The organism is Streptomyces sp. NPDC052496 (genome assembly GCF_040679095.1).
Taxonomy (GTDB): Bacteria; Actinomycetota; Actinomycetes; order Streptomycetales; family Streptomycetaceae; genus Streptomyces.
In genome coordinates, this window is sequence record NZ_JBFAUH010000009.1 from 115,344 (window position 1) to 173,014 (window position 57,671).

General features: G+C 72.5%; 44 protein-coding genes and 1 pseudogene (1 of these 45 only partly in view). 29 read left to right on the plus strand and 16 right to left on the minus strand.

Translation table 11 applies throughout. From position 1 onward, the window contains the following. The first annotated feature begins 140 nt into the window (after positions 1-140). Positions 141-488: a hypothetical protein gene (locus AB0L45_RS14810; protein WP_365839695.1), complete on the plus strand. Its 348-nt coding sequence runs from the start codon at positions 141-143 to the stop codon at positions 486-488. Positions 489-580: 92 nt separating this feature from the next. Here AB0L45_RS14810 and AB0L45_RS14815 read toward each other — a convergent pair whose 3' ends face one another. The 7 genes from AB0L45_RS14815 to AB0L45_RS14845 all read right to left on the minus strand — a co-directional run bounded on the left by AB0L45_RS14815 (position 581) and on the right by AB0L45_RS14845 (position 7,465). Then, entirely contained in the window at positions 581-1,408 is an 828-nt protein-coding gene (locus tag AB0L45_RS14815) for a cytochrome c biogenesis CcdA family protein (RefSeq protein ID WP_365839697.1), read from the minus strand. After that, the gene (locus tag AB0L45_RS14820; protein ID WP_365839699.1) at positions 1,408-2,256 is read right to left on the minus strand and encodes a DsbA family protein; all 849 of its coding nucleotides are present in this window, start codon (positions 2,254-2,256) and stop codon (positions 1,408-1,410) included. The genes AB0L45_RS14815 and AB0L45_RS14820 overlap by 1 nt, the downstream gene beginning before the upstream one ends. A 61-nt stretch (positions 2,257-2,317) precedes the next feature. Next, a complete protein-coding gene (locus AB0L45_RS14825; RefSeq protein WP_365839701.1) occupies positions 2,318-2,734 on the minus strand; it encodes a hypothetical protein in 417 nt (138 codons plus the stop codon). A 433-nt stretch (positions 2,735-3,167) separates the two neighbouring features. Further along, the gene (locus AB0L45_RS14830) at positions 3,168-3,719 is read right to left on the minus strand and encodes an ATP-binding protein (RefSeq protein ID WP_365839703.1); all 552 of its coding nucleotides are present in this window, start codon (positions 3,717-3,719) and stop codon (positions 3,168-3,170) included. A 264-nt stretch (positions 3,720-3,983) separates the two neighbouring features. After that, positions 3,984-4,751 (minus strand): enoyl-CoA hydratase-related protein, encoded by a 768-nt coding sequence (locus AB0L45_RS14835; protein ID WP_365839705.1) that lies wholly within the window; start codon positions 4,749-4,751, stop codon positions 3,984-3,986. Between the two features lie 81 nt (positions 4,752-4,832). Beyond that, a complete protein-coding gene (locus tag AB0L45_RS14840) occupies positions 4,833-6,059 on the minus strand; it encodes an Ig-like domain-containing protein (RefSeq protein WP_365839932.1) in 1,227 nt (408 codons plus the stop codon). A gap of 224 nt (positions 6,060-6,283) precedes the next feature. Then, positions 6,284-7,465, minus strand: a complete 1,182-nt coding sequence (locus AB0L45_RS14845) for an Ig-like domain-containing protein (RefSeq protein WP_365839707.1) — start codon at positions 7,463-7,465, stop codon at positions 6,284-6,286. A gap of 535 nt (positions 7,466-8,000) precedes the next feature. Between AB0L45_RS14845 and glgX the strand changes: the two genes are divergently transcribed. The 4 genes from glgX to AB0L45_RS14865 all read left to right on the plus strand — a co-directional run bounded on the left by glgX (position 8,001) and on the right by AB0L45_RS14865 (position 14,870). Then, positions 8,001-10,160, plus strand: a complete 2,160-nt coding sequence (gene glgX, locus AB0L45_RS14850; RefSeq protein ID WP_365839934.1) for a glycogen debranching protein GlgX — start codon at positions 8,001-8,003, stop codon at positions 10,158-10,160. Between the two features lie 83 nt (positions 10,161-10,243). After that, complete coding sequence (locus AB0L45_RS14855; protein WP_365839709.1) at positions 10,244-12,214, plus strand: ABC transporter ATP-binding protein; 1,971 nt, start codon at positions 10,244-10,246, stop codon at positions 12,212-12,214. After that, positions 12,211-14,112 carry an ABC transporter ATP-binding protein gene (locus AB0L45_RS14860; RefSeq protein ID WP_365839711.1) on the plus strand — a complete coding sequence of 634 codons (1,902 nt, stop codon included), beginning with the start codon at positions 12,211-12,213 and terminating at the stop codon, positions 14,110-14,112. Before AB0L45_RS14855 ends, AB0L45_RS14860 begins: the two co-directional genes overlap by 4 nt. Before the next feature lie 170 nt (positions 14,113-14,282). Further along, on the plus strand, positions 14,283-14,870 hold the full coding sequence (locus AB0L45_RS14865) for a DUF4328 domain-containing protein (RefSeq protein WP_365839713.1): 588 nt from the start codon (positions 14,283-14,285) through the stop codon (positions 14,868-14,870). A 72-nt stretch (positions 14,871-14,942) separates the two neighbouring features. On the opposite strand, the gene AB0L45_RS14870 is transcribed toward AB0L45_RS14865, so the two are convergent. From AB0L45_RS14870 to AB0L45_RS14885, 4 genes are all read right to left on the minus strand, one after another. Further along, positions 14,943-15,953: an AsnC family transcriptional regulator gene (locus AB0L45_RS14870; RefSeq protein ID WP_365839715.1), complete on the minus strand. Its 1,011-nt coding sequence runs from the start codon at positions 15,951-15,953 to the stop codon at positions 14,943-14,945. Between the two features lie 178 nt (positions 15,954-16,131). Beyond that, positions 16,132-17,517 (minus strand): aldehyde dehydrogenase family protein, encoded by a 1,386-nt coding sequence (locus AB0L45_RS14875; RefSeq protein ID WP_365839717.1) that lies wholly within the window; start codon positions 17,515-17,517, stop codon positions 16,132-16,134. Continuing rightward, positions 17,517-18,617 (minus strand): phenazine antibiotic biosynthesis protein, encoded by a 1,101-nt coding sequence (locus AB0L45_RS14880; protein WP_365839719.1) that lies wholly within the window; start codon positions 18,615-18,617, stop codon positions 17,517-17,519. The genes AB0L45_RS14875 and AB0L45_RS14880 overlap by 1 nt, the downstream gene beginning before the upstream one ends. A gap of 135 nt (positions 18,618-18,752) precedes the next feature. After that, the gene (locus AB0L45_RS14885) at positions 18,753-19,775 is read right to left on the minus strand and encodes an NADP-dependent oxidoreductase (RefSeq protein ID WP_365839721.1); all 1,023 of its coding nucleotides are present in this window, start codon (positions 19,773-19,775) and stop codon (positions 18,753-18,755) included. Positions 19,776-20,165: 390 nt separating this feature from the next. Here AB0L45_RS14885 and AB0L45_RS14890 point away from each other — a divergent pair, with 390 nt between their 5' ends. After that, complete coding sequence (locus AB0L45_RS14890; protein WP_365839723.1) at positions 20,166-21,614, plus strand: MFS transporter; 1,449 nt, start codon at positions 20,166-20,168, stop codon at positions 21,612-21,614. 74 nt (positions 21,615-21,688) lie between these two features. Here AB0L45_RS14890 and AB0L45_RS14895 read toward each other — a convergent pair whose 3' ends face one another. Next, complete coding sequence (locus AB0L45_RS14895) at positions 21,689-22,708, minus strand: Lrp/AsnC family transcriptional regulator (protein WP_365839725.1); 1,020 nt, start codon at positions 22,706-22,708, stop codon at positions 21,689-21,691. Positions 22,709-23,000: 292 nt separating this feature from the next. Here AB0L45_RS14895 and AB0L45_RS14900 point away from each other — a divergent pair, with 292 nt between their 5' ends. The 14 genes and pseudogenes from AB0L45_RS14900 (at position 23,001) to mgtE (ending at position 37,409) form a co-directional block, all read left to right on the plus strand. Further along, complete coding sequence (locus AB0L45_RS14900) at positions 23,001-23,867, plus strand: SAM-dependent methyltransferase (protein WP_365839727.1); 867 nt, start codon at positions 23,001-23,003, stop codon at positions 23,865-23,867. A 580-nt stretch (positions 23,868-24,447) separates the two neighbouring features. Beyond that, positions 24,448-25,890 carry an FAD-binding monooxygenase gene (locus AB0L45_RS14905; protein WP_365839729.1) on the plus strand — a complete coding sequence of 481 codons (1,443 nt, stop codon included), beginning with the start codon at positions 24,448-24,450 and terminating at the stop codon, positions 25,888-25,890. A 194-nt stretch (positions 25,891-26,084) separates the two neighbouring features. Beyond that, positions 26,085-27,293 carry an acyl-CoA dehydrogenase family protein gene (locus AB0L45_RS14910; RefSeq protein WP_365839731.1) on the plus strand — a complete coding sequence of 403 codons (1,209 nt, stop codon included), beginning with the start codon at positions 26,085-26,087 and terminating at the stop codon, positions 27,291-27,293. A 49-nt stretch (positions 27,294-27,342) separates the two neighbouring features. Continuing rightward, the gene (locus tag AB0L45_RS14915; protein ID WP_365839733.1) at positions 27,343-27,822 is read left to right on the plus strand and encodes a PhzA/PhzB family protein; all 480 of its coding nucleotides are present in this window, start codon (positions 27,343-27,345) and stop codon (positions 27,820-27,822) included. 72 nt (positions 27,823-27,894) lie between these two features. Beyond that, positions 27,895-29,079, plus strand: a complete 1,185-nt coding sequence (locus AB0L45_RS14920; protein WP_365839735.1) for a 3-deoxy-7-phosphoheptulonate synthase — start codon at positions 27,895-27,897, stop codon at positions 29,077-29,079. Positions 29,080-29,123: 44 nt separating this feature from the next. After that, positions 29,124-29,747, plus strand: a complete 624-nt coding sequence (locus tag AB0L45_RS14925; RefSeq protein ID WP_365839737.1) for an isochorismatase family protein — start codon at positions 29,124-29,126, stop codon at positions 29,745-29,747. Then, on the plus strand, positions 29,744-31,636 hold the full coding sequence (locus AB0L45_RS14930; protein WP_365839739.1) for an anthranilate synthase family protein: 1,893 nt from the start codon (positions 29,744-29,746) through the stop codon (positions 31,634-31,636). Before AB0L45_RS14925 ends, AB0L45_RS14930 begins: the two co-directional genes overlap by 4 nt. Next, entirely contained in the window at positions 31,626-32,009 is a 384-nt protein-coding gene (locus AB0L45_RS14935; protein WP_365839741.1) for a hypothetical protein, read from the plus strand. Before AB0L45_RS14930 ends, AB0L45_RS14935 begins: the two co-directional genes overlap by 11 nt. Beyond that, on the plus strand, positions 31,994-32,827 hold the full coding sequence (locus tag AB0L45_RS14940; protein WP_365839743.1) for a PhzF family phenazine biosynthesis protein: 834 nt from the start codon (positions 31,994-31,996) through the stop codon (positions 32,825-32,827). The genes AB0L45_RS14935 and AB0L45_RS14940 overlap by 16 nt, the downstream gene beginning before the upstream one ends. 9 nt (positions 32,828-32,836) lie before the next feature. Beyond that, positions 32,837-33,484, plus strand: coding sequence for a phenazine biosynthesis FMN-dependent oxidase PhzG (gene phzG, locus AB0L45_RS14945; protein ID WP_365839745.1), 648 nt, complete (start codon positions 32,837-32,839; stop codon positions 33,482-33,484). 26 nt (positions 33,485-33,510) lie between these two features. Then, positions 33,511-34,038 carry a flavin reductase family protein gene (locus tag AB0L45_RS14950; protein WP_365839747.1) on the plus strand — a complete coding sequence of 176 codons (528 nt, stop codon included), beginning with the start codon at positions 33,511-33,513 and terminating at the stop codon, positions 34,036-34,038. Positions 34,039-34,046: 8 nt separating this feature from the next. Beyond that, positions 34,047-34,668, plus strand: a pseudogene (locus tag AB0L45_RS14955) (NAD(P)H-dependent oxidoreductase). A gap of 350 nt (positions 34,669-35,018) precedes the next feature. Further along, positions 35,019-35,762, plus strand: coding sequence for a VOC family protein (locus tag AB0L45_RS14960; protein ID WP_365839749.1), 744 nt, complete (start codon positions 35,019-35,021; stop codon positions 35,760-35,762). A 288-nt stretch (positions 35,763-36,050) separates the two neighbouring features. Next, positions 36,051-37,409: a magnesium transporter gene (gene mgtE / locus AB0L45_RS14965; RefSeq protein ID WP_365839751.1), complete on the plus strand. Its 1,359-nt coding sequence runs from the start codon at positions 36,051-36,053 to the stop codon at positions 37,407-37,409. Between the two features lie 140 nt (positions 37,410-37,549). Here mgtE and AB0L45_RS14970 read toward each other — a convergent pair whose 3' ends face one another. Then, positions 37,550-38,533 (minus strand): methyltransferase, encoded by a 984-nt coding sequence (locus tag AB0L45_RS14970; protein ID WP_365839753.1) that lies wholly within the window; start codon positions 38,531-38,533, stop codon positions 37,550-37,552. 367 nt (positions 38,534-38,900) lie between these two features. Continuing rightward, entirely contained in the window at positions 38,901-39,407 is a 507-nt protein-coding gene (locus tag AB0L45_RS14975) for a DinB family protein (protein ID WP_365839755.1), read from the minus strand. Positions 39,408-39,994: 587 nt separating this feature from the next. On the opposite strand from AB0L45_RS14975, the gene AB0L45_RS14980 reads away from it, so the two are divergent. The 4 genes from AB0L45_RS14980 (at position 39,995) to AB0L45_RS14995 (ending at position 46,697) form a co-directional block, all read left to right on the plus strand. Then, entirely contained in the window at positions 39,995-42,262 is a 2,268-nt protein-coding gene (locus AB0L45_RS14980; RefSeq protein ID WP_365839757.1) for a M4 family metallopeptidase, read from the plus strand. Between the two features lie 269 nt (positions 42,263-42,531). Continuing rightward, entirely contained in the window at positions 42,532-44,175 is a 1,644-nt protein-coding gene (locus AB0L45_RS14985; RefSeq protein ID WP_365839759.1) for a M4 family metallopeptidase, read from the plus strand. A gap of 159 nt (positions 44,176-44,334) precedes the next feature. Then, complete coding sequence (locus AB0L45_RS14990) at positions 44,335-45,009, plus strand: response regulator transcription factor (RefSeq protein WP_365839761.1); 675 nt, start codon at positions 44,335-44,337, stop codon at positions 45,007-45,009. Between the two features lie 71 nt (positions 45,010-45,080). Beyond that, the gene (locus AB0L45_RS14995) at positions 45,081-46,697 is read left to right on the plus strand and encodes a histidine kinase (protein ID WP_365839763.1); all 1,617 of its coding nucleotides are present in this window, start codon (positions 45,081-45,083) and stop codon (positions 46,695-46,697) included. Positions 46,698-46,721: 24 nt separating this feature from the next. On the opposite strand, the gene AB0L45_RS15000 is transcribed toward AB0L45_RS14995, so the two are convergent. After that, a complete protein-coding gene (locus tag AB0L45_RS15000; RefSeq protein WP_365839936.1) occupies positions 46,722-47,654 on the minus strand; it encodes an NADP-dependent oxidoreductase in 933 nt (310 codons plus the stop codon). Between the two features lie 85 nt (positions 47,655-47,739). Here AB0L45_RS15000 and AB0L45_RS15005 point away from each other — a divergent pair, with 85 nt between their 5' ends. Together AB0L45_RS15005 and AB0L45_RS15010 are read left to right on the plus strand one after the other, a co-directional pair. Further along, the gene (locus AB0L45_RS15005) at positions 47,740-48,720 is read left to right on the plus strand and encodes a helix-turn-helix domain-containing protein (RefSeq protein WP_365839765.1); all 981 of its coding nucleotides are present in this window, start codon (positions 47,740-47,742) and stop codon (positions 48,718-48,720) included. 96 nt (positions 48,721-48,816) lie between these two features. Continuing rightward, positions 48,817-49,104: an antibiotic biosynthesis monooxygenase gene (locus AB0L45_RS15010; RefSeq protein WP_365839767.1), complete on the plus strand. Its 288-nt coding sequence runs from the start codon at positions 48,817-48,819 to the stop codon at positions 49,102-49,104. A gap of 68 nt (positions 49,105-49,172) precedes the next feature. Here AB0L45_RS15010 and glgP read toward each other — a convergent pair whose 3' ends face one another. Beyond that, positions 49,173-51,890 (minus strand): alpha-glucan family phosphorylase, encoded by a 2,718-nt coding sequence (glgP, locus tag AB0L45_RS15015; RefSeq protein ID WP_365839769.1) that lies wholly within the window; start codon positions 51,888-51,890, stop codon positions 49,173-49,175. A 919-nt stretch (positions 51,891-52,809) separates the two neighbouring features. Between glgP and AB0L45_RS15020 the strand changes: the two genes are divergently transcribed. The 3 genes from AB0L45_RS15020 to AB0L45_RS15030 all read left to right on the plus strand — a co-directional run. Next, on the plus strand, positions 52,810-54,813 hold the full coding sequence (locus AB0L45_RS15020) for an alpha-1,4-glucan--maltose-1-phosphate maltosyltransferase (RefSeq protein ID WP_365839771.1): 2,004 nt from the start codon (positions 52,810-52,812) through the stop codon (positions 54,811-54,813). Then, complete coding sequence (treS, locus tag AB0L45_RS15025) at positions 54,810-56,510, plus strand: maltose alpha-D-glucosyltransferase (RefSeq protein ID WP_365839773.1); 1,701 nt, start codon at positions 54,810-54,812, stop codon at positions 56,508-56,510. Before AB0L45_RS15020 ends, treS begins: the two co-directional genes overlap by 4 nt. A 282-nt stretch (positions 56,511-56,792) precedes the next feature. Next, a protein-coding gene (locus tag AB0L45_RS15030; RefSeq protein WP_365839775.1) for a maltokinase crosses the window boundary here: on the plus strand, positions 56,793-57,671 show its 5' portion. The gene runs 693 nt beyond the window's last position; the window shows 879 of its 1,572 coding nt (coding positions 1-879); it begins with the start codon at positions 56,793-56,795; its stop codon lies off the right edge, out of view.

The window sequence follows — 57,671 nt, forward strand, 5'->3', positions numbered from 1 at the left end:
CCGGCTGTCATGCTCCGGCTAGGGGATGGTCATCCGTGGTGTGCACACATGTGGTCCGCGGCGGGCATGGATGGGTCATGCGAAGCCGTGAAATGCGATCGGAAGATCAACTGTCAGTGGGGCCCTCTACGCTCCGGAGCATGGGTTACGCAGACCTGCGCGAACTCCAGACCGCGCTGACGACCGCATCCGACATCGCCTCCTCCCTCCAGGCGGCGCCCACCCGGCGGGACGCCGACCAGCTCGTCGACGTCCTGCGGCAGGCGCTGACCGCTGCCAGCTCGCTCTCCACGCTGACCGGCCCGACCGGCTGCGCCATACATCCGCACGGCGCGGTCGATCCGCTGTACGGCGACCCCGAGGACCCGCTGCCTCCGGGGTACGGCAAGTGCCTGCTGTGCAACGACCGCCGCCGCCGTGCGGACGCCGGCCCCCACCAGCCGTACCACTGGGACCGGCAGGACCACGCCCTGCGCCGCAGCGCTTAGGAGCCCCGCGCGCCTGCCGGACACGGGGTCCGGCAGGCGCGCGGAGTCCGGTGGGCGCGCGGGGCCCGGCCGGCGTGCGGGTCCGGGGCTGCTCAGTCCTGCCGCTTCTTCTCCGGGCGCAGGGCGATACGGCCCAGCACACCCGCGACGACGAGGGCGACCAGGGCGACGAGGACGAAGTCCGGTACGGCGTTCCCGACCCGGGTGGCCCACGCCTCGACGCGGACCTCGGCGTCCGCGTCCAGGATGCCGGGCAGTGCGCTGGTGCCGTTGAAGGCGAGGAACAGGACGCCGATGCCGATGAAGAACAGGCCGGACACCAGAGAGGTGGTGTGCAGGCGCAGCTTCCCGACGGGGAACTCCCGGCCGCGCAGCCAGCCCCGGCTGCCCAGCGAGAAGCGGTCCCACAGCAGTGCGAGCACGAACAGCGGCAGGGCCATGCCGAGCGCGTAGACGGCCAGCATGGAGGCGCCGTATACCGGCGACCCGCTGACCGCCGTGACCGTCAGCACCGCGCCCAGGATCGGCCCGGCGCAGAACCCGGCCAGGCCGTACACACAGCCCAGCAGGAACGTGGACACGGCCGATCGCGGAGTGATGCGGGCCGCTGCCTGCTGGGCGCGGCTGAAGGCGAAGCCGAGGCCGAGGATCTGGGCGACGCCCATCGCGATCACCACCCAGCCGCCGATGGCGACGAGCAGGTCCCGGTGGCCGTTGAAGAGCCGGCTGGCGGCCGTGCTGGCCGCGCCCAGCGGGACCAGCGTGGTGGCCAGCCCCAGGTAGAACACGCCGGTACGGGCCAGCAGCCGGCCCGGACTGGACAGGGAGTACGCGAAGAAGGCGGGCAGCAGCAGGGCGCTGCACGGGCTGAGCAGGGCGAGGGCGCCGCCCAGGAAGGCGGCGAGGTAGCCGATGTCCATCACTTCGCGGATTCCTCCGCCTTGCCGGAGCCCTGGCCCTGCGTCGTGCCGGAGCCCTGCCCCTGCGCCGCGCCCCCGGCCTTGCCGGCCTTCTTCGCCTGCTCGGCGGCCTGGCTGATCGTCTGCTCGAAGACGGCGGTGGGCTGGGCGCCCGCGATGGGCCGGCCGTTGACCAGGAAGGACGGCGTGGACTGCACGCCGATCCCGTAGCCCTCGTTCTGGTCCTTCTTCAGCGCGGCCGCGGCGGCGGGGCTGTTCAGGTCGCTGCGGAACGTGTCGAGGTCTTCGACACCGGCCTTGCGGGCCATCTCCACGAGCTTGTCCTCGGCCAGCGCGCTGCCCTTGTTGGTCTTGGCGTACAGCTCGTCGTGCAGCTGCCAGAACTTGCCCTGCTGCCCGGCGGCCCACGAGGCGCGGGCGGCCCGCTCGGAGTCGGCGCCGTAGATGGTGAAGTTGCGGAACTCGATGCGCAGGGTGCCGTCGTCCACGAACTTCTTGATCAGCTCGGGCTGGGTCTCCCGGGTGAAGCGCCCGCAGAACGAGCACTGGTAGTCCGCGTACTCGACGAGGACGACCGGGGCGTCCTTCTTGCCGACGGCGAGCGGGTCGCCGTCCGTACGCCGGCTGGTCTGCTGCGCGAGCTGGTCGTACAGCTGCTGCTGGCCGTCGTCCTGCTGCGGAGAGACGGAGGCGGCGGCGCCGGGGGTCTTCGAGGCGCTGTCCGAGCCGCCTTCGACGGCCTTGCCGACGGCGATACCGATGGCGACGAGCGCCACCACCAGGGCGACGACGGCGCCGATGGCGGCGATCTTGCGGGTGGGTGAGGCGGATGACGAGGAAGTGGGCATGGGGATGCTCCAGACGTACCGGGGTGGGAGGAAGGACGAGCCGTGCGTACGGGCCGGCGGCCTAAATCCGCAGTACAGGGAGGAGCGCGGTGTGATCGGTGGCGGGCGCCGTGCCGGTGGGCGGGCGGGCGAGTGCGCAGCAGGCGGGTGCGGCGGCGGTGACCGGGGCGGGCGCGGTGGCGGCGGGGGCCAGTGGCTCGCCGCGGTTCGGGGTGGGGACCGGGACCGACTCGTTCTGGCTGGGAGCGTGCTGCCCGGAGCACTTCTTCGGCGCCTGGGCGACGGCGTGGTGCGTGACCGGGCCGGCAGTGGCGCCGTCGGCCGCCTGTACGGCGGTCTGCGCGGCGGCGGTCTGCGCCGCGGCGGCCGGGAGCGCCGGCGCCGGCGGAACGCCGCCCACCCGGCACAGCAGGGGCCCGAAGGTGACGGCGAGCAGGAGCAGCAGGGTCGCGGCGGCCGAGCGGCGTACGCGTGCCATGCCCCGGTCCTCCTTCCGTCTCCCTCTGCCGGGCCCGCCGGGTGCGGGCCGTCCGGAGTCGCCCATCCTACGGACCGCGGGCCCGGTGTCCCGCTGCCGACCGGCACTCCCCGCCACCCGGTTACCTGCATAGTCCACGTTCTTGATCGCATAACCATGGAGGGAATCGATTACCTAACCACTAAATGCAAGGCTGGTGTCGTAGCTCACCTTGGATCGCGTGACGTTTGGTCAACGTTCGACGTCTTCTGTCCGCAAATGCCGCTTTGGCAAGGTCGCGACCGGCCTGCCATAGTCGGTTCCAGCGACCCCCCATTGACCCGGGCCAAGGTCGTCCAGACCCCGCGGGTACACCCCTTTCGCCCGCAGGCGGTCGACACTGGGGCCTCACCCGCGTACGGCGCGGGCAGGCCCCAGTCGCGTTTCCGGCCGCTCAGCGGTCGATGACCCGCATCTCGAACCAGGTCGTCTTGCCGCGCGGCAGCAGGTCCACGCCCCAGCGGTCGGAGAGCTTGTCGACGAGGAAGAGGCCGCGGCCGCTGACGTCCAGCTCATGGACCGGCATCAGGCAGGGCAGACCGCGGGACGGGTCGCGGACCTCCATACGGATCCAGCCACGGCGCCGCAGCATCCGCAGCCCGAAGGTGCGCGCGCCGGTGTGCCGGACCGCGTTGCCGACCAGTTCGGACACCAACAGGACGGCGTGCTCGGTCAGTTGCGGGGTGACGTGCCACCGTTTGAGGAGCACGGACTGGGTCAGCCGACGGGCGGTGAAGGCGGATTCGGGGCGGGAGGGCAGCCGGATCTCGTCCAGTGTGGGGTCGCCCACCAGCCCCAGCACCCTGGCGGCGGGCTCACCCTCGCACGGGCCACGCTCCGCGCCCGCACCGGGGAGACCTCCGGAAAGTCCCCAGCGTGCGGCGGCCGTGCCGCTCCGCGGCCGCGGCTGCTCCGTTCCTTCGAGGCCCGCCATGCCCCCCATCATGGCTGTTACCGCGGGGTCACGGGGGCGGAACGGAGGGAATGCCCTGCCCGGAACGCCCGGTTCCGGCACCCTGCCGCGGCATATGCCTACGGCAGGGTATACCCGGCTGAATCCATGCTGACCTGCGGTGATCTCATGCGCCTACCCGATGAACGGGCGCTGCGGAGGGGTTCACTCCGGGGTGTACCGCCGATGTACGCGATTCCCCCGCACGAGGCACCGGACGTCAGCCGTACCTCAGGGATCCCGCCAACCACTCCCGCCTCAGCGGAACGTGGCCTTACCCGGCCCTTCCTCCACAAAGCTCCGCATGCCGGTCTCCCGGTCCTCGGTGGCGAAGAGGCCCGCGAACCAGGTGCGTTCGATCGTCAGCCCGGTGTCGATGTCGGTCTCCAGGCCCGCGTCGACCGCTTCCTTGGCGGCCCGCAGCGCGATGGCGGGGCCGGCCGCGAGCCGGGCCGCCCAGGCGTGCGCCTGCTCGTAGACCTCGGCGGCGGGCACCACCCGGTCCACCAACCCGATCGTCAGCGCCTCGTCGGCGCGGACCTGGCGGCCCGTGAAGATCAGGTCCTTGGCCTTGGACGGGCCGACGAGCCGGGCCAGCCGCTGGGTGCCGCCGGCGCCCGGGATCAGGCCGAGCAGGATCTCCGGCTGGCCCAGCTTGGCGTTGTCGGCGGCGATCCGGAAGTCGGCGCACAGCGCCAGCTCGCAGCCGCCGCCGAGCGCGTACCCGGTGACGGCGGCGACCACGGGCTTGGGGATCCGCGCCACGGCGGTGAAGGAGTCCTGCAGGGCCTTGGAGCGCGCGACCATGGCCGCGTGGTCCATGTTCTGCATCTCCTTGATGTCCGCGCCGGCCGCGAACACCTTCTCGCCGCCCCAGATGACGACGGCGCGCACGTCGTCGCGGCGGGTGGCCTCCTCGGCCAGCTCGCGCAGCCGGTCCTGGGTGGCGACGTCCAGTGCGTTCATCGGCGGGCGGTCCAGGCGGATGGTGCCGACGCCCTCGGCGACCTCGAAGTTCACAGTCATGAGGGCAGGTTAGTCCGCGTTAACGCGGCAGGGACCGGCGCCCTTCGGTCAACGGACCCGGGCGTCGGCGGCGGACCGCGCCTACCGGCCGGACCGCCACTTCTCCCAGGACATGTTCCACACGTTCAGACCGTTCTCGGGCGCGATCGTCCTGTCGTGGGAGTTCTTGACCGTGACCACGTCGCCGATCAGCGAGTTGGCGTAGAACCAGGCGGCCGGGGTGGAGCTGTCGCCGCCGCCGCGCTGGTCGAAGAGGCCTATGCAGCCGTGGCTGGCGTTGCGGGAGCCGAACGTCGACCGGCCGGACCAGTAGTTGCCGTGGATGAACGTGCCGGAGGTGGACAGCCGCATGGCATGCGGCACGTCGGCGATGTCGTACTCGCCGCCGAAGCCGACGGTCTCCCCGTTCATCCTGGTGACCTCGTGCTTCTCGCTGATTACCATCTGGCCGTTGTACGTCTCGGTGCCCGGGCCGCCCGCGGTGACCGGGATCGTCTTGATCTTCTTGCCGTCGCGGACGACGGACATCTCCTTCGTCTTCACGTCGACCGTGCTGACCTGGCTGCGGCCGATCGTGAAGGATATGTGCTTGGTCTGCGTGCCGTAGACGCCCGGCCGTCCCTCGACGCCCTTGAGGTCGATGTCGAGCGTGACCTTCGTGCCGGGCTTCCAGTACGTCTCGGGGCGGAAGTCCAGGCGGTCGTTGCCGAACCAGTGGCCCGCGATCGGCACCGAGGGCTCGGCCGTGACCTTGATGCCCTTCTGGACGCTCTCCGGGTCGGTTATCCCCCGGGTGAAGTTGATGGAGACCGGCATCCCGACGCCGACGGTCTGGCCGTCCTCCGGGGTGTAGCGGCCGACGAAGGTGTTCTTCGGGACCAGGGTGGTGAACGTGGCGTGCCGGGCGGACTCGCGCAGCTGGTCGTCGACCGCGACGGCGTCGACCTTGTACGTCGTGGCGGCGCGGAGCTTGCCGGTGGGCTGCCAGACCGTACCGCCGGTCAGCTTGCCCGGGACCTGGTTGCCCTTGTCGTCCTGGACCTTGACCGACGTCAGCCGGCCCCGCGAGGAGCTGACCTTCAGCGCGCCGTCGGTGGCCACGTCCTTGGCGCCGTCCTCGGGCGTGATCGTCACGCCGGCCTGCGACGGCTGCTTGTCCGGGTCGGTCCCGCCGCCCTTCTTGTCGTCGCCCCCGCCTCCGCAGGCGGTGACCAGTATCAGCAGTGCCGACAGCAGCAGCGCGAGCACCCCGCCGCTCCTCGGCGGCCTCGCTCGCCGCTCCCCCGGCACCGGCTGCCCCTGCTGCACGTTCACGACTGGCCCCTTTGTTCCCTCGCCCGGCCCGCAAGCCCCCGTACGCGCATGTCTACCCACGCACGCTCAGCCGATAGATAACCACACCCCACTGACAGTGGCTTCACCCGGTGATGTCACCGTTCGGCCTCAAGTGATATGCGTGGGGCGGAATCGCACGGAAGGGAGTCCGGTTCGCCCCGAAGTCGGCCGGAAAAGTCGTGGCCGCGCCGTGCCCCTCACCGCAGCGCGGAGCCCGCCCGCCACACCCGCCACGGCATGTTCCAGCCACCGAGGCCGTTGTCGGGCGCGACCGTCCGGTCCCGGGAGTTCACGACCTCCACGACGTCCCCGACCAGCGACCGGTCGTAGAACCAGCCGGCCGGGGTGTCCGGGCCGCCGCCCTGGGTGTCCCGCAGTCCGATGCAGCCGTGGCTCGTGTTGGCGCCGCCGAAGGTCCGCGCGGGCGCCCAGTAATTGCCGTGCAGGAACGTTCCCGACGTGGTCAGGCGCAGCGCGTGCGGCACGTCCGGGATGTCGTACTCGCCGCCGAAGCCCACCGTGTCGCCGTCCATGCGGGTCACCGGGTGCCGCTCCAGGATCACCATCCTGCCGTTGTACGTGGGGCTGGTGAGGCTGCCGGCGGTCACCGGGAGCGTGGCCAGCCGCCGGCCGCCGCGCCACACCGTCATCGTGTGCGCCGCCGCGTCAACCCGGCTGGTCTGATCCCGGCCGATCCTGAACCGGACCTGCTTGCGCTGCGTACCGAGCACTCCGGGGGCCGCCCGCACGCCGCGCAGCCGCAGGTCCATGGTCACCCGCGTCCCGGGCCGCCAGCGGGTGCGCGGCCGGAAGTCCAGCCGGCGGGCGCCGAACCAGTGGGCGGCGACCTCGGTGGCGGGCCGGGCGGTGACCGAGACGGCGCGCTCGACGGCCGCCCGGTCGGTGACCGGCCGGTTGAACTCCAGCGAGACGATCATGCCGGTGCCGACGGTGGCGCCGTGCTCCGGCGTGAAGAAGCCGACGAGGCGGTGCGGTGGCACGTACGTGGTGAAGGTGGTGTGGCGGGCGGTGCGGCGGCCGTGCCCGTCCAGCGCGACCGCGTCCACCGTGTACCGGGCGGCCGGCGCGAGGCGGGCCGTCCCGGACGGGCGCCAGCTCAGGCCGTCCGCGGCGATCCGGCCCGGCACCGGCGTGGTGCCGTCGTCCTCGATGCGGCTGACCGCGACCCGTTCCAGTCGCCCGTCCGGCACCCGTACGGTGATGCGGTCGCCTTCCCGTACGTTCTTCGCGCCGTCCTCCGGGGCCACCAGGATCGCCTCCTTCGGGGACCGCGGCTTGCCCCCGGACACCGCCTCGGGGAGCCCGCAGCCGGCCAGCGCCACGACGGCCGTGAGGACGGCGACGGTGGCGGCCGTCATGGAGGCCGGCCCCCTGCCCCGGCGGGGCGGCCGTACCGGACGGCTTCCGGCCGGGGGCCGCCGCTCGGAAGGTGCCGCTCCGGAGGCGGCCCGTCCGGAGGTCCGCCGTACGAGGGTCCGCCGCTCCATGTCCTGATATGTCACGCCGCGATAGGTCACGGACAGACCAACGAGGCCCCCGGCACCGAGGAAACGTGAGGCGACGGCCCGTTGCGGGAAGAACACAGGGGAGGACGGGCCGGTGCGCGGCCGGGACGCCGCGCCGCCCCGTCCGACCGAGCCATGAGCCGCGGGAGGCTGGCCTGTGTCGAGCGCACCCGAGCAGGAGTCGGTACGGGACGTGCGGGGCGGGGACGGCACGGAGCCCGGGCACGGCACCGCGCCCGTCAACGGCCACCGGGTCCGCGTGCCCCCGGCCCGGCCGCCCGGCCCCGCCGCCGCGCCGGACCCTGAGGACGCGCAGGAGGCGGCGGACACGGCGAGCACGGAAGGCACGGCGGACACGGCGGGCCGGGGCGCCCCGCCCCCCGCGCCGGTGCACCCCGGCAGCCCGCAGCCTCTCGGGGCCCGCTACCGTACGGGCCCCGACGGCGTGGCGGGCACCAACTTCGCCCTGTGGGCGGGCGGCGCCGAGGCCGTCGAGGTGTGCCTCTTCGACGACGAGGACCGCGAGACCCGCCACCCGCTGACCGAGCTGACGCACGAGATCTGGCACGGCTTCCTGCCCGGCGTACGGCCCGGCCGGCGCTACGGCTACCGGGTGCACGGCCGCTGGGATCCGTGGACCGGCGCCCGCTGGAACCCGGCCAAGCTGCTCCTGGACCCGTACGCACGCGCCGTGGACGGCGAGTTCACCCTGCCCGCCCAGGTGTACGGGCACGTCCGCGACTGGCCGCAGCAGCACGTCGCCGACACCGTGCGCGACGACCGCGACTCGGCCCCGTACGTCCCCAAGGGCGTCGTCGTCGCCGACGCGGACCCGGAGGAGGGCGGCGACGAGTGGATGGACGACCGGCGGCCCAAGACGCCCTGGGCCGACACCGTCCTGTACGAACTGCACGTCCGCGGCTTCACCATGCTCCACCCGGACATCCCCGAGGAGCTGCGCGGCACGTACGCCGGCCTGGCGCACCCGGCCGCGATATCCCACCTGACCCGCCTCGGGGTGACCGCCGTCGAGCTGATGCCGGTGCACCAGTTCGCCCACGAGGACCACCTGCTCCGCCGCGGCCTGCGCAACTACTGGGGCTACAACTCCATCGGCTACTTCGCGCCGCACGCCGCCTATGCCGCCTCCGGGACGCGCGGCCAGCAGGTCGGCGAGTTCAAGCGGATGGTGCGGGCCCTGCACGACGCCGGGATCGAGGTGGTCCTGGACGTGGTCTACAACCACACCGCCGAGGCGAGCGAGCTGGGCCCCACCCTGTCCTTCCGGGGCATCGACAACCGCGGCTACTACCGGCTGGCGGACGGCAGCCGCCGCTACGCCGATTACACGGGCTGCGGCAACACCCTGCACGTCGTCCAGCCCAACGTGCTGCGCCTGATCACCGATTCGCTGCGCTACTGGGTCACCGAGATGGGCGTGGACGGCTTCCGCTTCGACCTCGCGGCGGCGCTGGCCCGTTCGATGCACGACGTGGACATGCTCTCGCCGTTCCTCGCGGTGATCGCCCAGGACCCGGTGCTGCGCCGGGTCAAGCTGATCGCCGAGCCCTGGGACGTGGGCTCCGGCGGCTATCAGGTCGGCGCCTTCCCGCCGCTGTGGACGGAGTGGAACGACCGCTACCGCGACACCGTGCGCGACTTCTGGCGCGGCGCGCACCCCGACGTGCGCGACCTCGGCTACCGCCTCTCCGGGTCGAGCGACCTGTACGCCTGGGGCGGCCGCCGCCCGTACGCCTCGGTCAACTTCATCACCTCACACGACGGTTTCACCCTGCGCGACCTGGTCTCGTACGAGCACAAGCACAACGCCGCCAACGGCGAGGGCAACCGGGACGGCACGGACGGCAACCGCTCCTGGAACTGCGGCACAGAGGGGGAGACCGACGACCCTGCCGTACGGGCGCTGCGCCGCCGCCAGCTGCGCAACATGCTCACCACCCTGCTGCTGTCCACCGGGGTGCCGATGCTGGTCGCGGGCGACGAGATGGGCCGTACGCAAGGCGGCAACAACAACGCGTACTGCCAGGACAACGCGACCAGTTGGGTCGACTGGTCGCTTCTCGGCGACCCCGGGTGGCGGGCCCTCGCCACCCTCGCGTCCCGGCTGATGGCGCTGCGCCGCGACCATCCCGTACTGCGCCGCCGCGCGTTCTTCTCCGGCCGGCCCCAGCGCCCGGACGGCCTGCGCGACCTGGCCTGGTTCACCCCCCGCGGCACGGAGATGACCGAACAGGACTGGTACGCGCCCACCGCCACGCTCGGCATGTACCTCTCCGGCACCGACATCCCGCAGCGCGACCCCGAGGGCCGCCGGATCACCGACGACAGCTTCCTCGCCGTCCTGCACACCGGCCACCGCCCGGCCGCCTTCACCCTCCCTGGACCGCCCTGGGCCGACGCGTACAGCCTGGTCGTCGACACCTCCCGGGAGGAGCAGGACGCGCCGCCCGGGACCACGCTGCGCGCCGGCGCCCGGCTCACCGTCCCGGAGCGGTCGGTGCTGCTGCTGCGCGTGGTGCCGGCCTGACGTCCCGGTTCCCCCAACTGCCGCTCGCGCCGCGGCGAAAACCCGGTGAGTGATGTCAGTGGCGAGCCGTACGCTCGGTGCTGATGGCCGATACAGCGAAGGTGACGAGTCCGCAGCAGCCCGACAGATCCGACCGTGCCCCCGCCGGCGGGCGGCGTCCGGCGGCCCGGCGCTCCGCCGTGCGCTCCCTGCTGCGCCTGTGGCCGTTCGTACGGCCGGTGCGGGCGCGGCTGTTCACGGCGGCGTTCGTGGCGGTGCTCGCGTCCTGCATCGGGCTGGTCATCCCCCTGGTCCTCAAGTGGCTCGTGGACGGGCCGGTCGCCGGCCGGGATCCCGGCGGGGTCTGGCGGGGCGGCGGGTACCTGCTCCTGCTGGGCCTCGCGGAGGCGGGCCTGTTCGGGCTGCGGCGCTGGCTGGTGGCGCGGCCGCTGGCGCGCGTCGAGGCCACCATGCGCGAGAGCCTGTACCGCCATGTGCAGCGGCTGCCGGTCGCCTTCCACGACCGCTGGGCCTCCGGCCAGCTGCTGTCCCGGGGCACCACGGACCTGCAACTGCTGCGTCTGTTCCTGGCCTTCCCGCTGACGTTCCTCATCGTCAACGCCACCACGATCGTGGTGGGCTGCGTGATCCTGCTGGTGCAGCAGTGGTCGCTGGGGCTGGTGCTGCTGGCGCCCGTCGTGCCGCTGATCGTGCTGTGCTCGGTCTTCGAGGCGAAGTACGCGGTGGCCGCGCGGCGGGCCCAGGACCAGGTCGGCGACGTGACCACGGTCGTGGAGGAGTCGGTCCTCGGCATCCGGATCATCAAGGGGTTCGGCCGGCACCGCAGTCAGGCCCGCGCCTTCCGGGAGCTGACCGCCCGGCTGCGGGCGACCGAGCTGCACAAGGCGCGGCTGCTGGCCGCCCTGTGGGCCTTCATCATGGCGCTGCCGGAGCTGGCCCTCGGCGCGGCGCTGGTGCTCGGTACGGTCCAGGTGGCGGACGGGGAGCTCTCGGCCGGCACCCTCGTCGCGTTCCTGTCCACGGCGCTGGCCCTGATGTGGCCGGTGGAGTCGATCGGCTTCCTGCTCGCGATGAGCAACGACGCGGCCGCGGCCACCGACCGGTACTTCGAGGTCCTGGACGAGCCGGTGGCGGACCTGGAGGACGCGCGGAAGGCGGCACGCCGCGAAGAGGCGGCCGGACGAGCGGACGGGCATCCGGAAGGACACGCGGACGGACGAGCGAACGGGCACGTGAACGGTCCAGCCTCCGGGCCCGCCTCCGGAGCCGACCGAACGGCCACGGGCCTCGCCTTCCACGACGTCACCTTCCGCTATCCGGACGCCCCCGCCGGCGCCCCGCCCACCCTCCAGGGCGTCGACCTGCACATCCGTCCCGGTGAGACGCTGGCCCTGGTCGGGGCGACGGGCAGCGGCAAGACCACGCTCACCGCGCTCGTCCCCCGGCTCCACGAGGTGACCGGCGGCCGTATCACCCTCGACGGTACGGACATCACGGCGCTGACCCGCGACGAGCTGCGCTCCCGGGTCGCGGTGGCCTTCGAGGAGCCGACCCTGTTCTCCGCGACCGCCGCGGAGAACGTCCTGATGGGCGGGGAGGACGCCGGTCCCGAGGACCTCCAGCGGGCGCTGCGCGTCGCCCAGGCCGACGGGTTCGTGGACGCGCTCCCGCAGGGCCGCGACACCGAGGTCGGCGAGCAGGGGCTGAGCCTGTCCGGCGGGCAGCGGCAGCGGCTCGCGCTGGCCCGCGCGGTGGTCGGCCGGCCCCGCTTCCTGGTCCTGGACGATCCGCTGTCGGCGCTGGACGTGCAGACGGAGGCGCTGGTCGAGGCGGCGCTGCGGCAGGTACTGGCCACCACCACCGCCTTGGTCGTCGCCCACCGCCCGTCCACGGTCCTGCTCGCCGACCGGGTGGCGCTGCTGTCCGGCGGCCGGATAGCGGCGGTCGGCACCCACCACCAACTGCTGCGGGAGAACGCCGAGTACGCGGCACTGATGTCCGGCGCCGTGGACGACGGGGGCGCGGTCCGACGCGAAGGGGAGAGCGTGCGATGACGACGAGCACGGACACCGGTACGGCCACGGGTGACGCGCCCGACGGCGACAGCACGCCCCGCCCGCCCTCCTCTCCCCCGGCCGGCCCCGCCACCACCTCCGACGCCTCCGAGGCCTTCGAACAGGACATCCTGCCCACCGCCAAGGGCGCCTCCCGCCGCCTGCTGGGCTCGCTGCTGCGCCCGCACACCCGTGCCGCCTGGGCGGCGGCCGTCCTCCTGCTGCTCCAGCAGGCCGCCGTACAGGCCGGACCGCTGCTGGTCGCCTTCGCCATCGACCACGCCGTCCCGGCCCTGCGGGCGGGCTCGCACGGCCCGTTGATCGCCGTGGCGGCGGCCTACCTGCTGTGCGCGTCGGCGGGCGGTGGACTCCAGTACGTCTTCGTCCGGCTCTCCGCACGGATCAGCCAGGACGTCCTGCTCGACCTGCGGGGCCGGATCTTCCGGCACGGCCAGGCACTGAGCCTGGACTTCCACGAGCGCTACACGTCGGGCCGGCTGATCTCCCGCGCGACCACCGACGTGGAGGCGCTGCGCGAGCTGCTCAACGAGGGCCTCCAAGAGCTGATCTCCATCGTCCTGGCCACGGTCTGCATCACGGCGACGCTGCTCTACCTCGACTGGGGCCTGGGCGCCGCCGCCGTGGCCACCGCCGGTCCGCTCTACCTGCTCGTACGCTCCTTCCAGCGCCGTTCGCAGCGGGTCTACAGCGTGAAGTCGTCGGCGATGGCCGCCGTCATCGTGAAGTTCACCGAGACCCTCAACGGCATCCGGCCGGTGCAGGCGTTCCGGCGCGAGCGTCCCAACGACGCGGCGTTCGCCCGGCTGAACAGCCACCACGAGCGCACCAACGGCGACGCGATACTGGAGATGGCCCGGTATGTCGTCTCCTCGCGCCTGGTGGCCAACGTCGCGGTGGCCGCGCTGGTCCTGTGGGGCGCGTACCGGGTGGCCGCGGGCAGCCTGGCGCTGGGTGTCCTGGCGGCCGCGGTGCTCTACCTGCGGCGTCTGTACGACCCGATCGACCGCCTCGGGATGTTCCTCAACTCCTACCAGGCCGCCGCCGCTTCCCTGGAGAAGATCGCCGGGCTGCTCGGCCGGCGGCCGGGTGTCCCGGAGCCCGCCGATCCGCGGCCGCTGCCGGAGCGGCCCGGTTCCCTGCCGGGCCGTGAGGTCACCTTCGAGGGGGTCCGGTTCGCCTACCGCACCGGCGGCGAGGTGCTGCCGCGCTTCGACCTCACCCTCGCCGCCGGCCGTACGGTCGCCGTGGTCGGCTCCACGGGGGCCGGCAAGTCCACACTGGCCAAGCTGCTGGCCCGGTTCTACGACCCCAGCTCCGGCCGGGTCCGCGTCGACGGCGTGGACCTGCGCGACCTGTCCACCACCGGCCTGCGCCGCTCGGTGGTCATGGTCACCCAGGAGGCGTTCCTGTTCTCCGGCACGGTCGCCGAGAACATCGCCATCGGCCGCCCCGACGCCACCCGCGAGGAGATCGAACAGGCCGCGCGGGCCATCGGCGCGCACGACTTCATCGCGGCCCTGCCCGACGGGTACGACACCGACGTACGCAAGCGCGGCGGCCGGATCTCCGCCGGCCAGCGCCAGCTCGTCGCCTTCGCGCGTGCCCTGCTCGCCGACCCGGCGGTACTGATCCTCGACGAGGCCACCAGCTCCCTCGACATCCCCGGCGAACGCGCGGTCCAGCGCGCCATGGATACGGTCCTGCGCGGCCGTACGGCGGTGGTGATCGCCCACCGGCTGTCCACGGTCGAGACGGCCGACCGGGTGCTGGTGATGTCCGCGGGCCGCATCGTCGAGGACGGCAGCCCCGCCGAACTGATCGCGGGCCGCGGGCGCTTCGCGGAACTGCACCAGGCGTGGCGGGAGAGCGTGGTGTGAGGGGCGCGGCCGGCCGGTGGGTCCGGTGTCCCGGCCGTGTTCGGCGTACGCGGCCCCGTGTGGAAAGAATGACCGGATGAACGCTCTTTCCAGCGCCGTCCTCCCTGCGTCCGGTCCGTGCGGCGGCGCGCTGTGCCGGGGCCGCCCTCGCCCTCGCCGGCCTCGCCTGGGTGGCCCGGGCCGGGTGGCAGGTCCGGCTCGCCGCCGCCGGGATGCCGGTCGCCGGGCCGCCTGACCAGGGCGACGGCCGGCACCGTCCGCTGACCGCGCTGGAGGATGCCTACCACCTCGTCAGCGCCCTGGGTGACGCGGCCACGGTCCTTGGCGCGGTCGCTTTCCTGGTCTGGCTGTGGCGTGTCCGGGACAACGCCCGCGTCCTCTCCGGGCGGCCGCCGCGTCACGCCTCGGCGTGGGTCTACGCGGGCTGGATCGTGCCCGTCGCGAACCTGTGGGTGCCCCGCGGGATCGTCGCCGACGTGCACCGCGCGAGCGCCCCGGGAGAGCGCCTGCCGCGCGCGGTGAACTGGTGGTGGGGCCTGTGGCTCGCCGGGATGCTGAGCGGGGTGGGCATGATGTACACGGGCATCACGGACAGCGTCGTCGAACGGGCTTACAGGGACGTACCCCTGCTCCTGGCCGCCGACGCGGCCGTGGCCGGCGCGGCGCTGGCCGGCACCTTCGTCGTCCGCGCCCTCACCGCGGCGCAGCAGCGGCGTATCGACGCCTCCCCCGGGCCCGGCGCCGCACCGGCTTCCTGAAGCGGGGGCTGTGCGTGGTGCGCCAGGGCGCATGGTGCGCGCCGGTCCCGTCGGGGCGCCCGGCGCGCCGTGTCATCCGTGGCGGGGCGGCTGCGGTGCGGACGCGATCGTTCCCACCGCTTTGAGGGTCCGCAGGACCGGGGCCGTCTCCAGGGTGCGGATGGCCTTGACCGCGCCCAGGCCGTGGGTGAGGTAGTGGTACAGGGCCGCGGTGTCCTGGCACAGTGCGTGAGCCACGAGGTTGGTGGGGCCGGTGGTGTGGGCCACGAGAGCGAGTTCGCCGTGCCGGGCCAAGGTGGTGGCCACCTCGTCGAGATGGGCCGGAGCGACCGCCATCCATAACAGGACCTTGGTGTTGCCGCCCAGGAGCGTGGGATCGAGCTCCACGTCGAAGAAGATCACGCCCTCCTCGCCGAGGTTCTCCAGCCGGCGCGACACCGTCGCCGGCGACCAGCCGGTGGTGGCGGCGAGGTCGCCGACGCTGGTCCGGCCGTCCCGCCGCAGGGCGTCCATGAGGGCGTGGTCCGCCGGGGTGAGCCGTACCTGCCGGTACCGGTCCGCGGCCGGGGACTCGCCGCGCCCGGTGGTCCGCGCTCCGCCCAGCCGGCGCTGCTGCCGGGGGGTGAGCGCGTTGGCGCTCATCCGCCACGGGGTGCGCCAGCCGAGGTAGGTGTGCAGCAGGTGGTGGGCGGAGACGGCGGTGAGCCCGATGCTGGGCGGGAGTTCGTGCAGGAGCAGGGAGTGGCCGTGCGCCGTGCCCAGCGGGGTCTGGAGCACCGCGACGATCTCGGTGCCGCCGCCGGTGAGGTAGACCCACGAGGTGTCCGGACGCCGGACCAGGGCGTGGGCGAGGTCCAGGGCCGTCTCCGGAGCCACGGTCAGGCGCAGCAGCCACTGTTCCTGGCCCGTCAGGCGGGGGTCGGGCAGCCCGACGACCCGGAGTGCGGCGTGCTCGCGCAGCCGGTCGTAGCGCCGAGAGACCGTCTGCGGGGACACCTCCAGGACGTCGGCCAGCTGTGTGAAAGAGGCACGTCCGTCGATGTGCAGCGCGTGGATCAAGGCGCGGTCCAGGTCATCGAGCATACGCACACCATCCTTCACGCACCGCGTGGCAGGGCGCGGCACGCCGCCGGTGGCCACCCCGCACACGTCGGTGCTCGGCTCGGTCGGAATCCGGGCCCGGCAGCCCGGCGGACGGGGGGAGGAGCAGACCTCTCCCCTCGGGTGTGGCGGCGGGCGCCGCCGCCACGGAGGACACGCCTCAGTCTCTGACCACCGACTTGCAGCGCATCAGGAACTCGGCGAGGAAGCCGTCGTGCGGCATGCCGGGGCGCATCCAGAACGTCGGGTGGTCCCCCACGTACACGTTACTGATCGACGGCTCCTCCAGCAGCTCGTCGACGAGCCGGGTGTCGTGGGTCAGCACGGTCAGAACGAGGCTGTCGCGCAGCGGGGCGAGGCCTGCCGCACGCGTCCACGGGGCGACCCACACGCAGGGGAAGGGCAGTTCGACCGAGGCCTGCGGCGCGTCGGGCCGGTCGAGCTGGTGGACGGCGGGCCGCAGTACGGCGCTGCCGTCACCCAGCCGGTCGGCGATGCCGTCGCCGCCGAGCCACGGTACGGTGCCGGCTGCCTTGTCCAGCAGGTACGCCTCCAGGGCCTTGGCGGTGGCCGCGGGCTGTACGGGCAGGACCGCCCCGGGGTCCTCCGGTGCCAGGCTGGGCAGCGCCGAGAGACGTTCGGCCAGCGCCTCGCACAGCGGGGCCGGGTCGCCCTCGACGAAGACGGCGGTGGTGTTGACGCAGCCGGTGCCGCCGTGGCCGCTCACGGAGTCGACGACGGTCTCGAAGTGGTCCCGCCAGTCCATCTCCTCGGTCAGCAGGATCTTCGAACGGCCCGGCCCCTGCGGGAGGACGGACGGGTCCGCGGCGTACTTGCGCACCACGTCCGCACCTCCGTAGACCAGCCCGAGGTCGGAGCTGCGCAGCAGGGTGTCCGCGGTGGCGTGGTCGGTCGGCAGCAGGGCCACCTGGTCGTCGCCGAAGCCGGCCTCGCGCAGGGCGGTGACCAGCCGGTGCGGGGTGAACGGTTCACGCCGGGAGGGCCGGACCGCGACGCGGAAGCCCAGGGCGAGCGCTTCCGGCCAGAGGCTGTGCGGGCCGGGGTGGTTGCCGGCCGCGTGCACGGCGAAGACGTTCCCGCGCCGGGTCCACACCGCGCGGCCGGTGCGGGTCAGCGGGTCGTCCCAGCGCGTGACCGAGCCGGCCGGCCGGGCGTGCTCCAGGCCGGTGCTGATGTTCTGCAACCGGTCCGCGATGGCGCGGGTGGTGGCCCGCACCACGGAGACCGGTGTGCCGCCGGCCCGGCTGACCTGGTACGCGTACTCCCCCGGCGACCGGTCCCCCAGCGTCGCAGCCGCGAACAGCTCGCCGGCCCGGCCGATCATCCGGATCCGGTCGTCGAACGCGGGCGCGGCGGCCCGGCGCAGGGCCTTCATCGTGCGCTCGACGAACAGGGAGGGGACCAGGCTCAGCGCGGCGATCTCCTGGCCCGCGACGTCGAGGACGGGCGTGCGGTTACGGGCCCGGTACGGGCCCCGCGCTCCCAGGGCGTCGAGCTGTACGACGCCGGCGCTCGGCTCCGCCATCAGTAGACCCCCTCGATCACGGCCTCGTTCTCGTAGGTCGCGACCGGGGCGATGTCCGCCACCGCGTCGCCGACGGAACCGGCCGGCGGCTCGGTCCGGGTCGCCACGTCCCGCTCCAGGTTGTTGGGCAGGAAGAACGACTTGCTGACGTGGTGGACCAGGACGCGGCCCCGTTCGCCGTACGCGACCGGCCGCAGCGTCTCCGGGTCGACGACCGAGAACGTCACGTACGGGCTGTAGGGGTCGAAGACGCAGCCGGACTCTTCCGGCAGGCCCGGGCGCTCGCCGGCGAACCCGAGGATCATGGTGCTCCCGTAGTTGCCGCACAGGACCGTCCGGGGGAAGACCTCGGTCTTGTAGAGGTGGCGGGAGTCGGGATCCAGCTGGGTGCCGCCCCAGCGGATGGCCCGGACCTTCTCGTCGACCAGCTCGGCCAGGTCGTCCCGCCGGGCGAGCCGCTCCAGCAGTGGGGGCGTGATCGTCAGGACGCCGATGTCCTGGGTACGCAGCACCAGCGCGGCCTGGTCGACGAGGTGTTCGGCGTAGGCGTCGGCGTCGGCGCCCCGGCCGGCGGAGATCAGTTTCTTCACCCAGCGGGGGTCGAGGTCGATGGTGTGGCCGCGGCGCCCGTGGCTGGTCGCGGACCTGCGGAAGTACTCGCCCACGATGTGCGGGCCCGTCGGTACGAGCCCGAGCCAGTCGGCGCCGCCGGGGAAGCCGTGGGCGTCGAGGTTGGCGTTGCTCCAGTGGAGCATGCGCCGCAGCCAGTCCTGGAGCAGGACGACCCGCTTGGGCGCTCCCGTGGTCCCGCCGCTCTCGAACACCCCGACGACGTCGGGGTGCCGGCCGTAGCCCCGCGGGATCAGGTCCTCGGCGCGGACGTCGCGCAGTGCGGCCGTCACGTCGGGGAAGAGTCTGAGGTCTTCGTGGGTGCGGATGTCGCTGCGGGGGTCGAAGGGCAGGTCCTCGGCCCGCTCCAGCCAGAACCGGGATCCCGTATCGGGGTGGAAGTGCCATTCCATGGCGGCCTGTATCAGGTCGTCGGGGTCGGGGCGGACATCGAGGGGAAGGTCGAGGACTTGCGCGGTGGCTCGCGGCACGGGGGCTCCTTCTCGGCGCGTGCGGGGAGGTGGGCCTGTCGGGCGGAGGCGGACCGCCGCCCGACTCACCGGAGTTGCTCACGGACGGTGCCGAGCTACGGTTCGGCACCGGGGTCGCTCACGTACGGCGCCGAGCTACAGCTCGACGATGACGGCACCCACGTGCCGCCCTTCGATCACCTCCAGCAGTGCCCGCGGGGCCTGCTCGATGCCCTTGATCCGGGCGTGCGGGAAGACGTTCTCGCCCGCCCGGAGCCAGGCGCCGAACGTCTCGGTCCACTCCGCCCCGCCGTCGACGTCGTCCGAGCTGAAGCCCCGTATCTCGATCCGCTTGCGGATGAGCGGCATGGAGTCCAGCTGGACGGGCGCCGACGTACCGGTGCCGTGCTCGCTGAGCTGGCCGGACAGGGCACCGATCAGTACGAACCGGGCGCCCGGGCGGGCTGCTTCCACGGCGGCCTGGAGCTGTTCGCCCCCGACGTTGTCGAAGAAGACGTCGATCCCGTCCGGTGCCGCCTTGGCCAGCTGTTCGCCGAGCGGCCCGGCGCCGCGCACGACGGCCTCGTCGTAGCCGAGTTCGGCCACGAGGCGGTCGGCCTTCTCCTGGGAGCTGGTGCTGGCGATGACCCGGCCGGCACCCAGCCGTTTGGCGATCACCCCGGCCATCGCGCCGATTCCGCTGCCGCCCGCCGAGACGAACACCGTGTCGCCGGGGCGGAGTTCGACGCCTCGGGTCAGTGCCGCGTAGGCCGTCCAGCCCCGCTGGAGGTGGGCGATCGGGTCGGGAAGCGCTTCGGGGTCCAGCGGGGTGCACCCGTCCGCGGGGACGACGGCGTACTCGCGCCAGCCCAGCCCGTGCGCGACCAGGTCGCCCGGCCGCAGCGGGCCGCCGTCCGGGGCCCGGACGACCTCGCCGACCGCCGACCCGAGCAGGGTGTCGCCGGGGCTGAGCACGGGGAACGGCGTGTCCTGGGTGACGCCCGAGATCAGCAGCCGCAGCGTGGCGAAGACCTGGAAGAACCGGTTGCGGACCAGCACTTCGCCGTCCCCCGGTGAAGCCGGCGGCGTCTCGACGACGGCGAAGTGCTCCAGCCGGGGCAGCCCGTCGGGCCTGGCCACGAGGCGGACTTCTCTCTGGGTAGCGGGCAGGGCAGCCATGCACCCCTCCTGAACAGGAAGAACGTAGGGATATGAGGCCCTGGTTCACGTGCGGTGACCAAGGGATCCCAGCGTGGAGCAGTTCCCCCGCCGCCTCCAGCCAGGGCGGCGTACTGGAGCATTTCTTCCATCCCAGGCGGCCGGCTGAAGGAAGCGCACACCGTAAGCCGATCTCGTCTTCGCCCCGGCGGCGCCGCCGGGCGGGTGCGCGCAGCGGGCCGGCGCGTGAGAAATCGCGACCGCGGAAGCCCTCGACGGAAGGAATCCTCCATCTCCGCGCTCTGGCTGGAGCCCGTCCGGCCCGGGCCTCCACGCTGACGGTGGTCGAGCCCGGCGCCCCCTTCCCGGCGGACCGGGCCGACGTGTCGACGATGCTGGAGAGGAACTCCGATGACTGCTGAGCGTGTGCTCGCGCCGACTCCCACAGCGGCGTACCGATGGCGGTGGCTGGCGCTCACCGCCCTGCTGCTCGGTGAGGCCATGAACCTGCTGGACGCGACGATCGTGCAGGTCGCCGCGCCGGCGATCCACAACGATCTGGGCGGGTCGGTGTCCGACATCCAGTGGTTCACCACGGCCTACACCCTCCCGTTCGCGGTGCTGCTGATCACCGGTGGCCGGCTGGGTGACATCGCCGGCCGGCGGCGGGTGTTCGTCATCGGTGTCACCGGCTTCATGCTCGCCTCGGCGGCCTGCGCCCTGGCGCCCTCGGTGGGTCTGCTGATCGCCTTCCGGGTGGTCCAGGGCGCCGCGGCGGCCGTGATCATTCCCCAGACCATCGGCCTGATCAAGACGATGTTCGCCGGTGACGAGATGTCCAAGGCGCTGGGCAGCATCGGCCCGGTGATGGGGCTGGCCGCCGTCTGCGGTCCGGTGCTCGGCGGGGTCCTGACCCACGCCGACCTGTTCGGCTCGTCGTGGCGGGCGGCCTTCCTGGTCAATGTGCCGGTGTCGGTGATCGTGCTGGCCATCGCCCCCAAGATGCTGGAGAACCGGGCTCCGCAGCGGCCCACCCTGGACGTGACCGGCACCCTCCTGGCCATGGTCGGTGTCGGGCTCATCGTCTACCCGCTCATCGGCGGCGACATCGCCGCGCTGTCCGGGTGGAGCTGGGCCGCCATCGTGGCCGGTCTGCTGGTGATGGCCGGGTTCGCGCTGCACCAGCGCCGTGCGGGCGCCGGCGGCCGTAGCCCGCTGGTGGAGCCGAGCCTGTTCGCGCACCGCAGCTTCCCGGCCGCCTTGGTGACGTCGGCGGCGTTCTTCGCGGTGACGAACGGCCTGATGATGGTCATCGTGCTCCAGCTCCAGCTGGGGCTGGGCACCGATGTGCTCGCCGCGGGGCTGACGCTCGCTCCGTGGTCGGTCGGCCTGGCCGTCGCGTCGTGGCTGGCCGGTGCGCACCTGGTCCGGCGCTACGGGCACCGCACCATGTCCATCGGTCTCGGCGTGCTCCTGGTCGGGGCGCTGGCCGCCATCGCCGTGTACCACGCGGCCGAGCCCACGGCCTATCCCAAGCCGCTGCTGCTCGCGCTGGGCGTCATCGGCCTGGGCGTCGGCCTCTTCGGGCCCGCCTTCTTCACCATCGCCCTGCAGCCGCTGCGGCCCCAGGAGATCGGGTCGGCCGCCGGGCTGCTGAACGCCGTGCAGCAGCTGGGCGCCACGCTCGGGGTCGCCGTCCTGGGCAGCGTCTACCTCAACAGCGCGACGCCCGGCGGCGCTTCGGCTTCCCTGCACGCGGTCCAGGTCGCGTTCTGGGTCGCCGTCGCGCTGGTGGTGGTGAGCTTCGGTTCCGCCAGGCTGATGACGGCGAAGAACGCTGCCGAGGCGGCGCAGCCCTGACCGGGCCGCCTCTCGGGGCGAACGATGCGGCGGCCGCGCGGCCGCCGCATCGTCGTGTGTACGGCCCTCGGTCCTCACGGCCGTGCGCGCAGGGGCGGCGCCGGCCGGCGGCCGCGGTCCGGACGCGTGATCATCGGGCTCGCCGCCTTGACGTTCTGCAGGACCGGGCTGGTTTCCAGGGTGTGGATCGCGTCGAGGGAGCCGAGCCGGCGGGCCAGGTAATGGTGCAGATCGGCCGGGTCTCTGCAGAGCGCCTGGGCCACCAGGTTGGTGGGGCCGGTGGTCGCGGCGACGAAGGCGAGCTCGTCGTGGCCCGCCAGGGTCGTCGCCACGTGTTCCAGATGGGCGGGGCTGACCGACATCCACAGCAGCGCCCTGGTGTTGGCGCCGAACAGCCCGGTGTCGACCTCGACGTCGAAGAACACGGCCTCGCCCGCCTGCAGATCGGCCAGGCGGCGCGCGACGGTGACCGGCGACCAGCCGGTGGCCTGGGCGAGTTCCGCGTGGCTGGCGCGCCCGTCCTTCTGCAGTGCGACCAGCAGGTCCGCGTCGGCGTCGGTCAGCCGGCGGGGCACCGGGACGTACGCGCTGTCGGCTGCCTCGGGTGCTCTCAGGATCCGCTGCTGTTCCTCGCTGAGGGTGTCGGCGCTGCGGCGCCAGTTGGTGGGGCCTCCGAGGTACATGTGCAGCAGGCAGTGGGCGGACACGGCGGTGATGTTGCTGGTACGCGGGATGTCGCGCAGCAGCAGGGAGTTGCCCGCGACATCGTCGGTGGGGGTGTGGATGACCGCCACGATCTCGGTGCCGCCGGAGGTGAGTTTGACCCACGAGGTGTCCGGCCGGCGGGCCAGGGCGTGCGCGAGGTCCTGCGCGGAGCCGGCCGCTGCGGTGAGTCTGACGAGCCACTGGGTCCGCCCGGCCCGGTGCGGGTCCGCGAGCCCGACGACACGTAGGGATGCCTCGTCCCGCAGCCGGCGGTAGCGGCGGGCGACGGTCTGGGGGGAGACGTCGAGAGCGACGGCGATCTGGCTGAAGGGCGCGCGGCCGTCGATGTGCAGCGCGTGGATCAGGGCACGGTCCAGGGTGTCGAGCATGCACACATCCTTCAGTGGGGGCCTGCTCCGTGGAATAAAGTTGAAGATGACGCGGAGCACGCTACCATCGCAGCCGCAGAATCCCGCAGAATTCCATCAGTGCACAGCCCGGACAAGTCGGCTTGTGCGCAGTTGATAGGCGCAGCGTACGGGCACAAACTGTCTTCGCTCTCTTTCGAGTCCCATCCGCCGAAGAAAATCGAGCCGCTTCCACGGGCGTTTCAGGCGCTGGTTCCCTCTGCCGTGAACTCGCCTCTTTGTATCGAGTTGAACTCTTCTTGGGGAGAAATTTATGGTCGAGTTGAAGACGCCCTCGGTCGGAGTCGGGCAGACCGCGCTCTTTGTCGCGTGGATGCGGCAACTGGAAAGTGATCGTCCGGATGCTTTGTTCCGGGATCCGCTCGCCGCCACGATGCTCACGGCCCTGGCGGAGGACCCCGTCCTGGCGGACGTGGCCGAAGTGATCCAGCAGACCCACACCAGCGCACGCGGCTTCCCGGCCTACTTCGCGGTGCGTACGCGCTTCTTCGACGACGCGGTGCTCGCCGCGACGCGCGGCGGGATCCGCCAGGTCGTCACGCTGGCCGCGGGGGTGGACGGACGCACCGTCAGGCTGGACCTGCCGGCCGGCACCCGCTGGTTCGAGGTGGAGCTGCCGGAGATGACGGCCTTCAAGGACGCCCTGGTCGAACGGTCCGGCCTGCCCCTCACGTGCGAGCGCCACGGGGTCGCGGCGGACCTGCGGGGAGACTGGCAGTCACCGCTGCGAGCTGCGGGTTTCGACCCGGAGCAGCCTACGGCCTGGCTGATCGAGGGCCTCTTGATGTATCTGACGCAGGACGCCGGGGACGCCATCCTGGCCGGCCTGACCGAGCTGTCCGCCCCCGGGAGCCGGCTCATGCTGGAGCACCTCAAGGCGGCCATGCTGACGGAGGAGGGCAGGCCCGTGCGCGAGCGGGTCGAGGAGCAGGGCGCCTCCTGGCTCTCCGCCCGCGACGACCTCGCGTCCTGGACGGGCGGCCACGGCTGGCAGACCGAGGTGCACGCGGGCGACGACCCGCGCATCGGACACGGACGCACGGTGGCGCCGCTCCCGGCGTGCTGGCTGGCCACCGGAACCCTGACCCGCGCCGGCGCCCATTCTGTGAACGGACGGTAAATTCTCCGGCCCGCCGGCAGACGGAATTCCGAATTCGGAATTCTCAATTCCGCCGGCTGCGCCTCGCCCCCGTCGCGCGGGATTTCGGCCGCATCGGAAGAGATGCCGTCCCCAGGTTTACCGGGTTCCCTGCCGGGGGATTTTGTGCAGTACGATCATGAGCGGCTGCTTTGCCGCCGGGCTGTCCCGGCGACCCTTCTCACGGGTCTGCCACCATGCATGACTGCGCGACATTCCGAAGGCAACGGAACGTGCCTGCCGGGGTACCTCCGAGGCGTTACGTAATCCGGCCCCGCGCGACGATGCGCCGGCCGGCCCGAAGCAGCCACTTCGCCCAGCACTTCGCGACTTCCTGTTCACCGACTCTTTCCAGGGGGAGCACCGAGCGGCAATCCCGGTACGTGGACCGCTCTTTTCGCCCTCCGGCACGACCGCCGCCCCCGTCTCCCGCAGCAGGGCCCTGCGCGCCGTCCGCGGCCGCGCGCATGCCGGCCGCGCCGCCACGAAACCGGTGACACCGCCCGGCTCGCCCCGCGGACACCCGCCCGCCCCACCCCTCAAGCCACAGCGGAGGAATCGCATGCCTGACGACACCGCACGCCCACCCGCCCCGGAGGAGCCCCGCGCCCGTCGCGGCGGCCGCTCCGGCGGGTCCGTCCCGAGGGCGCCGGGCAGCCACTGCGTGGTGCTGGGGGCCAGCATCGGCGGGCTCTTCGCCGCCCGGGTGCTGTCCGGCACGTTCGACCGGGTGACGCTGGTGGACCGGGACACGCTGCCGGAGACGGACGACAACCGGCGCGGGGTGCCGCAGGGCCGCCACGCGCACGCGATACTGCCCGCCGGCACGAAGTGGCTCCAGGAGATGTTCCCGGGCCTGCTGGAGGAGTTCGAGGCGGACGGCGTGCCGGTCGTCCGGGAGCCCACCGAGATGCACTTCGCTCCCGGAGGCCATCTGCTGTGCCAGGAGGGCCGTTACGCGGATCCCACCCCCACCTTCCAGCCGAGCCGCCCCCAGTTGGAAGGCCGGGTACGCGCCCGGCTGCGGGCGCTGCCCGACGTCGAGATCATCGACCGCTGCGAAGCGGCCGGGCTCGTCAGCACCGCGGACGGACGGCGCGTCGTCGGCGCCCGCGTGGTGCACCGCGACGGCGGAGCGGAGCGGGAGCTCGCCGCGGACCTCGTCGTCGACGCGACCGGCCGCGGCGGACGCTCCGCGCGGTGGCTGGCGGAGCTGGGCTACGACCAGCCGCGGGAGGACCGGGTCGCGATCGACATCCAGTACGTCAGCCGGAACCTGAAGGTGGCTCCGGGCGCTCTCGGCCGGCGGAAGGTCGTCATCGTCGGGGCCCGCCCCGGGCGGCCGACCGGGGCGACCTTCCTGCAGCACGGCGCGGACCACTGGATGCTGACGCTGATCGGGTACGGCGGGCACCACCCGCCCACCGACCCGAGCGGGTTCCTGGACTTCGCCAAGCCCATCGTGCCCCCGGACGTCTTCGAGGTGCTGTGCGCCGCCGAGCCGCTCGACGACCCGGTCGCGCACCGCTATCCGGCGAGCGTGCGCCGCCGTTACGAGCGGCTGGCGCGCTTCCCCGAGGGGCTGCTGGTCTTCGGGGACGCGCTCTGCAGCTTCAACCCCGTCTACGGCCAGGGGATGTCCGCGGCCGCGCTCCAGGCCGGTGCGCTGCGGGAAGCTCTGGCCCAGGGCGTCGGGCAGTTGCCGCGCCGCTTCTTCAAGACGGCCGCCCGGCGCATCGAGGTCGCCTGGCAGATGGCCGTCGGCAGCGATCTCGCGCTCCCCGAGGTGGCGGGCCCGCGCCCGCTGCCGGTGCGCATCAGCAACGCGTACTTCGGCCGGCTGATGAGCGCCGCGGAACACGACTCGGCGCTCACCCAGGAGTTCGTCAAGGTCAGTTCCCTGCTCTCGCCGCCCACGATCCTGCTCCGCCCGGCCACGGTCGGACGGGTCGTCATCGGCAATCTGCGCCACCGGCGGGAAAAGGGTCCACAGCACCGGGTGTGACCCGTAAGGCCACCCGTCGGACCATCGAAACAGCGAACACGGCACGAAAGCCGCCGTGCCGGTACGGCATGCCATTTCACGGCTCTCTGAATTCTCTGCGCACCGGAATTGACGCTCTTGACTCCGGCAATTTCGGAAGTCTAGCGTTTCGGCACCGACCCCCGAGCCGATCTCCCCGAAAGGAATGATGCGGAATGTCAGATCCAGTGGCCACCACCGCCGTCCAGGTCCCGGACCGTGTCGAACTCGTGAAGCGGGCCGAGGGTTTACGGGAACTGCTGTGGGAGGACGCCGCCGACTGCGAACGTGAACGCCGCGTCTCCGCCCGGGTCATTTCCGCCATGACCGGGGCGGGCCTGCTGCGGCTGCGGACGCCGCGCCGCTACGGGGGTTACGAGGCGGACATGCGCACCCTCCTGGAGGTCGCCGTGGCGCTCGGCCGCGGGTGCTGCTCCGCGGCCTGGATCGCGGGCGTCCTGAACGCCGGGAACTTCGTGGCGTCGCTGTTCCCCCCAGCCGCCGGCGACGAGGTGTGGGGCACCGACCCCGACGCCGCGTGCGCGCTGGTCCTGGGCCTGCCGGCGCAGGACGTCGAGCAGGCCGACGGCGGCGTCGTCGTCAGCGGCGAGTGGGCCTACGTCTCCGGCAGCCTGCACGCCCGGTGGGTCAGCGCCCTGATCGCCGTCCCCACCGCCGAGGGCCGCCCGGACATCCACTTCGCGCTGATGCCGGCCGAAGAGATCACCGTCAAGGACACCTGGCACTTCGCCGGGATGCGCGGCACCGGCAGCAACACCGTCGTCGCCGACCGGCTGTTCGTCCCCCGCCACCGGCTGCTGCCCTACCTGCCCGTCCTCAACGGCGAGACCGACGGCACGGTCGATCCCGACCTGCCCTACCGCAACAGCCTGACCGGCCTGTTCGCCATCGGGCTGACCGGCTCGCTGATCGGCGGCGCCGAAGCCGCCCTCGCCCACGTCCGGGACAAGGCCCCCAGCCGTCCGGTCGCGGGCTCGGCCTACCGGGACCAGACCCAGTCGCCGACCTTCCAGCTCGATCTCGCCGACGCCACCTCGAAGATCGATACGGCGAAGCTGGTCGCCACCCGCATCGCCGACACGGTCGACCGGTACGCCCGGGCCGGCACCAACACCGACCTGCACGTACGGGCCCGCAACCGGCTGGAGTCCGCCCTGGTCGGCCGGTGGTGCCGGGAGGCCGTCGACACCCTGGTGACCGCGCACGGCTCCGCCTCCTTCAACGAGGCCAACCCGCTGCAGCGGCTCTGGCGCGACATCAACGTCGGCAGCCGGCACGCCGGCTTCGGCATGGGCATCCCCGAGCAGGTCTACGGACGCGCCCTGGTCGGCCAGGACCCCCGCGACATCAGCTTCATCGTCTGACCCGGGACACCCCGGACCCCACCCCCCGCTCCCACAGCTGAGGACAGTCATGGCCGAGCCCCGAACCCCCGCCGACGAGGCCGAGGTGCGCTCCCGCAACCGCGCCGTCGTCGAGCAGTACCTGCACACCCGCGGCGAAGACCGGCTCCGACGGCACCTGCTCTTCACGGAGGACGGTGTCGGCGGCCTGTGGACCACGGAAAGCGGCGAACCGATCGTCATCCGCGGCCGCGACCGGCTGGGCGAACACGCCGTCTGGTCGCTGAAGTGCTTTCCCGACTGGGCCTGGTTCAACATCGAGGTGTTCGACACCCAGGACCCGGACCGCTTCTGGGCCGAATGCGACGGAGCGGGAAAGATTCGCTTCCCCGGATATCCCGAAGGCCACTACCGCAACCATTTCCTGCACTCCTTCCTGTTCGAGAACGGGAAGATCAAGCAGCAGCGCGAGTTCATGAACCCGTGCCAGCAGTTCCGCTCGCTGGGCATCGACGTCCCGCGCATCGAACGCGAGGGAATTCCCACCTGACGGGCCGTCCGCACACCGCGGACCCGTCACCATCCGGCCGTAAATCCCTTTCGCCGCACGGGGGGCACAGTCGTGGGACACGCATTAACCGGAATGCAAGGGGCCAAGGCCCTGCAACAACCCGAATGGAACGATCTCTCACAGGTCCAGCGGGTGCGGGACATCGTCGCCGCCCGCCCGCCGCTGGTCCGCGTGGACGACGTGCACACGCTCAGGTCGCTGCTGGCGTCCGTCGCCGCGGGCGAGGCACACGTGGTGCAGGCGGGCGACTGCGCGGAGAACCCGGAGGAGTGCACCGCGGACCACGTCCGGCGAAAATCCGCCGTGCTGGATCTGCTGGCCACCACGCTGAAGCTGGTCACCGGCAAGCCCGTCGTCCGGGTCGGGCGCATCGCGGGACAGTTCGCCAAGCCGCGGTCCCACTCCTTCGAGCAGGTCGGCGACCTGGTCCTGCCCGTGTACCGCGGGCACATGGTCAACAGCCCGGAACCCGACCCGGAGAGCCGGCGGCCGGACCCGCTGCGCATCCTCACCGGCTACATGGCGGCCGGCGACATCATGGAACACCTGGGCTGGCGCGCGCCGGCCCCGCGCGCCTGGCCGAGCATCGAGCCCCTGGTGTGGACGAGCCATGAGGCGCTGCTCCTGGACTACGAGGTCCCGATGATCCGCGAGGTCGGTGACGGCAGGCGCTGGCTCGGTTCCACGCACTGGCCGTGGATCGGCGAACGGACCCGGCAGCTGGACGGCGCCCACGTCGACCTGCTCGCCGACGTCGTGAACCCGGTGGCCTGCAAGGTCGGCCCGGCCATGACCACCGAGGAGATCACGTCCCTGTGCGAGCGGCTCGACCCGCTCCGCGAACCGGGCCGCCTCACCCTGATCGCCCGTATGGGCGCCGACGCCGTCGGCGAGCGCCTGCCGCCCCTGGTGGCGGCGGTCCGCTCCGCGGGCCACCCGGTGATCTGGCTGTGCGACCCGATGCACGGCAACACCGTCACCACCCCGGACGGCCGGAAGACCCGCCTGCTGACCACCTTGGCCCGGGAGGTCGCCGGGTTCCGGCGCGCGGTGGCGGCCGCGGGCGGTACGGCCGGCGGACTGCACCTGGAAACCACCCCGGACGACGTGACCGAGTGCGTCGCCGACGCCTCCGCGTACGGCTCGGCCGGCGGCCGCCACACCACCTTCTGCGACCCCCGCCTCAACTCACGGCAGGCCGTCTCCCTCGTCACGGCCTGGTCCGACGCTCTGTGAACGCCACCGCCGTCTCGGCCGCACCGCCCGAAAGGAACCGTCCCATGGCCGGCTTGCCCCCCATCGCGTCGTACCCCCTGCCCACGGCCGGGAGCCTGCCCGAGAACCTCGCGCAGTGGACCCCGCGCCCGGAGCGTGCCGTCCTCCTCGTCCACGACATGCAGCGCTACTTCCTCCACGCCCTGCCGGACCCGCTGCGCACCGGCCTGGTCCACAACGCCGCCGCGCTGCGCGAGCGCTGCGCGGCTCTCGGAGTGCCGGTGGCGTACACCGCGCAGCCCGGCCGGATGACCGACGAGCAGCGCGGGCTGCTGAAGGACTTCTGGGGGCCGGGGATGCGTACCGACCCGGCCGACCGGGAGGTGACGCCGGAGCTGGCCCCGGCGGAGGGCGACTGGACCTTCACCAAGTGGCGCTACAGCGCCTTCTTCCGCTCGGACCTGCTGGAGCGCATGCGGGCGGCGGGCCGCGACCAGCTGATCGTGTGCGGTGTGTACGCGCACGTCGGCATCCTGGCGACAGCGCTGGAGGCCTTCACGCACGACCTCCGGACGTTCCTGGCCGCCGACGCGCTCGGTGACTTCTCCGAGAACCACCACCGGCTCGCCCTGGACTACGCGGCGCAGCGCTGCGCGATGGTCCTGCCGTCCGCGGAGGTGTTCGCATGAGCGGCCCGGACACCGACGGCCTGCTCCGCAGCGTGCTGAACCTGGAACCGGCCGCGTTCGCCCTGCTGCACCGGCCGGAGTCCGGGGCTCCGGACACCGTCGACGTCCTGGCCGGAGAGGTCACACTGCCCGGGACGCTGGCGGACATCCCGCTCACCGAGGCGGGCGCCGGCCCGTCCGGCACGGACCACGACGTCCTGGTCGTGGTGCCGTACCGGCAGCTCACCGAGCGGGGGTTCACCGCGCCCGACGACGGCTGCCCGGTCATCGCCCTGTCGGTCGGCAGCCAGGCCACGGTGCCCGTGTCCGAACTCCTCGCACGGCTCCCGGACACGCCGGCGCACGTGACGGCCCATGGCTTCGACGTGGACGACGAGGAGTACGCCGAGACCGTACGGCGGGTGGTCGCGGACGAGATCGGCACGGGCGCGGGCGCCAACTTCGTCATCAAGCGCTCGTTCGTGGCGGACCTCGGTGACTACTCGCCGCACAGCGCGCTGGCGTTCTTCCGGCGCCTGCTGGAGCGGGAGCAGGGGGCGTACTGGACCTTCCTCATCCACACCGGCCGCCGGACCTTCGTCGGCGCCACGCCCGAGCGCCACATCTCGGTGCGCGGCGGGACGGCCGTGATGAACCCGGTCAGCGGCACCTACCGGTACCCGCCCGCCGGGCCGACGCTGGAGGGCGTCACCGAGTTCCTCGCGGACCGCAAGGAGACCGACGAGCTGTACATGGTCGTCGACGAGGAGCTGAAGATGATGGCCCGCATCTGCGAGGGCGGCGGCCGGGTCCTGGGCCCGTACCTCAAGGAGATGGCCCGGCTGGCCCACACGGAGTACTTCATCGAGGGGCGCACCGGCCGTGACGTGCGCGAGATCCTGTACGAGACGATGTTCGCCCCCACCGTCACGGGCAGCCCGCTGGAGAGCGCGGCCCGCGTCATCGGGAAGTACGAGCCCGAGGGCCGCGGTTACTACAGCGGGGTGGCCGCGCTGATCGGCCGGGAAGCCGGCGGTGAGCGCTCCCTCGACTCGGCCGTCCTCATCCGTACCGCCGACATCGACGCGCACGGCCGCGTCCGCATCGGGGTGGGCGCCACGCTCGTACGCCACTCCGACCCGGTCGCCGAGGTCGCGGAGACCCGCGCCAAGGCCGCCGGGCTGCTCGGCGCCCTGGAGGCCGGGCACCCCCGCCGCTTCGGTACGCATCCGGACGTCCGCGCCGCCCTCAGCCGCCGCAACGCCGGCATCGCCCAGTTCTGGCTGCAGGACTCGGCCGGCCGCCGGCCCACGGTCACCGGGCTGGAGGGGCTCAAGGCACTGGTCGTCGACGCGGAGGACACCTTTACCGCGATGATCGGTCACCAGCTGCGCGCGCAGGGCCTGGAGGTGACGGTCAGCCGGTTCGACGAGCCGTACGCCTTCGGCGGTCACGACCTGGTGGTGCTCGGCCCCGGCCCCGGTGATCCCCGGGCCGTCGCCGACCCCAGGATCGGTCATCTGCGTGCGGCCGTCGAGGAGCTGCTGGAGCTGCGCCGGCCCTTCGTCGCGGTGTGCCTGAGCCACCAGGTGCTCAGCATGTCCCTCGGTCTCGGCCTGGTCCGGCGGGACGTGCCGAACCAGGGCGTGCAGCGGGAGATCGACCTGTTCGGCTCCCGTGAACGCGTCGGCTTCTACAACACGTTCGCCGCCCGCAGCGGCGAGGACAAGCTGGACGTCGAGGGGATCGGGCCGGTGGAGGTCAGCCGGGACCGGGACACCGGCCAGGTGCACGCCCTGCGCGGCCCGGGGTTCGCCTCGATGCAGTTCCACGCCGAGTCGGTCCTCACCGTCGACGGGCCGCGCATCGTCGGGCAGACCGTACGGGAGGTGCTCGGCCGTGCGGGCTGACATCGCCTGGTGGGAACTCGACGGTTCTCCGCAGACCATCGACTCGCTGCGCGCCCACCTGCGGGACGGCGCCGCCGACGCCTGGTGCGACGTCCCCGGGCTGCGGCTGAAGTTCTGGATGGCGGACCGGCAGCACAACCGCTGGGGCGCGGTCATGCTCTGGGAGTCCGGCCGCCCGGCCGTCCTGCCGGCGAACCGTGCCGCGGAGCTGATCGGCCGCCCGCCCGACCACCGGGCGGGGTTCGGCATCGAGGCCATGGTCGAAGGAGCGTACGTACACCCCGGACTCCACGGCCTGGGGCCGGTGTTCACGCCGGCGGGGGCAGCCATCACATCCACCCAGGGGGAAGAGGCACCATGCACGCATACCTAGTCGTGGACGCCTTCGCGCGGCGTCCGCTCGAAGGCAATCCCGTGGCCGTCTTCTTCGACGCCGCCGACCTGGACGCCGCGACGATGCAGCGCATCGCCCGGGAGATGAACCTCTCCGAGGTCACCTTCGTCCTGCCGCCGGAGCGCGGCGGCGACGCCCGCATCCGCATCTTCACCCCGGTCAACGAACTGCCCTTCGCAGGGCACCCCTTGCTCGGCACGGCGGTGGCCCTGGGCCACACCCTGAAGGAGGACCGGCTCCTGCTGGAGACGGCCATGGGGCTGATCCCGTTCGAGCTGCGCGAGGACGAGGGCGTCCCGGCCGTACGGATGGAACAGCCGATCCCCACGTGGGAGCCGTACGCACAGCGCGCCGAGCTACTGGCGGCGCTCGGCGTCGCACGGTCCACGGCGCCGGTCGAGATCTACCGCAACGGCCCCCGGCACGTCTTCGTGGGGCTGGAGAGCGTGGCGGCACTGTCCGCCCTGGAGCCGGACCACCGGGCGCTGAGCCGGTTCCCGGACATGGCGGCCAACTGCTTCGCCGGCGACGGGATCCACTGGCGGACACGGATGTTCTCGCCCGCCTACGGGGTGGTCGAGGACGCCGCGACGGGATCGGCCGCCGGCCCGCTCGCCCTGCACCTCGCCCGGCACGGACTCAGCCCGTACGGGGCGGAGCTGCAGATCCTCCAGGGGGTCGAGATGGGCCGCCCCTCCCTCATGCTGGCGACCGCGGACGGCACGGGCGAGCACGTCCGCAGCGTGCGGGTCGGCGGTCACGGCGCCATAGCGGCCAGCGGCACCCTCTACGTCTAGCGAGGACACGTGAACACCAGCCAGTTCGAAAGCCTCACCGGTGAGGTCGGCCTCGGCTTCCCCGAGTACGACGACCCGCCGGCCGATCCCCTGCCGCTCGCCCGCCGGTGGCTCACCGAGGCGGCCGCGCGCGGCGTGCGGGAGCCCCGTGCGCTCGCCCTGGCCACCGCCGACCGCGCGGGCCGGGCCTCCAACCGCATCGTGGCCATCACCGAGTTCACCGACCGAGGGCCGGTCTTCGCCAGCCACAGCACCAGCCGGAAGGGCGCCGAACTGGCCGCCACCGGATGGGCGTCCGGCCTGCTCTACTGGCGCGAGACCGGCCAGCAGCTCATCCTCTCCGGACCGGTGACGCAGCTCGGCGACGCCGGGTCCGACGCGCTCTGGTTCGGCCGGCCGGTGCCCATGCACGCCATGTCCGCGGTCTCCCGGCAGAGCGAACCGTTCGACGACGCGGCGGCCGTGGCGGCGCTGCGCGCCGAAGCGGCCCGGCTGGGCGCCACCGGCACGCCGCTGCCCCGACCCGCCCACTACGTCGGGTACCTGCTGGCTCCGGTCGCCGTGGAGTTCTGGTGCGCGGACTCCGAGCGGCTGCACCGCAGGCTGCGCTACGACCGCCAGGGCCACGGATGGCGTGCCGGCCGTCTGCAGCCGTGACCCGCGACGACCCCGGAGGGGACACGATGGAACGCACCGCCCTGACGCACACGATGGCCAGGGTTCCCGGCCCGGTGACCGTGGTGACCACGGCCGACGGCACGGGAAGACGCTGGGGATTCACCGCCAACTCCTTCACGTCCGTCTCCCTGGACCCGCCCCTCGTGCTGGTCTGCCTGGCCAAGACCGCCAGCACCCACCAGGCGTTCACGTCCGCCGGCCGCTTCCTGGTCAACGTCCTGGCACACGACCAGGAAGCGGTCGCGCGGCGCTTCGCGCGGTCCGGGGCCGACCGGTTCGCCGCGGGGAACATGGCGCCCTGCGAACTGGGGCTGCCCGGTTCGCCCGGCGCCTGCGCCCGGATCGCCTGCACGGCGCACTCCGTCGTCGACGCGGGTGACCACAGCGTCCTCCTCGGCCGCGTCGTGGACACCTACGCGGACGACCGGGCACCGCTCGTGTACCACAACCGGGCGTTCGCCCGCCCGGCCGCCGGCACCCCCGCGACGGGGGCCGGGGAGCCGCTGAAGGTGCTGCACCTGGCGGACTGGTGAGTGTCGCCATGAAGGGCGCGGTGTCGGTCGCCGCGGTCCATCACCCGGCCACCGGCCATGTCGCCGACAGCGCCCGCGAGATCGCGGAGACGGCCGAGAAGGCGGGCGCCGACGTCCGGCTGCGCAAGGACCCAAAACCGGCACCGCCGGACGTCGTCGCGGCACCGCCCGCCTGGGCCGCCGACGCCGCTGCGACAGCCTGCGTCCCCTGGCCGACGCCGGGGGCACCGTGTGGGCCGACGCCGTCCTCGTGGGGGCACCGGCCCGGTTCGGCACCGTCTCCGTCCAGCTCAAACAGTTCATCGACACGCTGGGAGGCGCCTGGCGCGAGGGAGCGCTCGCCGGCACGGTCTACAGCGGCTTCACGTCCACGGGCAGCAGCACGGAGGCGACGAGCCGACTCTGCCGGCCCTGACGCACTCCTTCCACCACGTCGGCGGCATCGTGGTGGCGCCCGGCTTCACCCACCCGGGCAAGTACGTCGACGGCACCCCTTACGGGACGGCGCATCACGACGTCGGCGGCACCGTACCGGTCGGTGACGTCACCCGTAACGCGGCCCGCGTCCAGGCCGAACGCGTGGTGCGGGGCGCCCGGGCCGTGGCCGCCGCATCCGGCGGAGGCCGGTGACCGCCTCCGCCCCTGTACGGGACGCGGCGGGCAGCCCCCGTCGGTGCCGCTGCCCGCCGACGGGACCGGTCCAGCGGCCCCGTCGGACCGTCCGCGTCCCCGCCCGGCCGGAGAGCTCCGCCCCCGAGGAGCTCTCCGGCCTCGCGCGTCCCGGCGCGGGCGTTCACCGGGGGCCGGATCCACCGGCGCGCGGTGAGCGAAATCTTCAGCACCGGCCCGGTCGAAGGAAGGAATCCACGAGTTACCGGCTGCGGCTGGAGCCGCGCCGCAGGGGGCCGCCACGCTGGTCGGGCCGAGCCGCCGAGCGGCTCACCGCCGGAGACCGATCGTCGCAGTATGAGGAGAGAACGATGAAGATCACTCGCCACCTTCCGGGCGCACCGTGCTGGGCGGACCTCGACACTCCCGACGTCGCCGCCGCGCGCTCCTTCTACAGCTCCCTCTTCGGCTGGGAATCCCTCGAACTGCCCGGCGGCTACGTGAACTTCACCCTGCGCGGGGAGAAGATCGTCGGCGCGATCAAGCTCAAGGAGGGCGAGGAGCACTCGGCCGGCTGGAGCGTCTACTTCATGTCGGACGACCTGACGGCGACGACGAAGGCGGTGGAGGCGGCCGGCGGCAGCGTGGTCAGCCCGCCGCGGAAGGTGTCGGTCGCCGGCAGCGCCGCCGTCTACCAGGACCCCGACGGGGCGGTCTTCGGCGCCTGGGAGCCGGACAAGCACCCCGGGTCCGGCCTGGTGCGCGAGCCCGGCACACCGTCCTGGTCCGGACTCGGCACCCCGGACACCGGCAGCTCCGCCGCGTTCTACGCCCAGGTCTTCGGCTGGACGCACGTGCCGCCGGCGGCAGGCGACGTCACGCGTGTCACGGCGGCCGGCGACACGGTGGAATTCGGCGGCCTGACCAGCGGGCGCGCGGCCGCGCCGGGCTGGACCCTGCACTTCGGTGTCGAGGACGCCGACACCGCGGCGGCGACGGCCGCCTCGCTGGGCGGCACCGTCGTCTCCGCCCCCGCCGACGTGACCGGTGTCGGCCGGGTCGCCGTGCTGGAGGACCCGTCCGGCGTGCCGTTCGCGCTGGTCGCCCGAGCCTGACAGCGGCCGTACGGCTCCGGTGAGCCGGTTCCGGGTGTTCCGGGCAGAACCTGCCCACCGCACGGCAGCACCACCCTGTCATGGCACGAGTTCGAGCCCGTACGCAGTGGAGGGAGGTGGTTCGCCATGCAGAGCGAACCTCCCAGTCCAACCTCGCGTACCGGCGTTCCGCACTTCGGCATGGAGTGAACCGGCCCGGCCGGCCCGCCGCCCGGCGGGCACGGCGTCGGTACGCGCCTCGCTCCGTAGCGGAACTCCGTCGTACCACCTGCCGAGGTGACTCCTGTCATGACGTACACCCAGCTGCCCGACGACGCCCTGCCCACCGACCTCCAGGACGCTCTGGAACGCCACGACCTGCGCGGCGCCCAGCGCTTGCTGGGCCAGCGCCCGCCCCATGTCATCGCCGACGAACTGGCCCGTATGCACGCCGTCGACGCGGTCGTGGCCTTCCGGCTCCTGGACAAGGACGAGGCCATCCGGGTCTTCGAGGAACTGGAGCCCGTCGACCAGCAGGCCATCCTGATGGGGCTGCGGGACGTGGCCTTCCGTGAACTGGTCGGGGAGCTGGACCCCGACGACCGGGTACGGATGCTCCGCGAGGCCCCGGCCAAGGTGGTCCAGCGGGTCCTGGCGGGGCTCGGCGCGCACGAACGCCAGGTGACCGCCGCCCTCCTGGGCTACCCGGAGGGCTCCGTAGGGCGCTACATGACGCCCGAGGTGGTCGTGCTGGACCAGCGCTCGACCGTCCAGCAGGCGCTGGAGATCGTCCGCGCCAAGGGCGCCGGCGCCGAGACCATCTACACGCTGCCCGTGGTGGACGCCGGGCGCCGGCTGACCGGCGTCGTCGAGCTGCGGGAGCTGGTGCTCAGTCCACTGGGCCGCGACGTCCGCGACCTCGTCGTCCCGGACGCCCCCCGCGCCCACGCCGCCGACTCCGCGGAGCACGCGGCGCGTCTGATGCGTGAGACGAACACCCTGGACCTGCCCGTCGTCGACAGTGAGGAACGGCTGGTCGGGCTGCTCACCATCGACGACGCGGTCGAGGTGATCGAGGAGGCCGACACGGAGGACGTGGCGCGGCAGTCGGGGTCGGCTCCGTGGAGCGGGCACTACATGGCGGCGACGGTGTGGCAGGTCGCGCGCTACAGGGTCGTCTGGCTCCTGCTCCTGCTGCTGGCCGCGACGCTCACCGTGACGGTGACCCAGGCGTTCGAGAGCACCCTTGAGAAGGTCACCCAGCTCGCCATGTTCATCCCGATGCTGATCGGCACCGGCGGGAACGCGGGGGCGCAGGCGGCGACCACCGCCGTACGCGCGCTGGCGGTGGGCGAGATACGCAGCTCCGACCTGCCCGCGATCATCTGGCGCGAGTGCCGGGTGGGGGTCGTGCTCGGCACGATGCTGGCGGTCCTCGGGGTGGCGCTCGGTACGGCGTTCGTGGGCGCGCGCATCGCTCTCGTGGTCGGCGTCGCGCTGGTACTCGTCTGCGGGTGGGCGGCGACCGTCGGCGGCACCATGCCGCTGCTGGCCAAGCGCCTGCACATCGATCCGGCGGTGGTCTCGGCACCCATGGTCACGACGCTGGTGGACGCCACCGGGCTGGTGATCTACTTCCTCACCGCCCGGGCGGTGCTGGGGGTCTGAGCCGGACGAGGACAGGGCCTCCTGGTGCCCGGGCGGTGTGGCGGACCCGAGCGGCCAGGAGGCCCTGTTCCCTGTCTGCTGATCTGTCTGCTGATCTGCCTTCCGATCTGTCTGCCGCCTGCTGTCTGCTGTCTGCTGCGTCAGTCGGCCGCGGCCACGATGACGCTGGACGGCGCCGAGAGTGCCACCGTCTCCACATGGCGCAGCCCGGCCGCCCGGAACAGGGCCGCGAACTCGGCCTCCGTGCGCTCCCGCCCCGTGGTCAGGGCCATCATCACGATGTCCAGGAATTTCCCGGGGTGCGGGACGTCACCCTCCGGAATCACCGGGTCGAGGATGACGACCCGGCCGGCCGGGTCCATGACCTCGCGGATGTTCTTCAGCACGGTGGTCGCCTCGGCGTCGCTCAATTGATGCACCACGTGCGAAATGACATACGCGTCGGCCCCGGCGGGGACCGCGGCCAGATAATCGCCGGCGGCCGTCTCGGCGCGGTCGACGACGCCGGCCTCGGTGAGCACCTTGACGGCTCCCGGCGCGACTTCCGGGAGGTCGAACACCACACCGCGCATTTCCGGATAGCGTTGCAGGATGCGGGCCACCAGATATCCGTGGCCGCCGCCGATGTCCACGATCTGCCGGATTCCGGACAGGTCGTACGCCTCGACCGCGACGCTCTGGAGGTGACGGACGATTTCCCCCATCGCGCTGTTGAACACCTCCCCCAGTTCCGGGCGGGCGGTCAGGTACGAGAACAGGTCGGTACCGTGCACATGCTCGAAGGCGCTCTGCCCGGTCCGGATGCTGTGCCCGAGCGCGGCGTACGCCTGCTGGAGCGCCGGCAGGCCCTCGTACCGGAAGTGGTCCCGCAGCGAGCCGGGGACGTCCGAGCGCAGCGTCTCGGCCATGGGGTTGAGCGCGAAGGTGCTGGGCGCCACCTCGGTGAAGACGCCCTGTCCCGCGATGGCCCGCAGGCCGCGGTACAGGGCGCCCGGATGCGCGTCGACGCGCTTGGCGATCTCGTCGACCGGCAGCGGGCCGTCGGCGAGCTGATCGGCCACCCCCAGTTCGGCGACGACGTACAGCAGATGCGCCATCCTCAGGCCGTTCTGAAAGTCCAGCATGCGTCCTTTCGCAGCGGCCGGACTCAGCTCGTTGTTGGCAGCGATATCGGCGGTCACCCTGGATCACTTCCGTTCGTGGTCGTCGCGGTCATCGTCGTACTGCCGCCGGATTCCCGGTTTTCCCCTCGGACGACGGATGAAAGGAGAGAAGAAGAACGGTCCCCGTTCAGCGTGCGGGTGTCAGCCGGGTGGGAATGCCTGCGGCCGGGCGGTGATCTGACGGAATTCTGTCGGGCCGTGCGACCGCGGCGGTAGCGCGCTCCGGGCGATGTGCAGATTTGTTCCACCGGGCAGGGCGCGACTGAAGGATGCGTGCATGCGGGGCGGCCGGGGCCGTGCGTACGGCGACTCCTCGGGACGCCGGCTCTCAGGGCCCCACCACGCCGTCGATGCCTTCGCGCAGGAAGTCGGCGTGGCCGTTGTGGCGGGCGTATTCGAGGATGACGTGGAGCAGCACGACGCGCAGGGACACATCGGCGCCCCAGCGGGGCGCGTAGACCGTCGCGTCCAGCGAGGGGACGGCGCTCTCGATACGGCGGGCGTGCTCCACCTCGGCCTGCCAGGCGGCGAACGCTTCCTCGCGGGTGGCCGTACCGGGCTCGTACGCCGCCTGGAAGTCGCCGTCGGGCGACCACACCAGGGGGACGTCCTCCTGGCCGACCACCCGCCGGAACCAGGTGCGCTCCACCTCCGCCAGGTGCCGTACCAGGCCGAGCAGGCTGAGGGTGGACGGCGGCATCGAGCGGCCGCGCAGTTCCCCGTCGGTCAGGCCGTCACACTTCATGGCGAGCGTCGCGCGGTGGAAGTCGAGGTAGGCGCGCAGGGTTTCGCGCTCGCCCGCGCGCAGCGGCGGGGTGATGCGTTCGGTGGTCATCCGGTTCCTTTCGACCGCCCGATCCTGCCGGGCGCGGTGCGCCGCCGCACCCCGGTTTCGGCCGGGCCGGTGCCGGCCGGGCGCGCCGCGGGTGGCCGAAGACGGCGGTTCTCCCCCGTGCCGGAGGGCCGGCGCTCGCGCGACCGTGTATGCGCCCGGGCCGTCCGGGCCGGCCGGGCAGCCGGACTCGGGCATCGTACGAGGACCGGCGGGTACGGGCCGGGGCGCGCCGCGGCGTGCGGGGCCGTCCGTGGGGCGTGGGGCCGGTGGGTCCGGCCGTACCGTCACGTCCTGTATACGGACCCCGGCCCCCGCTCTACGGACGTTTTCCGGCCAACTAGGGACCGGCCACTGACAATCGCGCCCCTCAGGTGGCACTCTTCCCCGCATCCGTTACGCGGAGCCCCACAGTGCACCACTCCGCTGTCACGGCTCGCTCGACGCTCGAAGGCCCGGACCACCCGCACCTGGTGCCTCCCCCCACACGTTCCACGTGTTCTGCCTCGCTCTGCCCGGACGGTCACTCCGCCGCCCGGTCCCCCTCGGCCGCCCACCCACCGGTCGCGGCCACCGCAGAAGGAGTCAGTGTGAGACGCACCCCCCATAGGCGCGCCGTCGCGACCGGCGCCGTGGTCGCCATGGCCGCGATGCTGACCGTGACCGTGCAGGCAGGCGCCGGCACGGCCGCCGCTCCCCGGCCCGGCCAGGTCCACGCGCAGCCCGACCCGGGCGCGCTGCCCGCCCAGCTGACCCCGGCGCAGCGTGCGGAACTGCTGCGGGAAGCCAGGGCCACCACCGCCGAGACCGCCGAGCAGCTCAAGCTCGGCCCCAAGGAGAAGCTGGTCGTCCGGGACGTCGTCAAGGACGTCAACGGCAGTGTGCACACCCGTTACGAGCGCACCTACGCGGGACTGCCGGTGCTCGGCGGCGGCCTGGTCGTCCACGAGGCGGCGAACGGCGCGCTGCGCGGCGTCTCGAAGGACGTACGGTCGCAGCTCGACGTGCCGGCCACCACCCCGAAGCTGGCGCCCGCCGCCGCCGAGGACAAGGCGCTGAAGGCGTCGAAGGCGCAGGGGGCGAAGAAGTCCGAGGCCCGCGCGCCGCGCAAGGTGATCTGGGTCGCCGACGGCAAGCCGGTCCTGGCGTACGAGACGGTCGTCGGCGGCGTCCAGGAGGACGGCACCACGCCCAACGAGCTGCACGTGATCACGAACGCGGTCACCGGCGAGAAGCTGACCGAGTGGCAGGGCGTCCAGGAGGGCACCGGCAACAGCATGTACAGCGGCCAGGTCACCCTGGGCACCGCTCCCTCGTACACGCTGACCGACACCACCCGCGGCAACCACAAGACCTACAACCTCAACCGCGGCACCTCCGGCACCGGCACGCTGTTCACCGACCCGGACGACGTGTGGGGCGACGGCACCCCGCAGAACGCCCAGACCGCCGGCGTGGACGCGCACTACGGCGCGGCGCTGACCTGGGACTACTACAAGAACGTGCACGGCCGCAGCGGCATCAGGGGCGACGGTGTCGGCGCGTACAGCCGGGTGCACTACGGCAACAACTACGTCAACGCGTTCTGGCAGGACAGCTGCTTCTGCATGACGTACGGCGACGGCAGCGGCAACGTCAAGCCGCTGACCTCCATCGACGTCGCGGCGCACGAGATGACCCACGGCGTCACCTCGGCCACCGCCAACCTCACCTACAGCGGTGAGCCCGGCGGTCTGAACGAGGGCACCTCGGACATCTTCGCCGCGGCCGTCGAGTTCAACGCCGACAACCCCAGCGACGTCGGTGACTACCTCGTCGGCGAGAAGATCAACATCAACGGCAACGGCACGCCGCTGCGCTACATGGACAAGCCCAGCAAGGACGGCCGGTCCAAGGACTACTGGTACTCCGGCATCGGCGGCATCGACGTCCACTACTCCTCCGGCGTCGCCAACCACTTCTTCTACCTGCTGGCCGAGGGCAGCGGGCCCAAGGACATCAACGGCGTCCACTACGACAGCCCGACCTACGACAACCTGCCGGTGCCCGGCATCGGCCGCGCCAACGCCGAGAAGATCTGGTTCTCCGCGCTGACCAAGTACATGAACGCGAACACCAATTACGCGGCCGCCCGCACCGCGACGCTGTCCGCCGCCGCCGAGCTGTTCGGCCAGGGCAGCGCCACGTACAACACGGTCGCCAACACCTGGGCGGCGGTCAACGTCGGCCAGCGCGTCCCGGACTCCGGCGTCAGCGTCACCAACCCGGGCAACCAGACCAGCACCGTCGGCCAGCCCGCCAGCCTCCAGATCAAGGCCACCAGCAGCAACGCGGGCGCGCTGAAGTACGCGGCCACCGGGCTGCCGGCCGGGCTGAGCATCAACCAGGACTCCGGGCTGATCTCGGGCACCCCGACCACCGCGGGCACCGGCAACGTGACGGTCACCGTCACCGACTCCGCGAACAAGACCGGCACCACCAGCTTCACCTGGACCGTCAATCCGGCCAGTGGCGGTGACGTCTTCGAGAACACCGACGACGTACAGATCCCGGACGCGGGCAGCGCGGTCAACTCGCCGGTCAAGGTGACCAGGGCGGGCAATGCGCCGAGCACCCTCAAGGTCGGCGTGGACATCGTGCACACCTACCGCGGCGACCTGGTGATCGACCTGGTGGCCCCGGACGGCACCGCCTACCGGCTGAAGAACTCCAATGCGGCCGACTCGACGGAGAACGTGAAGACCACGTACACCGTCGACGCCTCCTCCGAGAAGGCGGAGGGCACCTGGAACCTGCGGGTCCGGGACGTCTACCAGCAGGACACCGGCTACATCAACAGCTGGAAGCTGACCTTCTGAGCTGACGGCGGGCCGCGCGGGGGCCAACCGCAGCGGCCGGGCCGGGAGTTCAGCTTTCACGCGGCGGGCGTCGCTCCTCACCAGGGGCGACGCCCGTTCCGTTGGGTGCAGCTCCGGTATACGAACAGTGATGTTCGCTCTACGGACGATTTTTGGCCAACTTCCGGATCGCGTCCTGACATGCACGCGTTCGAATGGCAGTCTTCCCCCTCAAGTCACACCGCATCGCTTTGCACCCCCACCCTTGGCAAAGTCGAAGGAGCACACACGTGTCCCCCCACATTTCCCGTAAGGCACGTATCACCGGTATCTCCCTGGCGGCGGCCGGCGCCCTGATAGCCGGGGCCGTCACGGCCGGTACCGCGGGCGCCTCCCCCACAGGCCCCGACAGCACCGCCAGGGCCGCGGCGGCCTCGCCCGTCCAGCTGACCGCCTCGCACCGCGCCGAACTGCTGCGCGACGCCAGTGCCACCAAGGCCCGGGCGGCGCAGGAACTGGGCCTGAGCGCCCAGGAGAAGCTCGTCGTCAAGGACGTCGTGAAGGACGCCGACGGCACCACCCACACCCGCTACGACCGCACCTTCGCCGGACTGCCCGTCCTCGGTGGCGACCTGATCGTGCACCGGGCCAAGGACGGTGCGCTCAAGAGCACCACCAAGGCCAACAGCGCGAAGATCGCCGTGGCCTCCACCACCCCGAGAATCGCCCCGAAGGCCGCCGCGCAGGCCGCCCAGGGCACCGCGAAGTCCTTCGGCGCCCAGCAGGCCGCCGCCGTGACGCCCAAGAAGGTCGTCTGGGCCGCCTCCGGCAAGCCGGTCCTCGCGTACGACACGGTGGTCGGCGGCTTCCAGAAGGACGGCACGCCCAACCAGCTGCACGTCATCACCGATGCCGACACCGGCAAGAAGCTCTTCCAGTACCAGGGCATCGAGAACGGCGCCGGCACCTCCGCGTACAGCGGTTCCGTCGAGATCGGCTCCAAGAAGGGCGGCAGCGGCTACGAGCTGACCGACGACGCCCGCGGCGGCCACTCGACGTTCAACCTGAGCGGCAGCGAGAGCGGCGAAGGCAAGCTGTTCACCAACAAGGACGACAAGTGGGGCAACGGCAAGGCCGACGACCCCGAGACCGCCGCCGTCGACGCCGCCTACGGCGCCCAGGTGACCTGGGACTACTACAAGAACGTGCACGGCCGCGCGGGCATCAAGGGCGACGGCAAGGGCGCGACCTCCCGCGTCCACTACGGCCAGAACTACTCCAACGCGTTCTGGGACGACAGCTGCTTCTGCATGACGTACGGCGACGGCGAGGGCAACAAGAAGCCGCTCACCTCGATCGACGTCGCGGCCCACGAGATGAGCCACGGCGTCACCTCGGCCACCGCCAACCTCACCTACAGCGGCGAGTCCGGCGGCCTGAACGAGGCCACCTCGGACATCTTCGGCACCTCCGTGGAGTTCTTCGCCAAGAACAAGGAGGACGCCGGCGACTACCTCATCGGCGAGAAGATCGACATCGCCGGTGACGGCAAGCCGCTGCGCTACATGGACAAGCCCTCCAAGGACGGCCAGTCCCTGGACAGCTGGACCCCGGACGCCGGCAACGTCGACGTGCACTACTCCTCCGGCATCGCCAACCACTTCTTCTACCTGCTGTCCGAGGGCAGCGGCACCAAGGAGATCGGCGGCGTCACGTACGACAGCCCGACCGCGGACGGCAAGAAGGTCGAGGGCATCGGCCGGGACAAGGCCGAGAAGATCTGGTTCAAGGCCCTGACCACGTACATGACCTCCAACACCGACTACAAGGGCGCCCGCGAGGCGACCGTCAAGGCGGCCACCGACCTGTACGGCGCGGACAGCGCCGAGGTCAAGGGCGTCGAGGCGGCGTGGACGGGCGTCGCGGTGAAGTAGGCGCGGCACCGGCCGCTCCCTGACGGGGCGGCCGGTCCTCCCGGGGCAGCACGCCCCTACGACCGGGCGGTGTCCGGAGGCTCCCAACCTCCCTTCGGACACCGCCCTTCCATGTGCCCGGCGGCGGGTGCCGCGGGGCGGCTGGCTAAGGTGACGCGTATGAGCGATGCGGGGGCGGACGTCCGGGTGCTGCTGGCGGACGACGAGGCGATGATCCGGGCAGGGGTGCGGGCCATCCTCGCCGCCTCGCCCGGTGTCGAGGTGGTCGCGGAGGCGGCCGACGGGCGGGAAGCGGTGGAGCTGGCGCTGCGGCACCGGCCCGACGTGTGCCTGCTGGACATCCGGATGCCGCGGCTGGACGGCCTGGGCGCCGCGGCCGAACTGCGCCGCGCGCTCCCGGAGACGGCGGTGGTGATGCTGACGACCTTCTCCGAGGACGAGTACGTGGCCGGGGCCCTGGGCTCCGGCGCCAGCGGCTTCCTGCTGAAGACCGGCGACCCGCGCGAGCTGATCACCGGGGTACGGGCGGCCGCCGAGGGCGGCGCGTACCTCTCGCCGTCCGTGGCGCGGCGCGTCATCAGCCAGTTCGGCGGCGGCGCGCTGGGCAAGGCGGCCGCCGCGCGGTCCCGTACGGAGGAACTGACCGCACGCGAACGCGAGGTGCTCGCGCTGGTCGGCGCCGGGCTGTCGAACGCGGAGATCGCCGCGCGGCTGTTCCTCGTCGAGGGCACGGTCAAGGCGTACGTCAGCGCGATCCTGGCCCGGCTGGGCCTGAAGAACCGGGTGCAGGCGGCGATCCTCGCGTACGAGGCGGGGCTGGTACAGGACGCGTGAGGCCCGCCCGGCGGCGCTTTCCTTACTTTCGGCAGGGGCGCCGGACAGGTCAGGTCGGCGAAGCTGGCGGCATGCTCACTCGTCTCCGGCGCCCGGCGCCGCCCGCCGCTGAACGTCCCTGGTGGGTCGCCCGGCTGCTGGACGTCTGCCTGTGGCTGGCGCTGTCGGTGCCGCTGACCGCGGCCTTCGACGGGGTGCCGCGGGTACGGATGTGGACGGCGGTGCTCGGCATTCCGCTGCTGGCCGCGGCGGTGGCGGTGCGGCGCAGGTGGCCGCTGGTGGCGCTCGCCGTGCCCGTCGCGCTGGGGTTCGCGACGGCCCGGGAGCTGTTCACGTTCGAGTACGCCACCGCACTGGCCGTCCTGGCGTACCTCGCCGGGGTGCGGGTCGAACGGGCCCGTGCCTCCCTGTGGTTCTTCTCGGGTGTCGCGGCCGTCGGCCTGCCGCTGAGCATCGTCCTGGTGCGCACCATGTGGCCGTGGTTCACCGCCGTGCTCACCCTGCTCTTCAACATCGTCCTGCCGTGGCTGCTCGGCCGCAGCCGCCGCCAGTACGCGGCGCTGGTCCGTACGGGCTGGCAGCTCGCCGAGCGGATGGAGCGCGAACAGCAGGCGGTCGCCGACCGTACCCGTCTGCGCGAACGGGCCCGGATCGCCGGGGACATGCACGACTCGCTCGGCCACGAACTGGCGCTGCTCACCCTGCGGGCCGGGGCGCTGGAGGTCGACGAGCGGCTGGCGCCGGACCAGCGCGCGGCCGTCGGTGAGCTGCGGGCGGCGGCCGGTGCGGCCGCCGAGCACCTGCGCGACATCATCGGCGTACTGCGTACCGACGACCGGGCCGGGCCCTCCCGGCTGCCCGCCGACGACAGCGTCGAGGCCCTGGTCGAACGCGCCCGGTCCTCGGGCGTCGAGGTCTCGCTGCGGCGGGACGGCGTGCCGGGGGCGGGTGAGGAGGGCATGCCGGTGATGGGCGCGCGGGCCGTGTACCGCGTGGTCCAGGAGGGGCTGACCAACGCCACGAAGCACGCGCCGGGCGCGCCGGTCGAGGTGCGGCTGGCCGGTGCGGGGCGGTGGCTGGACGTGACGGTGACCAACGCCGCGCCGCCGCCCGGAACGGCACCGTCCGCCGCCCCGGTCTCCGGCGGCAACGGGCTGGTGGGGCTGGACGAACGGGTCCGGCTCGCGGGTGGTGAACTGCGCGCCGGCCCCGCGCCCGGGGGCGGGTTCGAGGTCGCGGCGCGGCTGCCGACGGCCGGCCGGGCACCGGTGCGCGGCCCCGGCGACAGCTCCCGGTGGAGCGTGTCGCAGCGGGAACTGGCGTCCGCCCGGCACCAGGTGCGGCGGCGGCTGGTGCAGACCGTGGCGGTGCCGGCCGCGCTGTTCACCGGGCTGCTGCTGCTCATGGGGGTCTTCGCGCTGATCAGCCCGTCCTGGTCGGTGCTGGACCGCGGGACGTACGACCGGCTGCGTCCCGGGGACGCCCAGGAGGCGGTGCAGTCGCGGCTGCCGTTCTTCTCCGTGGACGTACCGCCGGACGGCACGCCCGTACCGCCGCCCGGTCGCAGCTGCCAGTACTACCACCTCCGCCCGTACGCCGATGACATGGCCTATCAGGTGTGCTTCGCGGACGGCCGGCTGGTGACGAAAGGTGTCGTCCACCGCCGGGACCGGCCGGCGCGCGGGTAGCCGCCGGCCGGTAGCGGCGCTCCGTCACCTCACCTCTAGGACGATCTTGCCCTGGGTACGGCCGCTCTCGCCCATCGCGTGCGCCTTCGCGGCCTCCGCCAGCGGGAAGGTCGCGGCGATGTGCGCGCGCAGCGTGCCCGCCGCGGCGAGGGCGGCGATCTCGCTCATGCCCGCGTGGTCGGCCTCGACGATCATCAGCGCGAGGCGGACCCCGCGCGCCGCGGCCTTCGCGCGGTCCTCCGGGGTGCTGCCGACGAGGATCGAGACGACGGTGCCGCCCTCGCGCACCACGCCCAGGGAGCGGGTGAGGGTCTCCCCGCCGAGGGCGTCCAGGACGACGTCGACCGGACCGGCGGCCTCGACGAAGTCGGTCTCCCGGTAATCGATCACCTCGTCGGCCCCGAGGGAGCGCAGGAAGTCGTGCTTGGCGGCGCTCGCCGTGCCGATCACGTGGGCGCCCCTGGCCTTGGCGATCTGTACGGCGAGGTGGCCGACGCCGCCCGCCGCCGCGTGGATCAGGACGCGCTGGCCGGGCCGTACGTCCGCGGTGTCCACCAAGGCCTGGTACGCGGTGAGCGCGGCCAGCGGCAGGGCGCCCGCCTGGACGTGGTCGAGGGCGGCGGGCTTGGGCACGAAGGCCCGCGCGGGGCCGGTGACGTACTCGGCGTGGGTACCGACGCCGTACGGGTACGGGACCATGCCGAAGACCTCGTCACCCGGCTCGAACAGGGTGACGCCGAGGCCGACCGCCGTCACGACGCCGGAGACGTCCCAGCCCAGGACGCGGGGCAGCGTCCGGACGAAGAGGCCGTCCGCGCGGTGCTTCCAGTCGGTGGGGTTGACCCCGGCGGCGTGGACCGCGATCTGGATCTGGCCGACGCCCGGCTCGGGCCGCGGGAGTTCGGTCTCCTTCAGGATCTCGGGGCCGCCCGTGACGTCCTGGCTGATGGCACGCATGGTGTGTTCGTTCATGCCGTCCAGCATCACCGGCCCCGGAGGCCACGACAATGGCACGATGGCCATCATCCGATAGGATCGTGCCATGCAGCGTACGCACCGTGTGGTGGTCCTGGCCCTGGACGGGGTCTATCCGTTCGAACTCGGCATCCCCGGCCGGGTGTTCGGCGCGGCCGGGGGGCGCTACGAGGTGCTGACCTGCTCGGCCGACGGGCGCCCGGTGCGCTGCGGGGCCGACTTCTCGGTCGTGGTGGAGCACGGACCCGAGGTGCTGGCCACGGCGGACACGGTGGTGATCCCTTCCATCGCCCCGGACCACCTCGGCGACGGGCCGTCCGACGCGGTGCGCGCCGCGCTGGCGGCGGTCCGGCCTGGTACGCGCACCGTGTCCATCTGCACCGGCGCCTACGTCCTGGCCGCCGCCGGACTGCTGGACGGCCGCCCGGCCACCACGCACTGGCAGCTGACCGACGACTTCCGGCGGCGCTTCCCGGAGGTCCGGCTCACCCCCGACGTGCTCTTCGTCGACGACGGTGACGTGCTGACCTCGTCCGGCGCCGCCTCCGGCATCGACGTCTGCCTGCACATCGTGCGCGCCGACCACGGCGGCACGCTCGCCAACCACGTGGCCCGCAAGTGCGTCGTGCCGCCGTTCCGCGACGGCGGCCAGGCCCAGTACGTCGAGCAGCCGGTGCCCGCGCCGACCGCGACCGGCACCGCGGCCACCCAGCAGTGGGCCCTGGAGCACCTGGACGAACCGCTGACGCTGTCCCGGCTGGCCCAGCACGCCGGGATGAGCCTGCGCACCTTCAACCGCCGCTTCCGCGACGAGACCGGCCTGAGCCCCGGCCGGTGGCTCATCCAGCAGCGCCTGCTGCGCGCCCGCCAGCTGCTGGAGACCAGCGACCTGCCGGTGGACCTGGTCGCCGGCCACGTCGGCTTCGCCGGCGGCGCGTCCCTGCGCCGGCATCTGCACGCCGCCATCGGTGTCTCGCCGCAGGCCTACCGGCGTACGTTCCGGGCACCGCGCCCGGAGGAGGAGCAGCCGGCGGTTCCGACGGGCTGATTCCGCCCGTCGCGGGCCGCGGGCGGCTGTACGGGGCCGTGCGGCCGGTCTAGCTTCGGCTGGTACGCAGCCGTACGCCCGAGAGGGGACACCGTCATGGCATTCGGTTTCGTCGCCTTCCACTACCCGGCCCCCGAGCACGTCGAGGAGTTCGTCGGCCAGTGCCACCAGGTCGCCGAGGCGGCCCGGTCGCAGCCGGGCTTCCGGTCCGTCGGGGTCTGGGTCACCCCGGACGGCGAAGCCGTCGTCACCACCGGCTCCTTCGAGTCCGAGGAGACCTTCCGCGCGGCGGCCGAGGTCGCCCGCGAACTGGGGGCGACACCCGAGGGCCTGAGCGACCTGGAGGTCAGGCCGCGCCAGGTCCACTTCCTGCTGTCCCGCTGAGCGGTCGGGCCGGGGCGCCGCACGCCGTACGTGCGGTGCCCCGGCCGCGTACGGACCGCGGCCGTCCCTCAGCGCATCAGCACCCCGGCCTCCTCGCCCGTCGCCTCCGACGGCACCGCGAGCAGCCCCATCTCGGCCGCGGACGCCAGCAGCCGGTGGGCCGGCAGCACGCGGACCGTGTAGCCGAAGGAGCCGGTGCGGTCCAGGGCGAGCGGGCCTTCGTAGAGCCAGCGGCCTTCCAGGTCGGGGCCGCCGGTGGGCTTGAGCGGGACGGTCGTGGCGTCGGTGATGCGGTCGGACTCGTCCACCCGGCCCGAGACGACCTGCACCTCCACGTCGTCCGGGGCCAGGTCGCCGAGGGCGACGCGGACCCGCAGCGCCAGGGTGGCGCCCAGCTCGGCGCTGCCGTTCGGCGGGCCGCCCGGTACGCCGGCGGGCTCGGCGCGGTCCACGACCAGGGCGCCGGTCTCCACGTGGTCCACCGCGACCTGCGGCCACGCGGCCCGTACCCGGGTCTTCCAGACGGCCAGTTCGGTCGCGGCCTGCGGGGTGAGCGCGCGCTGGGAGCGGGCGGCGGGGGCGTACAGGCGCTCCACGTACTCGCGCACCATACGTCCGGCCAGCACCTTGGGCCCCAGGTTGACCAGGGTCTGCCGGACCATCTCGACCCAGCGCTGCGGTACGCCGTCCGCGTCGCGGTCGTAGAAGCGCGGCGCGACCCGCTGCTCCAGCAGCTCGTACAGGGCGTTGGCCTCCAGTTCGTCGCGCCGGTTCTCGTCGGTGGCGTGGCCGTCGGCGGTCGGGATGGACCAGCCGAAGTCCGGCTCGTACCACTCGTCCCACCAGCCGTCGAGGACGGACAGGTTCAGACAGCCGTTGAGCGCCGCCTTCATGCCGGAGGTGCCGCAGGCCTCCAGCGGGCGCAGCGGGTTGTTGAGCCAGACGTCGCAGCCGGGGTAGAGCTTCTGCGCCATGGCCATGCCGTAATCGGGCAGGAAGACCAGCCGCTGCCGTACCCGCGGGTCGTCGGCGAAGCGGACCAGCTCCTGCACGAGGCGCTTGCCGCCGTCGTCGGCGGGGTGGGCCTTGCCCGCGACGACGATCTGGATCGGCCGCTCGCGGTGCAGCAGCAGTTCCATCAGGCGGTCGCGGTCGCGCAGCATCAGGGTGAGCCGCTTGTAGGACGGCACCCGGCGGGCGAAGCCGATGGTCAGGACCTCCGGGTCCAGCACGCCGTCGATCCAGCCCAGTTCGGCGGCGCCGGCGCCGCGCTGGCGCCAGGAGACGTGCAGCCGCCGCCGCACCTCCTCCACGAGCTGTTCGCGCAGCACCCGCCGCAGGTCCCAGACGTCCGCGTCGGGGATGTCGGCCACCGCCGACCAGCGCCGTGAGTCGCCGACGGAGAGCGCGTCCTCGGTGCGGCCGGCGCCGATCTGGCGGGCGCCCAGCCGGAAGACCTCGGGGGCGACCCAGGTGGGCGCGTGCACCCCGTTGGTCACCGAGGTGATCGGGACGTCCTCCGGGTCGAAGCCCGGCCACAGCCCGGCGAACATCTCCCGGCTGACGCGGCCGTGCAGGGTGGAGACGCCGTTGGCGCGCTGGGCCAGCCGCAGCCCCATCACCGCCATGTTGAAGCAGTTGGGCTCGCCGCCGGGGTAGGTCTCCAGGCCGAGGGCGAGGATCCGCTCGACGTCGATGCCGGGCAGCTCCGCCGCCTCGCCGAAGTGCCGGGCGACCAGTTCGCGGTCGAAGCGGTCGATGCCGGCGGGAACGGGGGTGTGGGTGGTGAAGACCGTACCGGCGCGTACGGTCTCCAGGGCGCCGTCGAAGTCCAGGCCGACCGGCCCGCCGGCCTCGCCGGGGCCGCCTTCGCGGCCGGCGTCCGCCAGCTCCCGGATGCGCTCCAGGCCGAGGAAGCCCGCGTGTCCCTCGTTCGTGTGGAACACCTCGGGCGCGGCGTGCCCGGTGAGCCGGCAGTACGTCCGTACGGCCCGGACCCCGCCGATCCCCAGCAGCATCTCCTGCAACAGGCGGTGCTCGCTGCCCCCGCCGTACAGCCGGTCGGTCACGTCCCGCTCGCCCGGCGCGTTCTCCTCCACGTCGGAGTCCAGGAGCAACAGCGGCACCCGCCCGACCCTGGCCACCCACACGAGCGACCGCAGCTGCCGCCCGCCGGGCAGCGCGAGGGCGACCTGGGCGGGCGTCCCGTCGGCCTCCCGCAGCAGGTCCAGGGGCAGCTCGTTGGGGTCCAGCACCGGGTAGTGCTCCTGCTGCCACCCTTCGCGGGAGAGCGACTGGCGGAAGTAGCCGTGCCGGTAGAGCAGGCCGACCCCGATGAGCGGGACGCCGAGGTCGCTGGCCGCCTTGAGGTGGTCGCCGGCCAGGATGCCGAGGCCGCCGGAGTACTGGGGCAGCGCGGCGGTGATGCCGAATTCGGGCGAGAAGTAGGCGATCGCCTCGGGCAGCCGGCCGTCCCGGCCGCCCAGCTGGGCGCTCTGGTACCAGCGCTGGCCGGTGAGGTAGTCCTGCAGGTCGTCGGCGGCCGCGCCGAGGCGGCGCAGGAATCTGCGGTCCCCGGCCAGCTCCGCGAGCCGCTCGGCGGAGACGGTGCTCAGCAGCCGTACGGGGTCCAGCCCCGCCCGGCGCCGGCCGGCGGGGGCTATGGCGTGGAACAGTTCGCGGGTCTCGGGGTGCCAGGACCAGCGCAGATTGCGCGCCAGGTCGCTGAGGGGTCGCAGGGGCTCCGGGAGGACGGGGCGCACGGTGAACCGACGAATGGCCTTCACGCTACGAAGGTAGCGGCGCACCCCCGCCCGATTCGCCCGGTACCCCGGAATCCGGTCGCATCCGGACGCCAACTGCCATGATCCGCAGGGCCCTTGGGCCGTCACCCGTTCGGCCGAGCCGGTCGCGCGACGGGCGCCTTCCGGCCATCGTGGGAGACGGCGCGGCGCGCCACGGCGGCGCGTTCCGGCCCGTCCCGCCCCTGCTCCCCCACCCGCCTTCCGCTGCCGGTACGGTCGGCCCCCCGCCTCCGCGCACTCCCGTTCGGATCCCCGCGGGCGACGTCGGTGCCCGGCGGGCCGCGTTCTCCAACTGGGCACGGAAGTCGGCCTGTTCGCACCGGGTGTGGACATCACATCGGCGTGGAACTCGGGGGACACTGCGAAGCGGACCCGCTCCGGTACGACCACGGCCGCCCCGCACGCAGCCGGCGCGGCCGCGCTCCACCTCTCGCCCCACCGGCGGGCCGGACCGAAGGAGGTGCGGAACGCGCCGGCCGCCGCGGCGGCCAGGCATCGGCCCCGAGCGGCGGGCCCCGGCTCGCCGGTCATGTTGTTGCAGGTCAGCGCCGTTGATGAGCCCAGGGTGGCGCGGCTTCGTACCCCGTACGGGCGGGGCGAAGGCCGGGCACCCCGGAGGCGTCCGTACCGCCTGCGGGCGCTGCCGTAGCCCCGGTCATATTCCGATCCGCGGTTACGTACCGGTAGTGCGCGGACGGCCCGATTGCCCGCCCGTGCGCCACGGGAAGGCTTGTGCGGTACCGCTCTTGCGCCCCGGCGCGCCGCACGGCTTCCCGCGCCGCCCCATCCGCCAACCGAGTGAAAGCGGACAGGAGAGCCCATGCCCGCAGCCCGTCCATCCGCCACAAAAACGATAGAAAGGACAGAATTCGGTAGCACTTCCCAACCGTCAGGTGACCCCATGATCGGCCGCATCCCCGTGCTCGACCTCCGCCCCCTGATCGACTGCGGCCGTCGTCCGGCGAAAGCGGTGGTCGGTGAGACCTTCGAGATCTCGGCCACCGTCTTCCGCGAGGGCCACGACGCGGTCGCCGCCAACGTCGTCCTGCGCGACCCCCTGGGCCGGCCGGGCCCCTGGACCCCGATGCGCGAACTGGCGCCCGGCACGGACCGCTGGGGCGCCGAGGTCACCCCGGACGTGGAGGGCCGCTGGACGTACGGTGTCGAAGGCTGGTCGGACCCGGTGGCCACCTGGCGTCACCACGCCGGCATCAAGATCCCGGCCGGTATCGACACCGAACTGGTCCTGGCCGAGGGCGCGGCGCTGCACGAGCGCGCCGCCGAGGGCGTGCCCAAGAGAGACGGCCGGGAAGCCGTGCTGGCCGCCGTGGACGCCCTGCGCGACACCCAGCTGCCCGCCGCGACCCGGCTCGCCGCCGCGCTCACGCCCGAGGTGACCGGCGCGCTGGCCCGGCATCCACTGCGTGAACTGGTCACCGCCTCGCGGACGGTGCCGCTGCTGGTCGAGCGCCGCCGCGCCCTGTTCGGGTCGTGGTACGAGCTGTTCCCGCGCTCGGAGGGCGCGGTGGTCCGCAAGGGCGCCGCACCGGTCAGCGGCACGTTCCGGACCGCCGCCGAACGGCTGCCGGCCGTCGCGGCCATGGGCTTCGACGTGGTCTACCTGCCGCCCGTGCACCCCATCGGCACCTCCTACCGCAAGGGCCCCAACAACGCGCTCTCCGCGGGCCCGCACGACGTGGGGTCGCCGTGGGCCATCGGCTCGGCCGAGGGCGGGCACGACGCCCTCCACCCGGACCTCGGCACCTTCGAGGACTTCGAGCACTTCGTCCGTACGGCGCGCGACCTGCGGATGGAGGTGGCGCTGGACTTCGCCCTCCAGTGCTCGCCGGACCACCCCTGGGTCACCGAGCACCCCGAGTGGTTCCACCACCGGGCGGACGGCTCCATCGCCTACGCCGAGAACCCGCCGAAGAAGTACCAGGACATCTACCCCATCGCGTTCGACGCGGACCTGAACGGCCTGGTGCGGGAGACGGAGCGGCTGCTGCGCTGCTGGATGGAGCGCGGGGTACGCATCTTCCGGGTGGACAACCCGCACACCAAGCCGGTGCTCTTCTGGGAGAAGGTCATCGCGGACGTCAACCGCACGGATCCGGACGTCATCTTCCTGGCCGAGGCGTTCACCCGGCCGGCCATGATGCGCACGCTGGCGCAGATCGGGTTCCAGCAGTCGTACACCTATTTCACCTGGCGCAACTCCAAGCACGAGCTGACCGAGTACCTCACCGAGCTGTCGCGGGAATCGGCCTCGTACATGCGGCCGAATTTCTTCGTCAATACGCCGGACATCCTCCACGCCTATCTGCAGCACGGCGGCCGGCCCGCGTTCGAGGTACGGGCCGTACTGGCCGCCACCCTCTCCCCGACGTGGGGCGTCTACGCCGGATTCGAGCTGTGCGAGTCGACGCCGGTACGAAGTGGCAGCGAGGAGTACCTGGATTCCGAGAAGTACCAACTCAGGCCCCGGGACTGGGAGACAGCGGCGCGCCAGGGACGTAGCATCGCACCCCTCATCACCGCTCTGAACCGCTTGCGACGCCGCCACCCGGCACTCCAGCAGCTGCGCGACCTCCATTTCCACCACGTCGACAACGACGCCGTCCTCGCCTATTCCAAACGGGCCGGGAACGGGGCCGGAGCCGACACCGTGCTGACCGTCGTCAACCTCGACCCGCACCACACCCACGAGGCGACGGTGTCGTTGGACATGCCGGAACTCGGCCTCGATTGGCACGATTCCGTCCCGGTGCGCGACGAGCTCACCGGCGAGACCTACCACTGGGGCAGGGACAACTATGTGCGCCTCGATCCGGGCCGTGCACCGGCGCCCGCGCACCTGTTCTCCCTGCGACCGTCCTCACCGATCGGAGGGTCACCCAATTGATCGTCAACGAGCCCGTCCCGGACAAGTTCGAGGACACGCCGGCCAAGGACCGCGATCCCGACTGGTTCAAACGGGCCGTCTTCTACGAGGTCCTGGTGCGTTCCTTCCAGGACAGCAACGGCGACGGCATCGGCGACCTCAAGGGCATCACGGCCAAACTGGACTATCTCCAGTGGCTGGGCGTGGACTGCCTGTGGCTGCCGCCGTTCTTCAAGTCACCGCTGCGGGACGGTGGTTACGATGTCTCGGACTACACCGCCGTGCTCCCGGAATTCGGCGACCTGGCCGACTTCGTGGAGTTCGTGGACGCCGCGCACCAGCGCGGGATGCGGGTGATCATCGACTTCGTCATGAACCACACCAGCGACCAGCACCCGTGGTTCCAGGAGTCGCGCACCGACCCGGACGGGCCGTACGGCGATTACTACGTCTGGGCCGACGACGACAAGCAGTACCAGGACGCGCGCATCATCTTCGTCGACACCGAGGCGTCCAACTGGACCTTCGACCCGGTGCGCAAGCAGTACTTCTGGCACCGCTTCTTCTCCCACCAGCCGGACCTGAACTACGAGAACCCGGCCGTCCAGGAGGAGATGCTCTCCGCGCTGCGCTTCTGGCTGGACCTGGGGATCGACGGGTTCCGGCTGGACGCGGTCCCGTACCTGTACGCCGAGGAGGGCACCAACTGCGAGAACCTGCCCGCCTCGCACGCCTTCCTCAAGCACGTCCGGGCGGAGATCGACGCGCATTACCCGGACACGGTGCTGCTGGCCGAGGCCAACCAGTGGCCGGAGGACGTGGTCGACTATTTCGGTGACTACTCCAAGGGCGGGGACGAATGCCACATGGCGTTCCATTTCCCGGTCATGCCGCGCATCTTCATGGCGGTCCGCCGGGAATCGCGCTACCCGGTCTCGGAAATCCTGGCGAAGACCCCGGCCATTCCGGCCAACTGCCAGTGGGGCATCTTCCTGCGCAACCACGACGAGCTGACGCTCGAAATGGTCACGGACGAAGAGCGCGACTATATGTATGCGGAATATGCCAAGGACCCGCGCATGCGGGCCAATATCGGCATCCGCCGCCGGCTGGCCCCGCTGCTCGACAACGACCGCAACCAGATCGAGCTGTTCACCGCGCTGCTGCTGTCGCTGCCGGGCTCGCCGATCCTGTATTACGGCGACGAGATCGGCATGGGCGACAACATCTGGCTCGGCGACCGGGACGCGGTCCGCACACCGATGCAGTGGACGCCCGACCGCAACGCCGGCTTCTCCTCCTGCGACCCCGGCCGGCTCTTCCTGCCGACCATCATGGACCCGGTCTACGGCTACCAGGTCACCAACGTCGAGGCGTCGATGTCCTCGCCGTCGTCGCTGCTCCACTGGACCCGCCGCATGATCGAGATCCGGAAGCAGAACCTGGCGTTCGGCCTGGGCACCTACACCGAACTCCCCTCGTCCAACCCCGCGGTGCTGGCCTTCCTGCGCGAATACCAGGACGACCTGGTGCTGTGCGTGCACAATTTCTCGCGTTTCGCGCAGCCCACCGAACTGGACCTGCGCACATTCAACGGACGGCACCCGGTCGAGCTGATCGGCGGCGTCCGTTTCCCGCCCATCGGCGAATGGCCCTATCTGCTGACCCTGGCAGGGCACGGCTTCTATTGGTTCCGGCTGCGGAGGGGGGCGGTCTAGCGACTGTACCGGCGCACGTGCAGGGCGGCGGAAAACCACCGCCCGTAACCGCCCGCGAAGCGGGTACGGGCGTTTTCCGACCGCCCCCACGGGCAGTCTCCCTACTACCGCACGGGCCGGGTGAGCCAGCGCCGAAACCCCGGCGTCAGGGGTAATCCCCACGGACGCCGCTGCCGTACGGACGATCCTCACCCGACACGTCCCGCACCGCCGCACAGTCAAGGCCGCATTCCGGGACACTTTGCCCTACCTGTCGTGTGCCCGGGGAAAGGACGCGACGCCATGTCGGAGACCGCCTCGACCCGTGCCATCCGCAGTTCGCATGACCGCCTCTCGACCACCGCGCCCGCGCTGTTGTCCTCACTCGTTCCCCTGCTCAGCGAATGGCTGCCGCGGCAGCGGTGGTTCGCCGGCAAAGGGCGGCCGATCACGGGATTCCAGCTGGTGTCGGCGACCGAGTTGCTGCCGTGCGCGGCGGGTGGCGCCACACCGGGGCTGCTGCACCTGCTCGTACGGGCGCAGCAGTCGGCGGCTCCCCCCGGAGCCCCGCACCCGGCCCCGCCGGGGAGCCCGGCCGATCACGCCGCCGCCCCGCCCGCGGGCCCGGCGGCGAACGCGGACTGCTACCAGCTCCTGCTCGGTGTGCACAGCGCCCTGCCGCCGCAGCTCGCCCCCGCCGTGATCGGCCGCCCCGCCGGCGGCCCGCTGCACGGGCGCACGGTCTACGACGCGCTGCTGGACAACCGGCTGTGCGCGCTCCTGCTGGAGCGGCTGCGGGTGCCGGGGCGGCTCGGCGGGCTGCGGTTCTGCCGGGTGGACGGCAGCACCATCTCCTCCGGGCTGCCGGCCCGCCCGGTCACCGCCGAGCAGACCAACTCCTCGGTGGTCTACGGCGATGCGTACATCCTCAAGGTGTTCCGGCGGACCGCGCCCGGCCTCAACCCGGACCTGGAACTGCCGCTGGCGCTGGCCCGCGCCAAGTGCGGCCGGGTGCCGGCGCCCGCCGCGTGGTTCGAGACCGACCCGGAGGGGGACGAGGGCGAGCCGGTCACGCTCGGCGTGCTCCAGCCCTATCTGAGCGGCTCCGCCGACGGCTGGCAGCTGGCCCTCAACGCGCTCGCCGTCCAGGCCGACTTCACCAGCTCGGCGCGGGCCCTCGGG

Excerpts from the sequence above, each read along its gene's own strand:
- AB0L45_RS14885 (WP_365839721.1), bottom strand. The coding sequence starts at position 19,775 with ATGGCTGCCCTGCCCGCTACCCAGAGAGAAGTCCGCCTCGTGGCCAGG.
- AB0L45_RS14910 (WP_365839731.1), top strand. The coding sequence starts at position 26,085 with ATGTCAGATCCAGTGGCCACCACCGCCGTCCAGGTCCCGGACCGTGTC.
- AB0L45_RS14875 (WP_365839717.1), bottom strand. The coding sequence starts at position 17,517 with ATGGCGGAGCCGAGCGCCGGCGTCGTACAGCTCGACGCCCTGGGAGCG.
- AB0L45_RS14815 (WP_365839697.1), bottom strand. The coding sequence starts at position 1,408 with ATGGACATCGGCTACCTCGCCGCCTTCCTGGGCGGCGCCCTCGCCCTG.
- AB0L45_RS14825 (WP_365839701.1), bottom strand. The coding sequence starts at position 2,734 with ATGGCACGCGTACGCCGCTCGGCCGCCGCGACCCTGCTGCTCCTGCTC.
- AB0L45_RS14895 (WP_365839725.1), bottom strand. The coding sequence starts at position 22,708 with ATGCTCGACACCCTGGACCGTGCCCTGATCCACGCGCTGCACATCGAC.
- AB0L45_RS14890 (WP_365839723.1), top strand. The coding sequence starts at position 20,166 with ATGACTGCTGAGCGTGTGCTCGCGCCGACTCCCACAGCGGCGTACCGA.
- AB0L45_RS14810 (WP_365839695.1), top strand. The coding sequence starts at position 141 with ATGGGTTACGCAGACCTGCGCGAACTCCAGACCGCGCTGACGACCGCA.
- AB0L45_RS15005 (WP_365839765.1), top strand. The coding sequence starts at position 47,740 with ATGCAGCGTACGCACCGTGTGGTGGTCCTGGCCCTGGACGGGGTCTAT.
- AB0L45_RS14990 (WP_365839761.1), top strand. The coding sequence starts at position 44,335 with ATGAGCGATGCGGGGGCGGACGTCCGGGTGCTGCTGGCGGACGACGAG.
- AB0L45_RS14975 (WP_365839755.1), bottom strand. The coding sequence starts at position 39,407 with ATGACCACCGAACGCATCACCCCGCCGCTGCGCGCGGGCGAGCGCGAA.
- AB0L45_RS14860 (WP_365839711.1), top strand. The coding sequence starts at position 12,211 with ATGACGACGAGCACGGACACCGGTACGGCCACGGGTGACGCGCCCGAC.
- mgtE (WP_365839751.1), top strand. The coding sequence starts at position 36,051 with ATGACGTACACCCAGCTGCCCGACGACGCCCTGCCCACCGACCTCCAG.
- AB0L45_RS15010 (WP_365839767.1), top strand. The coding sequence starts at position 48,817 with ATGGCATTCGGTTTCGTCGCCTTCCACTACCCGGCCCCCGAGCACGTC.
- AB0L45_RS14905 (WP_365839729.1), top strand. The coding sequence starts at position 24,448 with ATGCCTGACGACACCGCACGCCCACCCGCCCCGGAGGAGCCCCGCGCC.
- AB0L45_RS14950 (WP_365839747.1), top strand. The coding sequence starts at position 33,511 with ATGGAACGCACCGCCCTGACGCACACGATGGCCAGGGTTCCCGGCCCG.
- AB0L45_RS14960 (WP_365839749.1), top strand. The coding sequence starts at position 35,019 with ATGAAGATCACTCGCCACCTTCCGGGCGCACCGTGCTGGGCGGACCTC.
- AB0L45_RS14855 (WP_365839709.1), top strand. The coding sequence starts at position 10,244 with ATGGCCGATACAGCGAAGGTGACGAGTCCGCAGCAGCCCGACAGATCC.
- AB0L45_RS14940 (WP_365839743.1), top strand. The coding sequence starts at position 31,994 with ATGCACGCATACCTAGTCGTGGACGCCTTCGCGCGGCGTCCGCTCGAA.
- AB0L45_RS14915 (WP_365839733.1), top strand. The coding sequence starts at position 27,343 with ATGGCCGAGCCCCGAACCCCCGCCGACGAGGCCGAGGTGCGCTCCCGC.
- AB0L45_RS15020 (WP_365839771.1), top strand. The coding sequence starts at position 52,810 with ATGATCGGCCGCATCCCCGTGCTCGACCTCCGCCCCCTGATCGACTGC.
- AB0L45_RS15000 (WP_365839936.1), bottom strand. The coding sequence starts at position 47,654 with ATGCGTGCCATCAGCCAGGACGTCACGGGCGGCCCCGAGATCCTGAAG.
- AB0L45_RS14870 (WP_365839715.1), bottom strand. The coding sequence starts at position 15,953 with ATGCTCGATGACCTGGACCGCGCCTTGATCCACGCGCTGCACATCGAC.
- AB0L45_RS14845 (WP_365839707.1), bottom strand. The coding sequence starts at position 7,465 with ATGACGGCCGCCACCGTCGCCGTCCTCACGGCCGTCGTGGCGCTGGCC.
- AB0L45_RS14830 (WP_365839703.1), bottom strand. The coding sequence starts at position 3,719 with ATGATGGGGGGCATGGCGGGCCTCGAAGGAACGGAGCAGCCGCGGCCG.
- AB0L45_RS14925 (WP_365839737.1), top strand. The coding sequence starts at position 29,124 with ATGGCCGGCTTGCCCCCCATCGCGTCGTACCCCCTGCCCACGGCCGGG.
- AB0L45_RS14995 (WP_365839763.1), top strand. The coding sequence starts at position 45,081 with ATGCTCACTCGTCTCCGGCGCCCGGCGCCGCCCGCCGCTGAACGTCCC.
- AB0L45_RS14970 (WP_365839753.1), bottom strand. The coding sequence starts at position 38,533 with ATGCTGGACTTTCAGAACGGCCTGAGGATGGCGCATCTGCTGTACGTC.
- AB0L45_RS14820 (WP_365839699.1), bottom strand. The coding sequence starts at position 2,256 with ATGCCCACTTCCTCGTCATCCGCCTCACCCACCCGCAAGATCGCCGCC.
- AB0L45_RS14835 (WP_365839705.1), bottom strand. The coding sequence starts at position 4,751 with ATGACTGTGAACTTCGAGGTCGCCGAGGGCGTCGGCACCATCCGCCTG.
- AB0L45_RS14900 (WP_365839727.1), top strand. The coding sequence starts at position 23,001 with ATGGTCGAGTTGAAGACGCCCTCGGTCGGAGTCGGGCAGACCGCGCTC.
- AB0L45_RS14930 (WP_365839739.1), top strand. The coding sequence starts at position 29,744 with ATGAGCGGCCCGGACACCGACGGCCTGCTCCGCAGCGTGCTGAACCTG.